Source organism: Aurantimicrobium sp. INA4, assembly GCF_027924525.1.
Classification (GTDB): Bacteria; Actinomycetota; Actinomycetes; order Actinomycetales; family Microbacteriaceae; genus Aurantimicrobium.
In genome coordinates, this window is sequence record NZ_AP027040.1 from 1,149,072 (window position 1) to 1,206,742 (window position 57,671).

General features: G+C 53.3%; 55 protein-coding genes and 1 tRNA gene (2 of these 56 cut by a window edge). 7 read left to right on the top strand and 49 right to left on the bottom strand.

Annotated elements, in window-relative coordinates:
• From AINA4_RS05665 to AINA4_RS05745, 17 genes are all read right to left on the bottom strand, one after another.
• Positions 1–1,979: the 5' portion of a transglutaminase-like domain-containing protein gene (locus AINA4_RS05665; RefSeq protein WP_281786509.1), read on the bottom strand. The gene continues 220 nt to the left of window position 1, outside the view; the window shows 1,979 of its 2,199 coding nt (coding positions 1–1,979); the start codon lies at positions 1,977–1,979; the stop codon falls past the left edge of the window.
• Entirely contained in the window at positions 1,976–3,235 is a 1,260-nt protein-coding gene (locus AINA4_RS05670; protein ID WP_281786510.1) for a DUF58 domain-containing protein, read from the bottom strand. The genes AINA4_RS05665 and AINA4_RS05670 overlap by 4 nt, the downstream gene beginning before the upstream one ends.
• On the bottom strand, positions 3,235–4,197 hold the full coding sequence (locus AINA4_RS05675) for a MoxR family ATPase (protein ID WP_281786511.1): 963 nt from the start codon (positions 4,195–4,197) through the stop codon (positions 3,235–3,237). The genes AINA4_RS05670 and AINA4_RS05675 overlap by 1 nt, the downstream gene beginning before the upstream one ends.
• Before the next feature lie 28 nt (positions 4,198–4,225).
• Positions 4,226–9,853, bottom strand: coding sequence for an Ig-like domain-containing protein (locus AINA4_RS05680; RefSeq protein WP_281786512.1), 5,628 nt, complete (start codon positions 9,851–9,853; stop codon positions 4,226–4,228).
• 56 nt (positions 9,854–9,909) lie between these two features.
• On the bottom strand, positions 9,910–11,016 hold the full coding sequence (locus AINA4_RS05685) for a serine/threonine-protein kinase (RefSeq protein WP_281786513.1): 1,107 nt from the start codon (positions 11,014–11,016) through the stop codon (positions 9,910–9,912).
• A 78-nt stretch (positions 11,017–11,094) separates the two neighbouring features.
• The gene (locus AINA4_RS05690; protein WP_096380419.1) at positions 11,095–11,910 is read right to left on the bottom strand and encodes a protein phosphatase 2C domain-containing protein; all 816 of its coding nucleotides are present in this window, start codon (positions 11,908–11,910) and stop codon (positions 11,095–11,097) included.
• 43 nt (positions 11,911–11,953) lie between these two features.
• Complete coding sequence (locus tag AINA4_RS05695; RefSeq protein ID WP_281786514.1) at positions 11,954–12,661, bottom strand: FHA domain-containing protein; 708 nt, start codon at positions 12,659–12,661, stop codon at positions 11,954–11,956.
• Between the two features lie 24 nt (positions 12,662–12,685).
• Positions 12,686–16,231 carry a chromosome segregation protein SMC gene (smc, locus tag AINA4_RS05700; protein ID WP_281786515.1) on the bottom strand — a complete coding sequence of 1,182 codons (3,546 nt, stop codon included), beginning with the start codon at positions 16,229–16,231 and terminating at the stop codon, positions 12,686–12,688.
• 82 nt (positions 16,232–16,313) lie between these two features.
• Positions 16,314–17,078, bottom strand: a complete 765-nt coding sequence (locus AINA4_RS05705) for an IclR family transcriptional regulator (RefSeq protein WP_096380411.1) — start codon at positions 17,076–17,078, stop codon at positions 16,314–16,316.
• Positions 17,079–17,171: 93 nt separating this feature from the next.
• On the bottom strand, positions 17,172–18,248 hold the full coding sequence (locus tag AINA4_RS05710; RefSeq protein ID WP_281786516.1) for an alanine racemase: 1,077 nt from the start codon (positions 18,246–18,248) through the stop codon (positions 17,172–17,174).
• A gap of 50 nt (positions 18,249–18,298) precedes the next feature.
• A complete protein-coding gene (locus tag AINA4_RS05715) occupies positions 18,299–18,556 on the bottom strand; it encodes a type II toxin-antitoxin system RelE/ParE family toxin (protein WP_281786517.1) in 258 nt (85 codons plus the stop codon).
• Entirely contained in the window at positions 18,553–18,801 is a 249-nt protein-coding gene (locus tag AINA4_RS05720; protein WP_281786518.1) for a type II toxin-antitoxin system Phd/YefM family antitoxin, read from the bottom strand. The genes AINA4_RS05715 and AINA4_RS05720 overlap by 4 nt, the downstream gene beginning before the upstream one ends.
• Before the next feature lie 83 nt (positions 18,802–18,884).
• Positions 18,885–19,745 carry a bifunctional DNA-formamidopyrimidine glycosylase/DNA-(apurinic or apyrimidinic site) lyase gene (mutM, locus tag AINA4_RS05725; RefSeq protein ID WP_281786519.1) on the bottom strand — a complete coding sequence of 287 codons (861 nt, stop codon included), beginning with the start codon at positions 19,743–19,745 and terminating at the stop codon, positions 18,885–18,887.
• A 4-nt stretch (positions 19,746–19,749) separates the two neighbouring features.
• Entirely contained in the window at positions 19,750–20,460 is a 711-nt protein-coding gene (gene rnc / locus AINA4_RS05730; RefSeq protein ID WP_281786520.1) for a ribonuclease III, read from the bottom strand.
• Positions 20,461–20,483: 23 nt separating this feature from the next.
• Positions 20,484–20,690, bottom strand: a complete 207-nt coding sequence (gene rpmF / locus AINA4_RS05735; RefSeq protein WP_096380403.1) for a 50S ribosomal protein L32 — start codon at positions 20,688–20,690, stop codon at positions 20,484–20,486.
• 21 nt (positions 20,691–20,711) lie between these two features.
• On the bottom strand, positions 20,712–21,254 hold the full coding sequence (locus tag AINA4_RS05740) for a DUF177 domain-containing protein (RefSeq protein WP_281787647.1): 543 nt from the start codon (positions 21,252–21,254) through the stop codon (positions 20,712–20,714).
• A 21-nt stretch (positions 21,255–21,275) separates the two neighbouring features.
• Complete coding sequence (locus AINA4_RS05745) at positions 21,276–22,415, bottom strand: acyltransferase (protein WP_281786521.1); 1,140 nt, start codon at positions 22,413–22,415, stop codon at positions 21,276–21,278.
• Between the two features lie 71 nt (positions 22,416–22,486).
• Between AINA4_RS05745 and AINA4_RS05750 the strand changes: the two genes are divergently transcribed.
• The 4 genes from AINA4_RS05750 to AINA4_RS05765 all read left to right on the top strand — a co-directional run bounded on the left by AINA4_RS05750 (position 22,487) and on the right by AINA4_RS05765 (position 24,938).
• Positions 22,487–22,568 (top strand) — tRNA-Leu (locus tag AINA4_RS05750).
• Between the two features lie 40 nt (positions 22,569–22,608).
• Positions 22,609–23,256, top strand: a complete 648-nt coding sequence (locus AINA4_RS05755) for a DedA family protein (protein WP_281786522.1) — start codon at positions 22,609–22,611, stop codon at positions 23,254–23,256.
• Positions 23,257–23,298: 42 nt separating this feature from the next.
• Positions 23,299–24,081 (top strand): DedA family protein, encoded by a 783-nt coding sequence (locus tag AINA4_RS05760; RefSeq protein WP_281786523.1) that lies wholly within the window; start codon positions 23,299–23,301, stop codon positions 24,079–24,081.
• A 2-nt stretch (positions 24,082–24,083) separates the two neighbouring features.
• Positions 24,084–24,938 carry a PhzF family phenazine biosynthesis protein gene (locus tag AINA4_RS05765; RefSeq protein ID WP_281786524.1) on the top strand — a complete coding sequence of 285 codons (855 nt, stop codon included), beginning with the start codon at positions 24,084–24,086 and terminating at the stop codon, positions 24,936–24,938.
• On the opposite strand, the gene AINA4_RS05770 is transcribed toward AINA4_RS05765, so the two are convergent.
• The 21 genes from AINA4_RS05770 to prmC form a co-directional block, all read right to left on the bottom strand.
• On the bottom strand, positions 24,939–25,391 hold the full coding sequence (locus tag AINA4_RS05770) for a pilus assembly protein TadG-related protein (protein WP_281786525.1): 453 nt from the start codon (positions 25,389–25,391) through the stop codon (positions 24,939–24,941).
• Positions 25,388–25,849 carry a hypothetical protein gene (locus AINA4_RS05775; RefSeq protein ID WP_281786526.1) on the bottom strand — a complete coding sequence of 154 codons (462 nt, stop codon included), beginning with the start codon at positions 25,847–25,849 and terminating at the stop codon, positions 25,388–25,390. The genes AINA4_RS05770 and AINA4_RS05775 overlap by 4 nt, the downstream gene beginning before the upstream one ends.
• Positions 25,824–26,225, bottom strand: coding sequence for a TadE/TadG family type IV pilus assembly protein (locus AINA4_RS05780; protein ID WP_281786527.1), 402 nt, complete (start codon positions 26,223–26,225; stop codon positions 25,824–25,826). Before AINA4_RS05780 ends, AINA4_RS05775 begins: the two co-directional genes overlap by 26 nt.
• 7 nt (positions 26,226–26,232) lie before the next feature.
• Entirely contained in the window at positions 26,233–26,421 is a 189-nt protein-coding gene (locus AINA4_RS05785; protein WP_280798616.1) for a hypothetical protein, read from the bottom strand.
• A 27-nt stretch (positions 26,422–26,448) separates the two neighbouring features.
• Positions 26,449–27,387, bottom strand: a complete 939-nt coding sequence (locus tag AINA4_RS05790) for a type II secretion system F family protein (protein WP_280798615.1) — start codon at positions 27,385–27,387, stop codon at positions 26,449–26,451.
• Positions 27,384–28,268, bottom strand: coding sequence for a type II secretion protein F (locus AINA4_RS05795; RefSeq protein WP_281786528.1), 885 nt, complete (start codon positions 28,266–28,268; stop codon positions 27,384–27,386). The genes AINA4_RS05790 and AINA4_RS05795 overlap by 4 nt, the downstream gene beginning before the upstream one ends.
• Positions 28,265–29,479: an ATPase, T2SS/T4P/T4SS family gene (locus tag AINA4_RS05800; protein ID WP_281786529.1), complete on the bottom strand. Its 1,215-nt coding sequence runs from the start codon at positions 29,477–29,479 to the stop codon at positions 28,265–28,267. Before AINA4_RS05800 ends, AINA4_RS05795 begins: the two co-directional genes overlap by 4 nt.
• 163 nt (positions 29,480–29,642) lie before the next feature.
• Positions 29,643–30,470, bottom strand: a complete 828-nt coding sequence (locus tag AINA4_RS05805; protein ID WP_281786530.1) for a peroxide stress protein YaaA — start codon at positions 30,468–30,470, stop codon at positions 29,643–29,645.
• Positions 30,471–30,547: 77 nt separating this feature from the next.
• Positions 30,548–30,820, bottom strand: coding sequence for a F0F1 ATP synthase subunit epsilon (locus tag AINA4_RS05810; RefSeq protein ID WP_280798609.1), 273 nt, complete (start codon positions 30,818–30,820; stop codon positions 30,548–30,550).
• A 2-nt stretch (positions 30,821–30,822) separates the two neighbouring features.
• On the bottom strand, positions 30,823–32,331 hold the full coding sequence (gene atpD / locus AINA4_RS05815; protein WP_172418224.1) for a F0F1 ATP synthase subunit beta: 1,509 nt from the start codon (positions 32,329–32,331) through the stop codon (positions 30,823–30,825).
• 38 nt (positions 32,332–32,369) lie between these two features.
• Positions 32,370–33,269: a F0F1 ATP synthase subunit gamma gene (locus AINA4_RS05820; protein ID WP_096380372.1), complete on the bottom strand. Its 900-nt coding sequence runs from the start codon at positions 33,267–33,269 to the stop codon at positions 32,370–32,372.
• Positions 33,270–33,317: 48 nt separating this feature from the next.
• On the bottom strand, positions 33,318–34,958 hold the full coding sequence (gene atpA / locus AINA4_RS05825; RefSeq protein WP_096380369.1) for a F0F1 ATP synthase subunit alpha: 1,641 nt from the start codon (positions 34,956–34,958) through the stop codon (positions 33,318–33,320).
• Positions 34,959–35,019: 61 nt separating this feature from the next.
• The gene (locus tag AINA4_RS05830; RefSeq protein ID WP_281786531.1) at positions 35,020–35,817 is read right to left on the bottom strand and encodes a F0F1 ATP synthase subunit delta; all 798 of its coding nucleotides are present in this window, start codon (positions 35,815–35,817) and stop codon (positions 35,020–35,022) included.
• Positions 35,817–36,362: a F0F1 ATP synthase subunit B gene (locus AINA4_RS05835; protein ID WP_096380365.1), complete on the bottom strand. Its 546-nt coding sequence runs from the start codon at positions 36,360–36,362 to the stop codon at positions 35,817–35,819. Before AINA4_RS05835 ends, AINA4_RS05830 begins: the two co-directional genes overlap by 1 nt.
• Before the next feature lie 31 nt (positions 36,363–36,393).
• On the bottom strand, positions 36,394–36,630 hold the full coding sequence (gene atpE / locus AINA4_RS05840; RefSeq protein WP_096380363.1) for an ATP synthase F0 subunit C: 237 nt from the start codon (positions 36,628–36,630) through the stop codon (positions 36,394–36,396).
• Positions 36,631–36,675: 45 nt separating this feature from the next.
• Positions 36,676–37,494 (bottom strand): F0F1 ATP synthase subunit A, encoded by an 819-nt coding sequence (gene atpB, locus AINA4_RS05845; RefSeq protein WP_281787648.1) that lies wholly within the window; start codon positions 37,492–37,494, stop codon positions 36,676–36,678.
• A gap of 293 nt (positions 37,495–37,787) precedes the next feature.
• Positions 37,788–38,243 carry a hypothetical protein gene (locus tag AINA4_RS05850; RefSeq protein WP_281786532.1) on the bottom strand — a complete coding sequence of 152 codons (456 nt, stop codon included), beginning with the start codon at positions 38,241–38,243 and terminating at the stop codon, positions 37,788–37,790.
• A gap of 5 nt (positions 38,244–38,248) precedes the next feature.
• Positions 38,249–39,571, bottom strand: coding sequence for an MraY family glycosyltransferase (locus AINA4_RS05855; protein WP_281786533.1), 1,323 nt, complete (start codon positions 39,569–39,571; stop codon positions 38,249–38,251).
• Between the two features lie 5 nt (positions 39,572–39,576).
• A complete protein-coding gene (locus AINA4_RS05860) occupies positions 39,577–40,254 on the bottom strand; it encodes an L-threonylcarbamoyladenylate synthase (protein ID WP_281786534.1) in 678 nt (225 codons plus the stop codon).
• A 38-nt stretch (positions 40,255–40,292) separates the two neighbouring features.
• The gene (locus tag AINA4_RS05865; RefSeq protein ID WP_281786535.1) at positions 40,293–41,279 is read right to left on the bottom strand and encodes a glycosyltransferase family 2 protein; all 987 of its coding nucleotides are present in this window, start codon (positions 41,277–41,279) and stop codon (positions 40,293–40,295) included.
• Positions 41,280–41,319: 40 nt separating this feature from the next.
• The gene (gene prmC, locus AINA4_RS05870; protein ID WP_281787649.1) at positions 41,320–42,219 is read right to left on the bottom strand and encodes a peptide chain release factor N(5)-glutamine methyltransferase; all 900 of its coding nucleotides are present in this window, start codon (positions 42,217–42,219) and stop codon (positions 41,320–41,322) included.
• Positions 42,220–42,317: 98 nt separating this feature from the next.
• Here prmC and cysK point away from each other — a divergent pair, with 98 nt between their 5' ends.
• Together cysK and epsC are read left to right on the top strand one after the other, a co-directional pair.
• Positions 42,318–43,253, top strand: a complete 936-nt coding sequence (gene cysK / locus AINA4_RS05875; protein WP_281786536.1) for a cysteine synthase A — start codon at positions 42,318–42,320, stop codon at positions 43,251–43,253.
• Positions 43,254–43,345: 92 nt separating this feature from the next.
• On the top strand, positions 43,346–43,930 hold the full coding sequence (gene epsC, locus AINA4_RS05880) for a serine O-acetyltransferase EpsC (RefSeq protein WP_281786537.1): 585 nt from the start codon (positions 43,346–43,348) through the stop codon (positions 43,928–43,930).
• Positions 43,931–43,941: 11 nt separating this feature from the next.
• Here the strand turns inward: epsC and AINA4_RS05885 are convergent, their stop codons facing one another.
• The 5 genes from AINA4_RS05885 to rho are packed head-to-tail and all read right to left on the bottom strand — an operon-like array spanning position 43,942 to position 50,214.
• Positions 43,942–44,934 (bottom strand): glycosyltransferase family 2 protein, encoded by a 993-nt coding sequence (locus AINA4_RS05885; RefSeq protein WP_281786538.1) that lies wholly within the window; start codon positions 44,932–44,934, stop codon positions 43,942–43,944.
• Positions 44,934–46,181, bottom strand: coding sequence for a glycosyltransferase family 4 protein (locus AINA4_RS05890; RefSeq protein WP_281786539.1), 1,248 nt, complete (start codon positions 46,179–46,181; stop codon positions 44,934–44,936). The genes AINA4_RS05885 and AINA4_RS05890 overlap by 1 nt, the downstream gene beginning before the upstream one ends.
• A 5-nt stretch (positions 46,182–46,186) precedes the next feature.
• Positions 46,187–47,332, bottom strand: coding sequence for a dTDP-4-amino-4,6-dideoxygalactose transaminase (rffA, locus tag AINA4_RS05895; RefSeq protein ID WP_281786540.1), 1,146 nt, complete (start codon positions 47,330–47,332; stop codon positions 46,187–46,189).
• Between the two features lie 20 nt (positions 47,333–47,352).
• Entirely contained in the window at positions 47,353–48,432 is a 1,080-nt protein-coding gene (gene prfA, locus AINA4_RS05900) for a peptide chain release factor 1 (protein ID WP_281786541.1), read from the bottom strand.
• A gap of 3 nt (positions 48,433–48,435) precedes the next feature.
• Positions 48,436–50,214, bottom strand: coding sequence for a transcription termination factor Rho (gene rho, locus AINA4_RS05905; protein WP_281786542.1), 1,779 nt, complete (start codon positions 50,212–50,214; stop codon positions 48,436–48,438).
• 247 nt (positions 50,215–50,461) lie between these two features.
• Here rho and AINA4_RS05910 point away from each other — a divergent pair, with 247 nt between their 5' ends.
• Positions 50,462–51,334, top strand: coding sequence for a glycosyltransferase family 2 protein (locus tag AINA4_RS05910; protein ID WP_281786543.1), 873 nt, complete (start codon positions 50,462–50,464; stop codon positions 51,332–51,334).
• 3 nt (positions 51,335–51,337) lie between these two features.
• Here AINA4_RS05910 and thrB read toward each other — a convergent pair whose 3' ends face one another.
• The 6 genes from thrB to AINA4_RS05940 all read right to left on the bottom strand — a co-directional run.
• On the bottom strand, positions 51,338–52,288 hold the full coding sequence (gene thrB / locus AINA4_RS05915; protein WP_281786544.1) for a homoserine kinase: 951 nt from the start codon (positions 52,286–52,288) through the stop codon (positions 51,338–51,340).
• Positions 52,288–53,373 (bottom strand): threonine synthase, encoded by a 1,086-nt coding sequence (thrC, locus tag AINA4_RS05920; RefSeq protein WP_096380329.1) that lies wholly within the window; start codon positions 53,371–53,373, stop codon positions 52,288–52,290. The genes thrB and thrC overlap by 1 nt, the downstream gene beginning before the upstream one ends.
• 1 nt (position 53,374) lies before the next feature.
• Complete coding sequence (locus AINA4_RS05925) at positions 53,375–54,703, bottom strand: homoserine dehydrogenase (protein WP_281786545.1); 1,329 nt, start codon at positions 54,701–54,703, stop codon at positions 53,375–53,377.
• Positions 54,700–56,130: a diaminopimelate decarboxylase gene (gene lysA / locus AINA4_RS05930; RefSeq protein ID WP_281786546.1), complete on the bottom strand. Its 1,431-nt coding sequence runs from the start codon at positions 56,128–56,130 to the stop codon at positions 54,700–54,702. Before lysA ends, AINA4_RS05925 begins: the two co-directional genes overlap by 4 nt.
• A gap of 118 nt (positions 56,131–56,248) precedes the next feature.
• The gene (locus AINA4_RS05935) at positions 56,249–57,190 is read right to left on the bottom strand and encodes an NAD-dependent epimerase/dehydratase family protein (protein ID WP_281786547.1); all 942 of its coding nucleotides are present in this window, start codon (positions 57,188–57,190) and stop codon (positions 56,249–56,251) included.
• Positions 57,183–57,671: the 3' portion of a nucleotide sugar dehydrogenase gene (locus AINA4_RS05940; protein ID WP_281786548.1), read on the bottom strand. The gene runs 843 nt beyond the window's last position; only the last 489 of its 1,332 coding nucleotides appear in the window; its start codon lies beyond the right edge, outside the window; the stop codon is at positions 57,183–57,185. The genes AINA4_RS05935 and AINA4_RS05940 overlap by 8 nt, the downstream gene beginning before the upstream one ends.

Genomic DNA, 57,671 nt, shown 5'->3' on the forward strand with positions numbered 1-57,671 from the left:
TGTATTCCTGTTTCTTGAGCAATCTCTCGGCGAGTATGTGATTCTGGCGCTGTCGTGCCGTTATCAACAAGCACATCTCGAAGTTCGTCCCAGGCACCCAAGACTTGCTCCTGGCTTGTTGCTGCCTTGAATCTCCTGTTACGTCGTCTGCGCTTGAAGAACACGATGGAAAGCAGCGGCAAGGCAAGAATGACCAGCCACAGCAGCGTCCAGGCAACGCCAGAGACGATCGCCAAAACTGTCTGCAACACAGGGTCTACTGTGTTGGGCTGTTCTTCTTGTGTTGCCTCGGCAGAGGCGCTGTCGTTGAGTTGAGGTTCTTCCTGGGCAGGAGGGTCAGCAGCAGTTTGTGGGAATGCCACCTCAGTTGGGTCTTGTGGCTGCTCGTCCGGAATGGGACGTTCAGCCGGATTGGTGTTGATGGCAACCCATCCCTGACTTGTAGAAACTTCAATCCACGCAGTCATATCTGCACCGGTGAAAGTCAGTGCTGACTGTGCACTAGATCCTTCTGGAGCAATGAAACCCATCACTACCCGTGCCGGGAAACCAAGTTGGGTCGCAATCAACGCTGCGGCAGTGGAATATTGCTCAGCATCACCAACCATGGGGGTTGCCGCAAACAAGGCTGCGATGCGGTTGGCGCCATGACCTGACGCACTTGGGACTTCACCTGGACCACCGTGGCTGATATATCCCTCAGTCATCAGTGCTGTCAGGGAGGCTTGTAATCGCTCTCCTGCTGAGGTTTTCCCTTTGGCAGTGGTGGCAACGAAAGCATCGAGTCCATCTGGAATCACCGCTGGGGCAGGAACGATGGCATCTCCAGGTGTCAGCGAAGCCAACGCATCAACATTGAGCATCTCACCCTCGTGAGCAACAGTGGTGTAACTGTCACCAGCGACCAAACCTGTTATGAGAGCTCCTGTTTGAGATGGGCGACTGTAGTAAAAACTATCTGTCAAACTTCGAGCATTCGATCCCGTAAAGGACAGCGAACCCAGAGCACCGGGAAGTGGAACCCAGGGTCCCGTGAGTTGATCAATCGTGATCTCTGCAGAAACCTTTTGCCCCGAGGAAGAATCAACTGGTAGCGAACCAGGGATTTTAGTGAAGTCCGCGGCCACACCACCGACCGAATAGAGCACTCCAGTGTAGTTATCAAGCGTGGCCAGAGAAAGACGTTGACCAGCTTCCAAACCTGTCACAGTCAACAGTTCTGCAGATTGCTGATCTCCGGTGACGTAGTTTCGATACTCCGAGAGTGGGCTGGTGTCATCTTGGAGAACAAAAGGCTGTTCAATTTCGGTGCGCCACACACTGCGGTTCGTAATGGGAACCACAACAACAATGGCTGATGCCACAACCGCCGCCAGAACCACTACCCCTAAAGATCTGAATCCTGCCCGGGTGTTTGTGCTCCGCCCTGCGGCAAACCACAGTGCAATGAGGACAAACACCCCAACCGTCACCACAATGCTGGCAAAGCTTCTGCTCGGACCTAACCAAATAGAGATTCCCAGTGTGAGCAACGGGACCACAGCTGCCCAGTTCGAACGTGCCCGGTTACGTGGGAGACGAAGCGACAACACCGTGGCGAGCACAACACCACAGAGCGACAAAATAAATACTGGAACCAGAAGTGCTTCATAGGACCCGACGGGAGGCATGACCGTGACGAGCTGCTTCCAGGAAAGTACAACCGCGGTAATGAGAGAAAGCTCGCCCTGGAGCGTGGGAAGAATGCCCAAAAGTGCCTGGCTGGGAATGGCAATAGGAACTCCAACGAGTAAATATGCCCCCACAGTTGCCAAGACGGTTGCGAGAACCGACCATGATCTGCGCGCAGAAACGACCGCGATGAGGGCACCGAGTACCCCACCGACAACCACAGCGACAATAAACGCAGGAGTTTGGTAAACCGGCCATAACGGAACCAGTGAGATCACTACTGCGAGAGCGAGAAAGAGTGCTCTCATGCCAGTGTCATCCTTTTACCCAACAACTGCTGAACGTCATCAAGACGTCCGATAGTGGCCACAGTAAGGCGTCCCATGCGACGAGTTTGCGGGGAAGCTTCCGGTGCACAGCTCACAATCACAACCTCAACACCCGCAGGGAAAGCAATCGAGGCAGAGTGAAGCGTCTTGGACTCAACAGTTGGGCCAGTCACCACGAATGCAATCGAGACATCCGCGGCTTGAACAGAAGCCAGACGTGAAAGCTCAACAATGTTGGGACTTTCCTCCTGGAGATGAACCCCTGAGAGTTCATCAAGTAGACGATCCTTTGAGACAGTTGAGAGTCCTCGGACACGATTGACTGCCGGCCTTTCAGCGCGGCGGCGGGAAGCTAACTCGCGTGCGGCTTCACGTAGTGCGCTGAGGCGCCCCGTTGGTTGCGGCCGGGCATCAGCGCTCACCAACACGGAAAGATCCCGGGTGTCACGAATCGCCCGAACGCCCAAGGACGCTGCCGTGCTGACAGCGAGTTCAAAATCTTCATCCCCTGCATAGGCTGCTGGGTCAGTATCCAAAGCAATCATCAGGTGGGAGCGACGAGTTTGCTCAAACTGTCGAACCATGAACTGCCCGGTTTTCGCGGTGGATTTCCAGTGAATATTGCGGCGATCATCCCCTGGAACATATTCACGCAAGGCGTGAAAGGACAGGTCACTATCGGTGAGGTCTTTTGTGGGATTTCCTTCAAGATCACGAACAAAGCCTGTGCTCATACTCATTAAGCCGATAGTGCGTGGGTGAATGAATAGCGTGCGCGATTCGCCATGCACGACCTCGCGAGATACCAACCCCAGTGGGTCTTGACGCACAACACGGGCAGGACCCACCTGCACCATGCCACGGTGTTCAGTCGGAATAGGTAACGAGATGTCTTCATGAGCACTCTTACGAAGACGCCCCACTTGCGTTTCAACCTGAGAGTCCCCCACTGGAACAAAAACATCTAAGCCCATGAAGGAGTGTGAAGTGGGGTTGCGAACACTGACGATGAGTTGCGCTTCATCGCCGACGACGACGCGTTCATGCGCAAGATGGAAAGAAACCTCGTGGGCATGACGAAAAAGTGCATAGAGGGATGCGAACCCGAAAGTAACGACCCCTGCAACACCTAAGCCAATGAGTTCAATCCAGCCCTGCGAAGCACCAACAATAAGGCAGAGTATGGCTGCTACAGCCCAACCCCACCCTCTGAAGGTGACTACGCGAAGAAACATTAGGCGGCAGGTGCTCCCACGGGAAGATCAATCAAAATCTTGCCCACAACATTGTTCGCTGTAACACCATCAAACTCTGCTTCAGGATCGAGCACGAGGCGGTGTGAGAGAACAGAGTCGGCGAGCGCTTTGACATCATCAGGAATGACAAAGTGTCGTCCTTGTGATGCTGCGTGGACGCGCGAAGCAGCAATGAGCGCCAATGCGCCACGAACTGAAGCTCCCAGACGCACTTCGGGGGCAAAGCGGGTTGCTTCGACGATGCGTGAAACGTAGTCGTTGATTTCTGCATCCACGTGAACGGTTTTGGCTAACTCGATGAGTTTGACTACCATCTCTGCAGGAACGACACCGTCGAGTTCGCCGGTTTTCTTCTTGGCAGAGCCTTCCAGAATTTGCATGGTCGAGGCGTGGTCTGGGTATCCCAGTGAGGCTTTCATCATGAAACGGTCGAGCTGTGCCTCAGGTAGTCGGTAGGTTCCTGCTTGTTCAATCGGGTTCTGGGTGGCAATAACCATGAAAGGTTCGCCGGTGGGGTGTGTCACGCCATCCACGGTGACGTGGTGTTCTTCCATGACCTCAAGCAATGCTGACTGAGTTTTGGGGCTGGCGCGGTTGATTTCGTCAGCGAGAACGATGTTGGAAAAGATCGGGCCCTTGTGGAATTCAAAGGCACCCTTTTTCTGGTCAAAGATGCTCACACCGGTGATGTCACCGGGGAGAAGGTCCGGGGTGAATTGAATACGCGAGTGGGATCCTTGGACACTTTGAGCCATGGCCCGAGCTAGGGAGGTCTTTCCTGTGCCGGGGTAGTCCTCCAGGAGGAGGTGTCCCCCACTGAGCATGGCAGTGAAGGCGAGGCGAACTGTCCGGTTCTTGCCCAGAAGTACCTGTTCCACGTTTTCGACCAGTTTGTCGAAGACTTTCTGGAACCCGGCAGCTTGTTCGGGTTTCATGCTCATGGTGTGCCTTTCAGTGGGACGGGTGACTTTAGGGTGTGGGAGTTGGAATATCTACGGTCATTGCTGAACTGGGGGCGCTGCAGTTTGAAGCCGACAAACACGCCCTTACAACAACATTCTGACCTGCTCCAGGTGTGATGCTATTGGAGGCATAGCGACTTGAATCAAAATCAGCAGTAACAAACTCAGCATTCAAAGCATTCAGTTCTAGCCAGTTCGAATTACCAACCTTCAGCTGATAACTCACAGTGCCAACAGGAGCAGGTGTGAGCGATAGACCGGTAATTTTCAGCGCAAAAGCAGTGTTTGGGTTGAGGTTTGCGCCACAGTTTGCTGATGTCCCTGTTACAGGTGCAATAACGCAATCAACAGCAGTAAACGTTGGTGAGGCAATAACTTCAACCTGGGTCACTGTTGCAGAACATCCAAAGTCATTTACCGCTATGACGGCAATGAAGTAGGTTCCAGGTGTCTTGTCGCCATCAGATCCCTGCAGCGAACCTGAAGCGGGGTGGGTTGCGTAGTCGCTCGGGCAACCTGCTGAAATATTTCCCACTCGGGTTACGTAATAGCGCAGCGCACCAGCAGAACCAGCAGCCGTTGCGGCATTCCAGGTGAGGGTTGTTGCACCTGAGGAACTGTTGCTGACTGACGTGATGGTGACTTGGGAGGGTGAGCCCGGAGCTATGAAGTTTCCTGAGTCGGTTGAGTTCCAGTCTGTAGTTTGCGCACTGTTCTTAGCTGTCACCCTGGCGAAATAGCTGAATCCAGGCGTCACCGGAATATTGGCCAGAGAAGTTTGATTAGCATCTAAGTTGAAAGTGGACCGTGGGCTTCCGTTTTCAAACAAAACCACCTCGTATCCTGTGACAGGACTGCCACCGGCGGGTGTCGTGACCGCCGTCCAGGAAATCGTTGCAACCCCTTGTTGGCCTGTTACGGCTGAAATGCTCACAGAGGATGGTCCCGAAGGAATAACATCGGCACTCAGTGGCTCACTCCAACTGCTGACCAGTGAGGTGCCAATGGCGTTCGTTGCACTCACCGTAAAGCGGAAGCGCTGTCCGGTGGGCAATCCGTCCAATGAGCAAACAGTCGAGGTGCATTCTTTGCGATATCCCGCATCGCTTTCGACCGTGTATTTCGTAATTGGAGAATTATTGGCTGCCGGTGCTTGCCAGGACAGGGTGAGATTTCCTGAAACGAATCCAGCTGCGCGCGTTGGTGCTTGAGGCGCAGAGGGCACGTCTTGAACTGAAATGTTGATGACACCCCAGACATAGCGGTCTGGATCGTTGGTGGCATCAGCAACCTCATATTCCAGCGTGGTGTCGCTGGGGTCAGCGTTGGCAGAGACGGTGACCGTCAGCGTCGATTTATCCGCTGAGGGTGTCACCGTTACACCCGGAGGAATGTTGCCGTTGTTGAGGCCTCGCACGGCAAGGACCTTCAATGGCTGGCCAGGGAAGGGGTTGGTTGCTTGATCGTTGGCCAAGACATCAACAGTTTGGGTTTCTCCACGTTTGGCAACAATGCTGTCCGTGACAGGAATGGCAAGGGGTCTGGTTGAGGGCACAATTCTGACGATAATTTGTCCAGGTGAACCCTCAGCAACCTTGTCTTTGACGGTGACAGTGAGGGGAACAGTCTTTCCCTTGACGGCATCATCGCTTGCTTTGAGAGTGAGGGTTTGACCACTGAGCGTGGCAGTGACGCCGGAGCCATCTCCGCTGACGGTGTATTCGAGTTCATCCTGGTCATCGACGTAGGGGTATCTCGTAACACGGACGAGATCAAGGGTTTTCTCTTGACCAGGTTCTAAATCAATGTTGGCACCGAGCATAACCGGTGGCATATTTTCACGCGGTGTCACCGTGATCGGCAAAACGATGGTGGCGGTGTGTGCTCCAGGGGAGGTTGCCGAGTCGCCGTCGGTGACTTCGAAGGAAATTGATGCCGGACCAAAATAGCGGTCTTCACTGGTGTACGTCAGGGTGGTGTCGTTGACGACCAAGCGTGAACCGTCAGCATGCGTAGCACGCACGGTGTTGCTATCGGTCAGCTTGACGGTCTTTCCTAAGGCTGCGATGACGTAGTCATTGATGTCGATGCGTAGTGTTTGTTCACTGACCACTGTCAGTGGTTTGACGCCTTTCTTGCGCTGTGGCAGAGCATCATCGGTTCCTGGAACCCAAATGAAGGCGGTGGAGCTCACGGTGGGGTCTTCAGGATGTGCAACCGTGAAGGGAATGATTTGAGAGGTTTCTTGAACCTGAACACGAACCGTGTTACTGGAGATAACTCGAGCAGTGGATCCGTAACCGCTCACGATTGTGGGCCGCAGGGAAGAAACGGGACCATCGGCGAAGAATGCTCCCTTGAGCACGTTCACATCTACTGAAGTTTGATCCAAAATATCGGACAGACTCACCACAGCATCCGAGATAACAGGGCGTGAGAGCGGAGCCTGCGTTTGAACTTCAACGGTGATGAAGTTGGAGGCAGAACCAGCAAGATCGTTTTCAATCTCATAGACCAGGCCATAGCGTCCCGGTGTCATCGGTGCAGTGATCTTGACGAGATCTCCCACGATCTCTGCTGAAACAGAGTCATCCTGTGGGGTCACAGAAACAAGAGTGAGCGGACGTCCGTCAGGATCACTGTCATTTTGTAGTGCACGAACATAGACGGTGTATCCAGGCCGTGCCGTGACCGTATCGGCTATCGCGACAGGATTGCGCCCACCAGCCAAAGGTTCTGCAATACCTACACGGATTGATGCACTGGCTTGAGCACCCAATGCATCGACAACGGAGTAACTGAACGTGTCGGTTCCGGTGGCATAGGCGGATGCATCGTACTCAATCCAATCACTGCCCACAGCAGCAATTGAGCCCTTTTCGGGGTTGGTATCTAAGCCGACAAATTGAACAGAGTCACCATCGGGGTCAATGCCCACCAGCGGTATAGGAATTCTCACTGTTTGCCCCGACATGGCACGGGCTGTCACGGTGCGTGGGGTGGGCGCCTGGTTAGTGTCTTGGTCAATCGCGCGCACAGAGATCGTTACCGTACCGCTGGCCCATTGACCATTATCTGCATTGACTCGATACACCGCCGAGTACGTTCCAGGGTTGCTGCCTGCTAAAAATCTCAACTGGTTGCCCGAGGTAAAGAGCAGACCTGCACCAGAAGGAACATCCTGGTCTAGCTTGGCCGCCAGGGTGAGCTGGCCGCCGTCAGGATGAATATCGTTAGCGAGAACCGGGATACTGATGACATCTCCAACGCGCACGGCCACAACATCAGGGACAGCAACAGGTGCTTGCGCGATGGTGGGTGCTGGTGTTTGCACCACCGTGACGGTGCCCTCACTTTGTGAAACACCGTTGCTGATGCGGTATCCGAATGCCACAGCCGCATCGAGGGGTTTGGTCAAGGTAACCCGAAGAATGCGATGATCCACAACTTCAACCTGAATGCCTGAATCAAAAGGAAAATTGGTCACACCCGTGACAACAAGAACACCGCCTGATGGATCACGGTCGGTTGCAGTGACATCAACTGTGCGGGTCTGTTGCAACGGAACATACACAGCATGCGCAGCAGTTATCGGTTGAGCAGAAACTTCCGGCGGGTCAATCACGTCAATACGCACTAATCCAGAACCGGTGACGTCTCCATCGGTGACGGCATAGGTGACATAGGTTGAACCGGTCCGTGACGCTGTGACCGAGAAGGAGAAGTCAGCAAAGTCGGGAACGATATCTAATCCTGGAACTGCAGGAACACCGGTCAGACTCAACACTCCAGAACCACCGCGCACATGAGGTGACGGGTTGATGGTGATGGGTTGTCCAGCGATGGCAATAACAGCGAAGGCATCAGCAACGATGGGGACTTGTCCTGGTGCTCGAACATTGATTTGCACAGCACCAAAGCCAGTGGCTCGGCCATCAGAGACCTCGAGGGCTACCTGCTTGAGTCCACCGCCACCGCGGCCAGAGTCGGTGAAGGCTACGCGGCCTGCTGGGGTGTAAGAGAGGGAATCGGGGGCGTCCACGGTTGCCGAGGCCACAAAGATGGCATCCCCGTCGGGATCAATCCAGTCCTCCAACACGTTGACGATAACCTGGCCACCTGTTGCCACGTTGGTTCGGGTTGGACGTGCTTGAACAGGCGGTGAGTTCTCGCTCTCTGGACGGATGTTGAGTGTGACGGTGGCAGAGGCCTGTCCACCGCGACCATCAGAGATGCTGTAGTCAAACTGTGTGGTTCCAGAAGCATCTGGCGCCAGGCGCACCATGACTTGGCTGCGGTCCGCATTGATAAAGATCTCCCCCAGCGCTGCTGGAATGGAGGTAACAGTATCAATAACCAGAGCATCCCCGTTGGGGTCATAGTCATTGAGCAAAACCGGAAGCGAGGTCACTCGTCCTGGGCGCGCACCTAAATCATCATCCACGGCTACAGGTGGTTGCGGATCCTTAGCGAACTCTGGGGCATCAGCATTATTTGTTTGAACAACCTGTTGCTCTAGTGCTTGCTGTTCGAGCAAAGTATCCCAGTTGTCGATCAGTCTGACCCCACCCTGGACTGCCCAGACCAGTCCGTTAAGGGCATCATTGAGGGCAATGACCTGGTCGCTGACACGAAATACCAACTCTGCACTGCCGGCCATAGATTCCGCATTCTCAGTGGATTCTTCTGCAGCACCGCATTTGGACCACACCGTTCCACCTGACCAGGCAGCATAGGCACACTCACCGTGGATGACCGCCGATGCGGGACGGCCCTGAGCTGTAGCAACAGAGCTGAAGATTTCTGCGCTATCTAAATTGATCACGGCGAGGCCTGCTGTGTGAGAAACCAGTATCGAGGAGGAACCAGAAACTGAGGTGATGCTGTTTCCTGATGCTTCTACACCGCGTGTGCTGGGCTGTTGCAAAACTGCCTGCCCCACATCAAAGGAGGCAGAGCTGAGGTCAATGATGCGGCCTTGGGTGTAGAGGGTTGCGGTTTGTTGATCCAACACCGCCCAGCGTTCCCCAATAAGGGTGATCTGGAGTTTCCCCGCAGTGAGCTCAGCATCGAGTTGCTGGATTTCTGGGGTAACTGAGCTGGTGGTGTTAATTTTTGACAAGGTCCCTTGCGAGGCACTGACCCCAACAAGGTAGCCGGTGCTGGACACTGCCACAACAGAATCCGCTCCAACGGTGAAGTTTGCCGGCTGAGTTTTCGCATCGAAATTCGACAGGGTTGCCGCAGGCAACACCCACACATCTCCGGTTGCTGGTGCGTGCAGGATGACGTTGTCTCCGGCGAGCGCGGCATAGGTGACATCTTGCGGAAGTGGAATGCTTTCAGCGACGTCACCAGTGGCCTGATTGACGATGTCCAGTGACCTGGTTGCATCGTTGATGAGGAACACGTGTGAACTGTTTTGAACCAGATCCATTTGTGCGGAGTCGGTCGTGAGCACGGTGTTGAGTTCGAACACTTTTGTGTTGGCTCTACCGATTGCTTGTTTATCCCCGTTGGTCACCCACACAGCACCGTCATCGAGATTGACACGCTGTGCTTGGTACCCAGTTGCCAGGATTGAACCAACAACCAACATGGCTAGCGCCGCAAGAGATGCGGTCCATTTGAGCACGTTTCGCCTGCGGGGACTTAATCCCCGAAGTGTGGAGAACCAGCGACGAAGCATGGTTATTGCGCCACCACGATCACGATAGTGGTGATGACAGCAATCAGCGCAGCTGCCGAACCGAGCACGCTCCACAGCAGTCGGCGTCGACGCTTACTGGCAACGAGGGCTAATTCATCGCGTTGCGCGGGTGTTCCGCTGTATCCGGCGCGACGCCAGCTTGGGTTGGCGTGGGCATCAAGTGGTGCAAGCATGGTGCGGTCATTCTCGTTGATGACTATGGCATTGGATCCCCATTCGTCCCCGACGACATCCAGGGGTGTTTGGGCCAATCCCATACTGGTTTCAATTTGTTGGAGTTCGCGCGCAAATTCCACCGCAGAGTGTTGTCTGTCGATGGGGTTTTTACTCAATGCTTTGAGCAGGAGAGCCTCGAGTTGGGGTGGAACATCGTCGCGTCCGATGGGTTGTGGTTTGGATTTGAGAATGCGGCCGGCTAAGTGTCCTGGTGAATTGTCTTTCCCGGGCACTTCGAAGGGGCTGCGTCCGGCCAACAACGAGTAGACAGTTGCACCCAGAGCCCAGATTTCTGAAGCTGTGGTGCCGGTGGTGGTTTCTCTGATGACCTCGGGTGCTGACCAGGGAACAGAAAGACCAACTGCCGTTGTGTTGTCTCCTTGGTAGACCGAGGAAGCAATACCAAAGTCGCTCAAGACAGGGTGACCATATGCGGTGATGAGTATGTTTCCTGGTTTGATATCTCGATGCAGGACGTTTGCTCGGTGTGCGGTTTCCAGCGCTGCGGCGATTTTGATTCCGGTTCGTAGTGCTTCTGCTACCGGGAGAGTTTCGGCACGAAAGCGTTCACCATATCCTGAATTACATACCTCGGTGACCAGATAAGGCCTGCCATCTGAACTCACGCCTGCTTCAAAGACGCTCAAAATGGCTGGGTGAGTACTCAGTTGTGACATGAGTTGAGCCTCCGATTGGAACATGTCACGAACGCGAGGGTTGACTACTTCAGGGAGCAAAACCTTGATGGCCACATTGCGCCTTGGCAATTGCTGTTCATACAAAAAGACGTCAGCGAATCCACCTGAGCCCAATACTCGAACAAATGTGAAGCCAGAAAGCACTGGTGGGGTTGACGGTAGACGTCTTGCCATCTGGTCCACCTTCCCCCAACACGGTCAGTGTTGGTGTGCTCAACGCAAATAACGCCGAAAATTCAGCGCACTTAAAGTTTAAGCAGGTGAAACTGTGGATTCGGTGTGCCCCACCGTGACAGCCATAACGTCAATAACGATGAGGGTGACGTTATCGCGGCCGCTATTAGTCAGTGCGGCGTTCATGAGCTCTGTTACCGCGTCTTCAACAGTCGGTGCAGCTGAGAGAAAATGCTCGATACCCACATCGGTCAGTTCCTTGGTCAGCCCATCAGAACACAGCAATAAACGCATTCCTGGAACAACGGGCAGTGCGACGTAATCGGGAATTGGTTCGTCAATAATGCCCACAGCACGTGTGATCACATTGGCATGAGGGTGGTAGTCGGCTTCTTCTTTGGTGATGGTGCCAGCATCAACCAGCTGCTGCACCACCGAGTGATCGACGGTGACCTGTTCGAAAGTCTCGCCCATCTTCACATACACACGAGAGTCACCAATGTTGAAGATTGCCCACTGCAGTTGATCGGCTTCCTGCACCAAAGCAGCACCTGTGACAGTTGTTCCAGCGCCCTGCTGTTCTTCTGTCAATCGTGAGCGAAGATCTGACACGGAGAGCGCTAAAGCCATTTCGAGAGCGTCCAGATCGGCAAAGCCGGGCTTTTCTAGCCCGGCAATACGCTGCACAACAGCATCACTGGCCACATCGCCTGCGCTGTGGCCGCCCATGCCGTCAGCAACAGCAAAAACGGGGCAGGCAATCGCGTAGGAGTCTTCATTATTGGCGCGGTGGTTTCCCACATCTGTTCCTGCAGCCCATGCAAGCGTGACGGATGCCCCGGTACTCAGGTCGACAACAGTCGTCCCAGTTGAGTTCTGGCCAAGGGCAGTCACAGGAAATTCTCCAAGATTGGGGCGTTACCGGTTCACTAAACGGTTAGCCAAGAACTTCAATTCTATTACCGTCTCCGAGGTCCACGATTGCGCCAACACTCAAGGCCATGGAATCACCTGGTGCAAGCAAGATGGTTGGTTTGGATGGAATGATGATGCGGGTTCCATTTGTGGAACGCAGATCCGTCACGACCACAACTTCACCTTGCATTTCCAGGCGGGCGTGGGTGGAGGAAACAATTCCGTTCGGTGAGGAAAGAACGGCCAGTGTCACGCTCTGCTCTGATCGCACAGGCACCACAGGAAGCCTCCCAAAGATAACAGGCTTCGTCAGTGACCACTTTGTTCCGTTGATATGGCGCAAGGTGAACTGTGAAACAACTTCTTCTTGTTGCTCAGGCTGGGCTTCAGGTTCTTCTTCGATGTTCTCTAGATCTCCCAGTAATTGCTTCACACCCAGGGATGTATCCAGCATGGAACCAATGAGGGTGTTGTATTGCCCAGTGGTGGTCTCGGGAACCACGGTCTCATCTGAGGTGATGACGGTGTCATCTTCAACCGGAATCACCGCGCCGACAATGGTGGCATCATCCACGGTTGCCGCGTCGATGACCGTGCTCTCGTTAATCTCAACCGAGCCCACAATTGTTTCGTCAATAGGAACCCGAATAATGGTGTCATCATCGGGATTGACGGGGATGACAGTGTCATCATCAGGGGTGATGTGGGTGTTCTCGTTAGGGTTATTCATCTTCTGTAATATCCCTCACTCGCGTTAGGACGCTTGTGCGTTCTCCGGAGCTGACACACGCTGACCCACCACAGCAGAGACCCCATCTTGGCGCATGGACACACCATAGAGCGCATCCGCAATTTCCATGGTGCGCTTTTGGTGTGTAATCACGATGAGCTGGCTGGAGTTACGCAAATCTTCAAAGATGGCCAGTAGGCGACCTAAGTTTGCATCGTCCAACGCTGCCTCGACCTCGTCCATGATGTAGAACGGCGAAGGGCGAGCCTTGAAAATTGCAACCAGCAAAGCCACAGCTGCCAGAGATCGTTCACCACCGGAGAGCAGGCTCAGCCGGTCAATCTTCTTACCCGCGGGTTTGACCATGACCTCGATACCGGTGGTCAACAGGTCATCTGGGTTGGTGAGGTTGATGCTTCCAGAACCTCCGGGAAAGAGGATGGGGAATACTTCAGCAAAGGCAGCCTGAGTATCTTCAAACGCTGTTTGGAAAACCGTCTGCATCGTGTTGTCGACTTCTTCGATGATGGTCATCAAGTCTTTACGCGTATTGGTCAGGTCTGTGAGCTGCTCTGTGAGGAAGGTGTGGCGCTGTTCGAGGGCAGCAAACTCTTCCAATGCAAGTGGGTTCACACGGCCAAGCTGGCCAAGCTTACGCTCTGCCTTCTCCAAGCGAGTTTGTTGCTCAGCTCGGTTATAGAGCTTAGTTTTTGGTTCAGCATCAGCAGGGGCATCAGCATCAAGAGCAACCACAATGGGAACGTCGGGGCCGTATTCAGCGATGAGAACATCTTCGACAAGACCAAGTTCGTTCCCTGCGCGCTCGAGGAGAGCGGAAAGCTGCATTTTCTTTTCATAGATCTGAAGTTCCAGACCGTGCACGTTTTCGGTAATCGAGTGCAGGCGCTCACGCAACTGAGATTCTTCTTGACGCAAGGAAATGAGTTCCTGGTTTTGGGCCGCACGGTCAGCTTCACGCTGAGCGAGAACAACACGGGCTTCAGAAACGGAGCGGTCCACAGAATCCAATACAGCGGGAAGAGACTCGGCAACCCCTGCTGCAGCATCAATTTGGCGCTTACGAATGACAGCACGGCGTGCTGCTTCCTCAGCTGCGGCACGGTCTGCTTCGAGCTGCTGACGCAACCCTTCCACACGCAGTTCTTCTGCACGAACGCGCTCACGAGCAGTTTCGAGTTCCAAACGAGCTTGCACTTCTTGTTCGCGAACCTGTTCAAGTTCTGCGAAGAGTTCATCACGCGCAGAAACATCCAAGATGGGTCTGGGTCTGGACTCCACAGCATCCAGCTCTGTACTGGCTCGGTGTGCATTGTGTTCTGCTTCCTCAACGGAGGCGGCAGCTAGCGCAAGTGAAGCGCTTAGACGTTCGGATTCGGCTGTTGCCGCTTCCACCTGCACGCGAGCACGGTTGAGTGCTTCGGAACGGGCGGCAAGTTGTGAATCGTATTCGCGCAGAGCAGCCAGTGCAGCCGTGGAGCGTTCTTTGGCCACCTGGGCAACTCCACGCTGATCAGCGAGCTCAAGGCGAGCCTGATCAATCAAGCCAATGACCTCGTCGAGGCGCTTTTGCGCTGAATCACGCTCAGAAACAAGTTCGATACGGCTTTGCTTCGAGCCTGATCCACCGCGCAAGACAAAGCGAGTGAGAACTTCACCGGCTTTTGTAATCACGGTGATGTTGGAATCGGCTGCGTCCAAACCCTGCTTCCAGGCTTGTCGTGCTGTTTCAAGATCATCGGTGATGACAGTGGATGCCAGAAGTGCGAGCACACCAGCAGGACCAGAAACAACCTCGCTGGCTGTAACAACACCAGAAATCTCTGGAAGTGCGACGGGGGTTGTGCCTGGCTTTGCGGCAACGACAATTTCAACGCGGCCGAGATCATCCCGATCAACACTGGCCAGTGCTGAAATTGCAGCATCCATGTCATCTGCAAGAACGGCATCCGAAAGAGAACCCAGACCGGCAGCAATAGCCGCTTCGAAACCTGATTTCACCTGGATGTGTTCAGCAACTAATCCTTGAATACCTGACAGCTTGGCTTTCACCAGAGCAGAAGAACCATCTTTTTGATCCAGGGCCATGGAGAGGGCACCAGTGCGAGCTTGTAACGCATCGCGTTCACGCTCCAGGGTGTGGAGTTCATCACGCAAACGGTCAATGGTGCTCTCTGCATCTACAACTGCAGCTTGGGCTGCTTCATAGGCTTCATTGAGCCCGGTTTCTCCAGCAGTGGTGTCCGCAGAATCCGCTTCAACTTGTGCGAGGTTTTGCTCGGCAGTTGCGCGACGTTCCGTGGCAGCATCGAGAGCATTTTGCTGACGCAACACTTCACCACGAACGGCAGCTAGTGCAGAATCTGCAGCCTCTTTCTTTCCCCGCAGGCTGGTTATTTCCAGATCGTGCTGAGAGACCAAAGCCGACTGTGCCGAAATTTGCTCATCAATGGAGTCGAGCTTTTCGCGCGCGACCACAGTCGCCTGCTGGGATGCTTGCCAAGCTGCTTCGGCAGCAGTGACGATGCCTCGCATGACGTCTACTTCAGACTCAGCGCCCTCAATCATGGCCTGGTTGACGCCAGAACCCAATGGTTGCTGGTCGGTGTCCGCACCTAGCAAAGCTAAGCGCTGGTTAGCCAGGTTATAGAGACCACGCAGACGTTCTTGAATGGATTCCAAAGCAAAGACTGTTTTGCGGGCGGACTCAACATCATCTGCACTCTGGTCTGCTTCGAGACGTCGCACGCGCAACATGGTGCGCTCAAGCTGTTCTTGCAGCACGATGCGTTCGCTGTGACGCTCGGACTCAGTTTTGTTGTGTGCATCGAGTGTGGTGCGCAACTGAACAACATCGTCGGCAAGAATACGTGCTCGTGCATCACGAACCTCTGCCTGAATACTTTGTGCTTCGCGGGCAATCTCTGCCTGGTGTCCTAATGGCTTGAGCTGGCGACGGACCTCGGTAGCCAGGTCGGTCAAACGTGTGAGGTTGGCCTGCATCGCTTCAAGCTTGCGCACCGTCTTTTCTTTGCGGCGACGGTGCTTGAGAATTCCGGCAGCTTCCTCAATAAAGCCACGTCGATCTTCAGGGCTAGCCTGGAGCACGTTATCGAGGCGCCCCTGGCCGACGATGACGTGCATCTCGCGGCCCAGACCAGAGTCAGAAAGCAGTTCTTGAACATCGAGAAGTCGGCAGTTTTCGCCATTGATCGCATATTCACTTGAACCGTTACGGAACAGAGTTCGGCTAATTGTGACTTCGGTGTATTCGATGGGCAGAGCACCATCAGAGTTGTCGATGGTGAGCAAAACCTCTGCGCGGCCGAGGGGGCCGCGTGTGGAGGTTCCCGCGAAAATGACGTCTTCCATCTTGCCGCCACGCAGGGTCTTTGCGCCCTGCTCACCCATCACCCAGGCCAGTGCGTCTACGACGTTGGACTTACCTGAACCGTTGGGACCGACGACACAGGTGACACCGGGTTCAAAGGCAAAAGTGGTGGGTTGGGCAAACGACTTAAAGCCTTTGAGTGTCAGGCTTTTTAGATACACGTCGTTTGGCTCCCAATATCAGCAGTGCACACGCACTAGCTAACAAATTTACTGGAAATAAAAGCCAGAAAAAACCACAGGTTTAGTGGTCGTCTTCGAGTTCTTTACGAATCGAATCAGAAGCCTGTTGCAGCACCTCAACTAAGCGTGGAATATCCATGTGGGTCAAGTGCGCAACGATGCCCAAAGCTGCGACGCAACGCCCTCCGCGCAGGATCGGCACAGCGACCGAGCCATTGCCTGCAGTGCTTTCTTGACGCGCAATGGCATAGCCACGGGTTTTGGTTTCAACCAGTTCAGCTTTGAGTTTGACCGGATCCACAATCGAATACGGAGTGGTGCGCGTGAGTGGCCTGCTGAGATATTTCTCAATAGCTTCATTGCTTTGCCACGCCAGCAGAACTTTGCCCACGCCTGTGGTGTGGAGTGGAAGGTGACCACCAGCTCGTGAGGCGGTGTGAACTGAGCGCTCTCCACCGATGCGGTCAACATACAGTGCTTGACCACGGTCAAGCACAGCCAATGTAATGTTTTCTCCCGTTTCCTCGTAGAGACGAGCCAGGGTGGGAAGTGCGCGATGACGCAGCTGATCACTCACAGGTGCAAGCTGCCCAATTGACCATACGCGAGTGCCAATGCGGTAGCGGCGGTCTGAACCTCGAACGAGGAAGCCACCCGCGACGAGTTCAGCCACAACACGGTGGGTGGAGGACATAGGAAGGAGAGATTTTTCGGACAGTTCTGACAGTGTCAGCGCGCGACGACGCTCGTTGAAACACCCCAGAACAGCGATACCGCGACCAATAGAAGAGATTGGTGCACCGGCAGTAGTACGTGCTGGACTCATGAAATATCTGCCCTTTCAGGCTATGAAAAAGAAGGTTCCAATGACCGGAACTCTACTCCTCATTTATCTCGATATCAAGATATTGGAGATTAATTATGAATTTCTTCCCCGCGCAGCGACCATCCAGGTGTCCACCAGTTCCTCGCGATCGAAAACGTAGACCTGATCTGCGAGGTTCACGGTATTACAGACGTGGTTAGGGATCACCGACAGAACATCTCCTCGGATGGGGAGCTCACCGTCCGGGAATTCAATCGTTGCGTGATGTTCAGAAAGAGCAACAATGCGCGCATCGTGAAACTCCAGAACACGTCCATAGCCAGATGCGTACCCGGCACGATCCGCGCCCAATGCTTTACTACCCGCATCCACGATGACTCTATTTCCTCGAATACTCACCACGGTTGCCTTCACGGTCAGGGCAACATCAGCCCAGTCGCAACTGCCCAGCTCAAGCTGTTGAGCATCGTTGAAAACATAAACTCCTGGCCGCTGCTCTGTGATGACCTGAGCATTGGCCGACGCAAGAGACGGGGTCGATCCCCCGCTGCAGATAATTGCATCCGTTTGGCCAAGAGCAACGAGTTGGTCACGGGCGGCGGCCAGCGCCTTGGCTTCATCCTCTGCTGCGGTGCTCAGTGCTCCGGGAGCGTAGCTGTGCCCGGGGAAAGTAAAGACACCAGAAACATCAAGGCCGAGGCTTGCTAAGTGCACGCCCAGCTCACCCACCTTCTCTGGCTCAATCCCACTTCGGTGGTGACCGCTGTCTACTTCAATAAGTAGTTCGAGCAACGGTGCGCGCCCACCGAGTATCTTGACTAATTGTGTGCCAGCCTCTGCTGAGTCAACGCCGAGTCGAATTGTGGCCTGATCTAACATTGCATCTAGTCGCTGAGCTTTAGCTTCCGTCAGCCACAGGGGATAGGCGATAAAGACATCGGTAAATCCTGCCGCGACAAACACCTCAGCTTCACCCAATGTGGCAACAGTAATACCCAGAACACCCGCGGCTTCCTGCATTCGGGCAATCTCAATAATTTTGTGTGTTTTCACATGGGGGCGCAGGGCAAAACCTGATACTCGCGCAGATTCCGCCGCCCGTGAGATGTTTGCCTGCAGTGTGCCCAACTCGATAGCAATAAAGGGTGTCTCAGGCATTATGGGGCTCATAGGAATGAGCTTACTTTCCCGATAAGTCGCCTAGTAGACAGAATTTTTTCTCATCTTTGATAGACGTTTCTACGATGCCCCAGAGTAACGACTACTACCAGGAGGACGTCGTCATCGATTATGTAGAGGATGCGGTAATCGCCAACGCGAACACGAAAACCTGGTCGCCCTTGTAAAGCACGAGCACCGGGTGGACGAGGATTTTCGGCCAATAATGCTATGGCGCCTCTAATTCGATTTCTATCTTGATGATCAATTTTCTCTAAAGCTCGTACAGCAGCTGGTCGTAGCTCAATACGGTATGTCACACCCAGCCCAAGTCTGACTTAACTTGGGCCCACGGAATGTTCTCGCCCTCTTCAGACATTGCTGAATCAAAGGCCTCAATATCCTCAGCTTCTTCGAGAGCTTCCATCATGCGCTCATATTGCTCAGGGCTAATCAAGACTGCGGCTTTCTGACCTCGGCGCTCAATAAAGACAGCTTCGGTCCGAGACTGCGTAATCATCTCGGAGAAGTTATTCCGGGCGTCGGCCACACTCACTGTTGACATATCTGAATTGTACATCTCAGTACTTATTTTGTACATATACTGCTTGCTTCTCTCCTTGTTTCAGGGAAATATCAAGAACAGTCTTACTTCACCCTCTGACATTTAGGGCAGAAGTGTGACCCCCGGTTCATGAAGGAAACTTTTCTAATTGAAGTACCGCATCGAGGACACGGTTTCCCTTGCTGTCCATAGGCGTTCAAGCTGTGAGCAAAGTAGCCAGATTGGCCGTTGACATTGACATACTGGGCGTCAAAACTGGTGCCACCCTCAGCCAAGGCTTTGTTCAGGATCTTTCGAACTTCCCACAAAAGTTCTTGTGCTTTGGCCTTACTCAATGAGTCAGCGCTTCGTTCACCATGAATCTTCGCAGCCCACAACGACTCATCAGCATAGATATTCCCGACTCCGCTGATCAGTGTTTGATCTAGAAGAGCACGCTTGACACCCGTGCTCTTTTTTCGCAGCCGAGTGATGAACATCTCGTCATCAAAGAAAGAATCGAGAGGGTCCAAGGCAATGTGTGCTGCCTGAGCCGGGACAAGCCCGGAAGGTTGTTCCACGAGTTCATCCACGGCCATTGACCCAAAGATGCGCTGGTCAACAAAGTTGACCAGCAGTTTTCCGTGCTCAGGATGTGTGATTCCGTATTGAATGCGCAAATGCCGATCAGGTTCCGCACCTGAATCCCTGAGTAAAACTTGTCCGCTCATTCCCAGGTGTGTAACGAGGGCATCCCCAGAATCTAAGGGGAACCACATGAACTTTCCCCGACGCTCGGCAGAGAGAACAGTTGAGCCCTGCAGCATGCCAACAAAATCTCCACGCCGGGCATCATGACGCTTCAAAGACCGTGGGTCGAAAACGTGAACGGAATCAATGCGTGCGCCCACAAGAGCCGGTTCTAAACCAGCACGCACAACCTCAACTTCGGGAAGTTCAGGCATGAATTCAGGAAACGTTCTCGCTCAGAGTGGACCATGCACTCAACGCTGCGGCCATCTCTGCGTGCTTCTTGCTCGTCCCCGTCCCGGTTGCCTCAACAAGTGTTCCGACCACAACGGTTGCGGTAAAGATACGTGCATGATCAGGTCCGTCCGCCTGCACGGAATAGACGGGAGCATCGGAACTAAGCTTGGCAGCAATTTCTTGCAAACTGGTTTTGGGATCCATTGCCGCACCAAAACGTTCAGGATTCTTCAGCAAAGGTTCGATCAATCTCAGCACAAGATCGTTGGCAACTTCGGGGCCTTCGGTCAGATAGGCGGCACCAAATAGTGCTTCAACGGTGTCTGCAAGGATGGAATCCTTGTTGCGACCGCCAGTGAGTTCTTCACCATTACCGAGTCGAATGTAGCTGCCGAGATTGATACCACGAGCAACTTCTGCCAACGCGATCGTTGAGACCAGTGATGCTCGTCGCTTTGCCAACTCCCCCTCAACTAAATCAGGGTGGTTGCGATACAGCATCACGGTTACGGCTTGGCCCAATACGGCATCGCCAAGGAACTCTAATCGTTCGTTGTGGGCGATGCCCCCGTGCTCATATGCATAAGAACGGTGCGTCAAGGCAAGCTCATAGAGCTCCCCATCCAGAGGTATACCAAGAGAACTCGAGAGACCCGAGATATCGGTCAGATGACCAGAAGCAGGAGAGCTCATGCTCACTCGCCTAAAAAGTGTGACTAAACGTCAGCTACCTTGCGGCCCTTGTACTCCATGAAGAGTGGGGTGCCAGCAGAGTCTTCAACTACCTTTGCGCGGTGAGGCAGGCTGTAGGTTACCTTGCCCGAAGCGTCAACACTCTTGACGAGAGTGGCGGCTTCAGCCTTCCACTGTGAACGGCGCATGCGAGTGCTTGCTCGCGACATTTTCCGCTTGGGAACAGCCATGGCTATCTCTTCTCTTCTTGCTTAATACTGTGAACCGGTGCTTGTGTCACCGTTGTCTTCGGAAGCAGTCAACTGGCTAAGCGCTGCCCATCTCGGGTCAATCGTCTTGGTCAGCGTGGTATCCAACGGCTCAGCCAGACGTTCACCAGTCTCAGGATCGAGACCAGCACAGTCTGGGCGACATACCGGCTGGAACGGAAGTGCGAGCACGACCGCTTCCCTGACTAGAGGTTCAAGATCCACGTGGTCGTCGTGAACCTCATAATCAAATGCTTCGTCTACAGAATACGCGAAAAGTTCCTGAAATTCGAGTTCGAGGTCTTCCTCGATGGGCTCGAGGCATCTTCCGCACTCCCCAAAAGCTGTTGTTTCAATCTCTGCAGTGACCAAAATGCCGTCCCCGAGGGATTCCAAACGGAGGTCAAGGTGGATATTTTCACCGGCGGGAACGCAAATGATTCCTTCGCCCATTTTCTCGGGAGCGACAACATCGAGTTGTCGCTCACGGTGCTCACCGGGGCGGTGCATAAGGTCATGAACCTCGATGGTGAAAGGAGTTTTGATGAATTTAGCCACGAGTACAGTCTAAGACGTCAGTCTGCTGGCCATTTTGTTGGTAACTCTTCTACCCCATTTCTGGATTGGCCTTTCAATGAGCACACGAGCACAAAGAGTGATCAATATCGAGACGATGGTGATACTGACGGACTGTACGAGGAAAAATTCAATCCATTTTCCTGGCGGGTAAACACCGTGTGGTGTCCCCAATACAACATTCGACCATTGGATGAGTGGCTGGTGAAAGACATACACACCAAAGGAATAGGCGCCCATAAAAGTAAGAACTTTTGCTTTGCGGGTTCCTGGTGTGACCTCAAATTTACTCAGTTGCAGAATCAAGAGAGCAAAAATGGGAGCAGCGAAATATGTAATGGCGTAGCGGTAGGAATTCCAATGCCAGGCATCTTCGATAAAGAACAACGAAACAACTAAAGCAATGGAAACTGTCAACAGCCACCAATTACGTAGGCGTGAAAGTTGAGTCAAGTACTTTCGCAACAAGAGGCCGAGGCCAAACCCTAAAAAGGCTCTGCCCAGTGCTTCAAAGCCCCTAATCGGTCCGCTGTTTTCAATAAATTGAGCGTCGAATGTCAATCCAATCCACAACATCACGTATCCGGCCACAATTGCCACGATGATCCCGAGTCCCCATTTGACTGCAGTCAGCGGGGCATAAATCACATTTGCGATCCACTCTGCCGAAAGTGACCATAACGGAACGTTGATGGCTATTGCTGCGGCGAGGAAAACCTGAAGTAGGAGGAATGCAAAGACCAAAATATGAACTCGTTCATCCTGAGGCAAACCAGCAAGGCTTCCGTAGGGCGGGTTGAAATTATCTTGCGCAACCAGAACGTTTCGCTCCCAATCCAGCAAGAACAGAGCCAGTAGCAACGAGGTAACCGCAAGCGGCCAAAATCGAAAGATTCTTTTCGTGATGAAAACTGCAGAGGCTCTCCCCAATTGCTTTCCCGAGTGGGGCATGCTTGGCCACAGCACAAAGCCACTGAGCACAAAGAAAAAATCGACAAACAGATAGAAGGATGCCAACTGTTGGAAATCTTGTGATGCGCTTACCGTTACGTGAAAGGCAAGCACACCTAATGCGGCAACACCTCGCATGCCGTCTAGTAACAAGAAACGGTGTTGGGAAGTTTGAGTCACAGGAGGGAACCTCTCTTTGAGAGTGTGAACAGTTCATCCAGAATCGCACATAAACTAGATGGGTAACACTCGCGGGAGTGGTGAAATTGGTATACACGCCAGATTTAGGTTCTGGTGCCGAGAGGCGTGAGGGTTCAAGTCCCTTCTCCCGTACAAATGCAACACCCTTGACGCTGTGCCAGAAAGAGTATCTATGCTCCACGCTGCTGCTTTAGATAGCCAAATGAGTGACCTGCTCAGTCACGTCGGAGTGGTTATCTTCTACCTGGTTGTGTGGGGTCTTGTTTTTGCAGGAACTGGTCTGTTCGTGGGGGCATTTATCCCCTTCATTACTGGTGACTCTCTCCTTTTCGCCGCAGGGCTGATCACAGCAGCCAATGAGAATCTCAACATTTGGATTCTTGCTCTGGGTGTCGGTATCGCTGCATTTATCGGCGATCAGGTGGGCTTCATTTTGGGCCGACACTTGGGTCGTCCCTACCTGGATAAAAAGAGCGGGCCGCGCATGAAACGCATCATCGCCCGGGTTGAGAAGTTTTACTATGCCTACGGCTGGTGGGCAGTCGTCATTGCACGCTTTATCCCCTGGGCTCGCGTCTTTGTTCCCTGGGTTGCCGGTATCGGCAACATGAATTACTTCAAATTCTTAACGAGCAACTTTGTTGGCGCTGTTGCATGGGGTGTTGGACTTACACTCGTCGGCTACTACGCGGCAAGTATCCCTGGCGTCAAGGCTGCAGCGTACGTTATTGCTGGATTCTTTATTCTTGCCTCCATCATTTTCAGCATTCGTACTTGGATAGTTGAACGTCGTGATCGCCTCCAGGAATCTGCGAATTAGCTGAGAGTCGGCCTTAAGCACTACCTATAGGCTTAAGGCATTATGCATACCGCGCTGATTCCCTTCCTGGATCCTGAAAATCTCATTGCCGGCTTCGGCGCCTATGCACTGTTGGGCGTTGCCTTTATCGTCTTTGCCGAGACGGGTTTACTTGTTGGCTTCTTACTTCCTGGTGACACACTGCTTTTCATGACCGGCGTGCTCGCCGTCAATGAATCCTTCTTTGGTGTGAACATCTTCTGGGTGTGTGCCGCGATTTCTCTAGCCGCGTTCGTCGGTGGTGAAGTGGGCTACTTTATTGGCCATAAGTTTGGGCCGAGTATTTTTGAAAAGAAAGAAAGTGGCTTCTTCAGCACGAAAAACGTCGAGCGAACTAACGCATTCTTTACTCGCTACGGCGGACTAGCCGTCATCATGGCTCGCTTTGTACCTGTGGTTCGAACCTTTGCCCCTGTTGCCGCCGGTGTGGGCAAAATGAACTACAAGAAGTACACCCTCTATAACTTCATTGGCGCCATCATCTGGGGAACCGGTCTGACCTTTGCGGGTTGGCTTGTTGCTACCCTCATTCCACCAGTTGCTGTATTCGTCACCAACTACATCGACGTAGTACTTATCGGTGTTGTCGTCATCGTTCTGATTCCTAGCATCTATCACTACGTGCAAGCTGTCGTGAAAGCTCGTCGCGCGAAGGCTGAGGCAGCTCACAAGCACAACCCAGAGACACACACCGCTTCTCACGACGAGGCTGAGAAGCTAGCCCTCAAGCCTGAGGTTTTCAACCAAAAGCACGACGGTCAGCATGAAGCTGATCCCACTAAGTAGTCATGGCTGATACTGCAGTACTTCGGCTTACTGCTTTCTCAGACGACCCCGAGGGTGGAAACCCAGCAGGAGTTGTTCTCGATGCGACAGAGCTCTCTGCAGAGCAGATGCAGAGTATTGCTGCAGATGTGGGATATTCCGAAACTGCGTTTCTTATCCCCCACACTGATGTGGAGAACAGCTACCAAATTCGTTACTTCACCCCCGCAGCTGAGGTAGCCTTTTGCGGTCATGCCACTATTGCCTCAGGTGTAGTTCTGGGGCGTGAATACGGTGATGGCGTCTATGAACTGAGCACACAAGCTGGACCGGTTGAGGTTGATGTAACCGTTGCCGGAGAGAACGTGGTGGCAACACTAACCTCTCCCCCCACCACGCTGGCACCTCTAGACCCAGACCTTGTTTATGAATTACTCGATGCACTCGATTGGGATGAGACGGCCCTCGATTCTCGATTCATACCTGCTGTGGGATTTAGCGGAAACCACCACCCCATCTTGGTGCTCGATAGCCGTGAAACCCTCGCATCGATGGATTATGACTTCGATGTACTAGCCGAGCTCATGAAAGAGCATGACTGGACAACAATCCAATTGGTATACCCAGAGGAAGGCGATCCCCACGGCCGGCGTTGGCATTCACGCAACCCAGCACCCTCAGTGGGAATCTACGAGGATCCTGCAACAGGATCGGCAGCAGCGGCCCTCGGCGCCTATTTTCGGGAAACCGGTGTTTATGGTGTTGGTGACCACGTCACGATTTTTCAAGGGGACGATATGGGGCGCCCCAGTTCCATCATGCTCACCATCGGTGGTTCACGCATGAAAATTTCTGGCACCGCCACCGATATTCTCTAGCTAGCCCAACACCGTTCGTGCTGTTGCGGTGACAGAAATGTCGATACCGTCAGGCATAAACATGGACACCACGGGCGGATGCCAGGTTTTACGCAGCGTCACCTCTGAGCTGACCCCATCGGGAGTTCGCGCTGAAACCAGCTGTACGCCAGCACTATCAGCCGCGGGAATAATGGTGAGATAGTTCTTCGCCTGAGCCTTCACTGCAGTATCCGTCAGCGAAATCCGAGCGACACCATCAACCATTTGCACATCATCGAGGTTGAAAGCTTCAGCAGAGATGAGTGCAGCACCGTCCGCAACGGTGAAAAGTCTCTTGCGCTCGATATACAAGCTCGTTGCTGCCATCGTTGCCACAATCACAGCTAAACCAATCAATCCGGCGAAGATAATCAAGATGAGGCTTGAGCCTTCGTCTGAGGACAGCTTTCTGTTTTCAATCTGTCGCATCATCGCACTCCATGGAAACGCGAGACAACCTGGCTGGCTTGTGAACTAATCGGCACGACGGCTGCCTGATCTAAATTCAACACGGCAGGAACCATCGGCAGTGGAACATTCACATTCACGCCGATGCTGACCAGTGTGCCCGGAGTGAGACAACCTCCGTTTGTTTGCGTGCACGTAATTGAGACATTGGCATGTGAGGAATCTAGACCGTAATCCGCAAGGGCAAAATCTATAGCTTGTTGTGCCCGAGCCACAGCCACATCTTGGTTGGGGGATTCCACATAGACCCGAGCTGCCTGTCTGGCAGCACCCTCAGTGGCAAGAGTTGCCCCCTGGACAGCTGAGACAGCAAGCACGAGATAGACCAAGGGGATCAGCAACAACATTCCCGCGGTGATGAACTCGAGTGAAGCTGAGCCATCCTCGCGGCGCAAACTAGTTAAGAACTTCTTTTGCAGCATGTCCCGTCACCTCCAGCGTTGTTGCCGGGCCCCAGAGCCCAATCATGGGCAAAGGGGCTTCTACAGTGATGACTGTTGCCGGAGCCCCCAGCCAGTTTTCTTCACGAGCGCTGACGTTGGTGGCATATTGTTTTCCGACAGCTGTAGTGATGAGTTCTTTGGTGCGCTGCACACCCTCTGCGGGAGTCGAATCAATGAGTGCACCCCATCTAGCGCCTTCAGAGGCAGCGTCTTGCAACGTGTTTTTCACATGCAAAGCAAGACCGAGTTGAAGCACGCCCAGCGTCACAAATGTCAGCAAAATACCGACAAAGACAAACTCGACAACTGTCGAACCACTGTCATCACTGACAAGCTGACGAAGACGTGCACTCATGATGAACTTAGAAACTCACCACGCGAGAAATAGCTTGATCAAAAACTGTTCCTAATGCAGGGGCAGCAATAGCCCAGATAGCAACAACCAGACCAGCAGTCATCAGGGTGATGAGAACCCAACCGGGAACATCGCCTTGTTCGTCATGCAGACGCGCATTCACGTTGTGCGCGATTTTTTTCAGTATTTTTTTCATTTTTTTCTTCTTTCTCTATGTGCCGGATTAGAAACCGGATTGGATGACGAGCAAACCAGGGAACACCGCAAAGATGATGGTCACCGGCAAGATCAAAAACACGAGCGGAACGAGCATGGCAACCTCTTTTTGCCCAGCACTTTCGAGCAAACGTCGCTTTGCATCTTCACGCGCATCTACAGCATGGGCTTGCAGGACTGCCGACACCGGTGTTCCCCGGTTGAGCGCTCCCAAAATCTGTTCAATTCCCCGAGATAACGCGGGGATGCGCAGTTTACGGCTCAGATTCTGAAGTGCTGTTGCCAAGGGAATGCCCAATTGAACATCCAAGACAACTACACGGAATTCATCCGTGACATCACCATGGCCAATGGTGGCCATGCGTGAAAGAGCATCAGGTAAACCTTCACCGGCAGACAAACTCAAAGATAAAAATTCCCAGACTGCAGGAAGCTGAGCTTCGATTCGCTTCACACGAGATTTTGCTGCATAGCCAAGCAGATAGCGTACGCCTAAGAACCCCACCATCGCGCCCAGGATGGGAACGAGCACATAGGCAATAGCGACCGGTTGAACCCAGAGTGCAACTCCTGCATCGAGCAGGAGACCAGCAGCTGCACCCCACAGTCCCCACGTGATTTGACGGGTACGAAATTCGGAGACGCTCAGGAGTGAACCCGCCCGGGCAAGATCACATTCGAGCCCATCAACCGGGCCGGCAAAGCGCTCGGTGAACTTTTCCAGTGTTCGACGTACTTCACGTAAACCAAAATCAAAGCGTGGAAGCGGTGCAGCACTGTGCGCAGTGACGTCTGCGTATGCCTGGGGAGAAATGTCTGCCACCAGGTGAGCTACTCGACGTTGTAGTGAGGGACTGCGAAAGCTGGGCAGAGTAGTGAGAATAATCCACACTCCCAATCCGGCAATAGCACCGAGGGCAATCCCCCACGCACCTAATGAACTCATGCCAACCACCGCTTTTCGTCCGGAAAATACCCCACAGCAGTCATGATTTTGTATGCCAACAAACTGACGGCTAAGCCGACAAGAATTACAACCACCCCGGAAGCAGAGTTATATGCTTGGGCTGCCTCGGGCCTGGTGGACAAGAGCAACAACACAATCCACGGCGCCATCACGCCAATTCGTGCAGCCAACCTAATCCATCCTTGTCGTGCCTCTACTTCCTGGCGCAGAGCAGATTCTGCTCGCAGGTGCGATCCAAGTGAGCCGAAGACAATCGTTATTTCGGTGCCACCGAGTTCACGACCTAACCTCAACGTTTCAATAATGCGATCACCGTTGGGATTGGCCCACCGTGCCTTCAGATCAAGGGCTGCGAGCTCGAAGTTGCCAGAAACCTTATAGTCCTGGGCAAATAATGCTGCTGGAACGCTCACTGCCTTTGAAGAAAACCCTGCCAACGAGATAACAGCATCCGGAATGTTTGATCCGGATCGAATGGCAGAAATCAGTGCATCCACAACGTCAGACCACTGATTACGCAACGTCCTTTTTGCACGTGCTCTCCTGCTGGCGGCAAACATCCACGGAAGTGAAGCTGCAGTGAACGCAATCACCACACTGAGGGCAGAAACACCGGTTACTGCCCAGGAGATTGCTCCTCCAATGACGGCTAAAACGCCAGCTAGCGCAACGATGACGGAGGGTTTCATCCCCAACTGCAGAGCAGTTTCGTTTACAGAAATACTCAACCGCGATGTGTGCGAGCCCGATGTGGGGCGTTCTTTTCTGGGCCATAACAGGCCTGAGATCATGAGAAAGATTCCGATGCCTGCTGTGGCACCTAAGAATATTCCCAGAATTTCTAGCGAAGAGAGTCTCATGCGGCATCCAACACAATTCGAGGGTTGAGATTCGTCAATTCGAACTTGTCGAGACGAGCGGGAGCTTCTCCGGTTGCAACTAGGACATCTTCACGGATTTCAAAGATTGTTGTCGTTTCAATCTCCCCGCCAATAATGCGCCCCGTTGGAGAGATGATTTCGCTCACGCGGCGACGGCCGAATCTGTCGAGCTCACAGTGCACAACAACATCAATGCAGCTGGCAACAGTGGGAACGACGAAACTGGCATCAATATTGCGACCAGCAAGCAACGGAAGCGTGCAGAGCTTTGTCAGTGCATCGTGTGCACTGTTGGCGTGAAGAGAACATGCACCAGGTAATCCACTATTCAGAGCAATGAGCAGATCTAAACTTTCTGCTTCGCGCACCTCACCCACCACAAGACGATCAGGACGCATACGCAGTGCTTCTTTGATTAACCGGCGCAGAGTAATCTCCCCGGTTCCCTCCAAGCTGGCCTGACGACACTGCATGGCAACACAGTCACGAGCGCCGAAGTTGAGTTCAAAGGTTTCTTCGACCGTAATGATGCGTTCGTTTTCGCGCGAGCTGCGCAGAAGAGCATTGAGCATTGTCGTCTTGCCTGCTTGGGTGGCTCCGCACACAAGAATGTTTTGCCGCGCAAGAACACTCATTCGCAAGAATTCCCCAGCTTGACGGGTGAGTGAACCACCCTCAACAAGATCACTCAGATCCCGGACACTATGCGAGAACTTTCGAATGTTCACAGCCCAATGCTGGGAAGTGATGTCTGGGATGGTCACGTGCAAACGGGAACCATCAGGAAGTGATGCGTCCACGAATGGAGACGACATATCCACGCGGCGTCCTGACGTTTGCAGCATTCGCTCAACGAGATCGCGAACCTGGACATTGGTCATGCTCAAATCTGTGAGTTCAGCAACTCCATAACGAGCGACGAACACCTGTGTAGGCGAGTTGATCCAAATCTCTTCGATGGAGGGATCATCAAGGAAGGCTTGCAAGGGGCCAAATCCCGCCAGTTCTGCCATGGCCAAGCTGTGGAGCTCAGTATCAGTGAGCGGCTCTCCTGAATTGTGAACTCCGTTGCGAACAATCTCGTTACGTAACAGCTTTTCAAGATCCTCCGTAGAGGTCGCCCCGGCGGCAACTGAGTCATGTGCTTTGGCACGAACTGCACCAACGATGCGGGAAATGGAATCTGACATTCAGATAGCATGCCCGTTCCAGTTTTACTCCCGCAGGAGTTATCCACATCTCTGCCCTAAACCAGAACACGCTCTGTTTCTTGGGGCGACTGAGCAGCCTTACACAAACAACGGTTGTATATTCCAAAACTGTGCAAAGAGCGGGCAAATACCAAAAGTTGAATCAACAGAGCTTCTTAACAACCCCAGAAACCACCAGGTTGAGCTCTGCAGGCCAATCTTGAGTGGCAGGTTCTCCCGGTTCCAGAATGAAATTCTTTGTGGCTGCCCAAGAAATGAGTTGCTCAACGTTCTCGAGTGAAGAGGTGACCGCGGCATCCTTCGCAAGGGCGCGAAGGAACTCGCCCTTGCCTTTCTTGTTGAAGTGGTTCAGCGCACGCAACTGACCGTTTTCCCCCTTTGTCACCACGCGCAGATAAACCGTGTTCTCAGCAGGAGCAAGTGGTGTGAGAGCTGAATAGCCTTCAGAGCGCAAATCAAGCACTAGTTGATGCTTTTCCTTCAGCCTCTTTGCTAGCGCTTTGCTACTTGCCTCTGCCCAAGCTTTTTTAAGAGTTCCAGCGGCCAATGAAGGCAGTTTGGAGTCGAAAGAGAGCCGATATGCAGGAATGAGATCAACTGCTCTCACGGGCCCCAGGAGAGCAGACTGGATAAGAACATGTTCCCCGAGGAAAGTACGAGCCTCGGCAGGAAGATTGATTGCTCCCAGGCCGTCATAAAGCACGCCGGTATAACGATCAATGGCGGGCATGGTTGGTGAGGTCTTGACCGCCTTATTGCGGTCAACCTCGCCCATTTGCTTGGGGCTGAGCTTGAGAACCTCGGCACACACCTTAGGTTTACGAGCCAGAGACACTGTAGCCGCTACCACACGCTTACGAATGGCATTGAGTTCGGGGAAAGCCAGGGCAGATTCGACAAGCAGCTGCTCCAAGGGAGCGCCTTCTCCCCCATCACGCTTCGTTTCCGAAGGTGGCAACAGAATCAACATAACAATCCCTTAAGTGCAAACGCCCACAGGAAGAGCGAATCTTCAACCGCGGGCATCAGCGTGTGTGAGGTTGAGCGTTAGCCAACCAATTCTGCGGCAGAGGCAACAACAGAAACGTTGTTGTTTTCAACCGAAAGGAAACCACCCTCAGCGTTAGCGGTGATCTTCGAGCCATCTTCCGTGGTGACACGAACTTCACCGCCGGCAAGGATTGCCAACATGGGTTCGTGACCGGGGAGAATACCGATCTCGCCTTCGCTGGTCTTGGCAACAACCATAGAGGCTGCGCCAGACCAGACTTCCTGGTCGGCAGCTACAACGCTGACCTGGAGGAGAGAAGTAGTAGCCATGATTAGCTGTTTTCCTTCTGGATCTTGGCCCACTGCTCTTCAACATCGGAGATTGCACCCACGTTGAAGAAGGCCTGCTCTGCAACGTGGTCAAAGTCACCACGAGCAATAGCGTCGAAGGACTCAATGGTGTCCTTGAGTGGAACGGTCGAACCTTCAACACCGGTGAACTTCTTCGCCATGTAGGTGTTCTGAGACAGGAACTGCTGGATGCGACGTGCGCGGGCAACAGTAATCTTGTCTTCTTCAGAGAGCTCGTCAACACCCAAAATCGCGATGATTTCCTGGAGTTCCTTGTTCTTCTGCAGAATCGCCTTGACGGTGGTCGCAACGCGGTAGTGGTCTTCACCTAAGTAGCGAGGGTCCATGATGCGACTGGTCGAGGTTAGTGGGTCCACAGCAGGGTAAAGACCCTTCGATGCGATTTCACGAGAAAGCTCGGTGGTTGCATCGAGGTGAGCGAACGTGGTCGCTGGAGCGGGGTCGGTGTAGTCATCCGCAGGAACGTAGATAGCCTGCAGCGAGGTAATCGAGTGACCACGGGTTGAGGTAATGCGCTCCTGGAGGATACCCATTTCGTCAGCCAGGTTGGGCTGGTAACCCACAGCAGAAGGCATACGACCGAGAAGGGTCGACACCTCAGAACCTGCCTGTGTGAAACGGAAGATGTTGTCAATGAAGAGCAGAACGTCCTGCTTCTGAACGTCACGGAAGTATTCCGCCATGGTCAGCGCAGACAGTGCTACACGAAGACGAGTTCCTGGGGGCTCATCCATCTGGCCGAAGACGAGGGCGGTCTTGTCGAAGACGCCTGCTTCTTCCATTTCGTGGATAAGGTCGTTACCTTCACGGGTACGCTCACCAACACCGGCGAAAACCGATACACCACCGTGGTCTTGAGCTACACGCTGAATCATTTCCTGAATCAGAACGGTCTTACCCACACCGGCACCACCGAACAGACCGATCTTTCCACCCTGAACGTAGGGGGTCAGGAGGTCGATAACCTTGATACCGGTTTCAAACAGCTGAGTCTTGGACTCGAGCTGGTCGAATGCAGGTGGGGTGCGGTGGATGGGCCAGCGCTCCTTGATTTCAATCTTTTCGCCAGGTGCAGCGTTGAGGATGTCACCGGTGACGTTGAAAACCTTACCCTTGGTGACGTCACCAACAGGCACGGAGATAGGAGCACCGGTGTCGGTGACTTCCTGACCGCGCACGAGGCCGTCAGTTGGCTTGAGCGCAATAGCGCGAACCAGGTCGTCACCGAGGTGCTGAGCAACCTCAAGCACAAGCTTGGTCGACTCGGAGCCGATGGTGACGGTGGTCTCAAGGGCGTTGTAGATGCCGGGGATCGAGTCGTGTGGGAACTCGATGTCGACAACGGGACCGGTAACGCGGGCGATGCGACCGACTGCGGTCTTCGCCTTGGTTGCCTTAGGAGCTGCTGCCTTTTTAGCAGGTGCTGCCTTTGCGGTGGTCTTAGCCTTAGTAGCTGGTGCTGCTGCCATTGCTCTTCTTCTCTCTTACCTGGTTTGGGAAGTCTGTGTTACTTGGCGGACGACAAGGCGTCGGCGCCACCAACGATTTCGGAAATTTGCTGCGTGATCTCGGACTGACGAGCGTTGTTCGCCAGACGGGTGTAGTCGCGGATGAGTTTGTCAGCGTTGTCGCTGGCAGACTTCATCGCGCGCTGACGGCTCGCGTGCTCAGACGCAGCCGACTGAAGCATGGCGTTGAAGATGCGGCTCTCGATGTAAACCGGGAGGAGTGCATCCAACACCTTGTCTGCTTCAGGCTCGAATTCGTAGAGAGGCAATACCTCATTTTCTCCGGGCTCATCCACGCCTTCAACAACTTCCAAAGGAAGCATGCGAACAACGTGGGGAACCTGAGAAACCATGGATACGAAACGGTTGTAGACAACGTGAATCTCGTCCACACCACCATCGGTGTAGTCGCGCAAGAAGCTTTCGAGAACAGTGTTCGCGATTTCCTGAGCGGTTTCGAATACAGGCTGGTCAGTGCCGCCGGTCCAAACGCGCTCAGCAGGACGCTGGCGGAAGGAGAAGTAGGCGTTTGCTTTACGACCAACAAGGAAGTAGACAACCTCTTTGCCCTGTTCACGCAGCAGTTCTGCCAACTGCTCAGATTCACGCAGAACCTGAGAGCTGAAAGCGCCAGCAAGACCACGGTCAGAGGTGAGGATCACAATCGCGGCGCGACGAATCTGCTCAGGCTCAGTGGTGAGCACGTGTGACACGTTGGAGTACGTGGCCACAGCAGATACCGCACGAGTAATCGCACGTGAGTATGGCGTGGATTGCATTACTCGCGCCTGCGCTTTTTGAATACGCGAGGCAGAGATCAGCTCCATTGCACGCGTGATCTTCTTGGTCGTCTGGGCAGAACGAATTTTCTGCCTATAGACCCGAAGTTGCGCTCCCATGTCTCTCCTGAGGTTTCTCTAAAGGTGGTTGATGTCTATGAAGGGCGCTTAGCGCTTCTTCTTGACAATCTTTTCCTGGTTGACGTCGTCTTCATCGATAGCGGTGAACTCTTCGTTGCCCACGGAGGACAAAGAAGAACCGTCACCGACCTGGAACTCCTTCTTGAAGGCAACAACTGCCTTCTCGAGGTCTTCCACAGTCTTGTCATCGAGCACGTTGGTCTCGCGCAGAGTGGTCAGAACCTTGGTCTTGCGACCGAGGTAGTCGAGGAATTCACGCTCAAATCGCAGGATGTCCTCAACAGGAACCTCATCGAGCTTGCCAGTGGTACCAGCCCAGATGGAGACAACCTGGTCTTCAACGGGGTATGGGGTGTACTGAGGCTGCTTGAGAAGCTCGGTTAGACGTGCACCACGAGCCAGCTGACGACGGCTAGCGGCGTCAAGGTCGGATGCGAACATCGCGAATGCTTCGAGGGAGCGGTACTGAGCCAGTTCGAGCTTCAAGGTACCGGAGACCTTCTTGATCGACTTGACCTGAGCGTCACCACCCACACGAGAGACGGAGATACCTACGTCAACAGCTGGACGCTGGTTCGCGTTGAACAGGTCGGACTGCAGGAAGATCTGGCCGTCGGTGATCGAGATCACGTTGGTGGGGATGTATGCCGAGACGTCGTTTGCCTTGGTCTCGATGATGGGAAGACCGGTCATCGAACCTGCACCGAGCTCGTCAGAGAGCTTTGCACAACGCTCTAGCAAACGGGAGTGTAAGTAGAACACGTCACCGGGGTATGCTTCACGTCCTGGTGGGCGGCGAAGAAGCAGTGATACAGCACGGTAAGCCTCAGCCTGCTTGGAGAGGTCATCGAAAATGATGAGTACGTGCTTGCCGCCGTACATCCAGTGCTGACCGATAGCAGAACCGGTGTACGGAGCGAGGTACTTGAAACCTGCGGGGTCAGATGCAGGAGCAGCCACGATGGTGGTGTACTCCATTGCGCCAGCGTCTTCCAAAGCGCCCTTTACAGCAGCAATGGTGGAACCCTTCTGACCGATAGCAACGTAGATGCAGCGAACCTGCTTGTTGACGTCGCCGGACTCCCAGTTAGCCTTCTGGTTGATGATGGTGTCGATCGCAATAGCGGTCTTACCCGTCTGACGGTCACCAATGATGAGCTGACGCTGTCCGCGACCCACAGGGATCATAGCGTCAATAGCCTTGATACCGGTCTGCATGGGCTCGTGTACCGACTTACGCTGCATAACACCAGGAGCCTGAAGTTCAAGAGCACGACGTCCCTCAATCTTCTTGATGTCACCGAGACCATCGATGGGGTTACCCAGTGGGTCAACCACGCGACCGAGGTAGCCTTCACCAACAGGAACGGAGAGAACCTCGCCAGTGCGGGTTACTTCCATACCTTCAACGATGCCGGTGAACTCACCGAGGACAACAACACCGATCTCGTTCTCGTCGAGGTTCAGTGCCAGGCCGAGGGTGCCATCTTCGAAGCGGATGAGCTCGTTCGCCATCACACCGGGCAGACCCTCAACGTGGGCAATACCGTCGGCTGCGTCAATAACGTGGCCAACCTCGGTCTTCGAAGCCTTGGTGGGCTTGTAGGAAGAAACGAAGTCCTTGAGAGCGTCGCGGATCTCGTTGGGGCTGATCGTGAGTTCTGCCATTGTGTTTTCCTTGTCTGACTCAGTCGGGTGACTGAAGGGGTTTGTGAAGTCTTTCCTTGAGCTATCCAGCGAGCTGGAGTCGCAGTTCTTGAATACGGGACGAAACGGAGCCATCGATCACGTCATCGCCAACCTGCACGCGCAGGCCACCAATGATTGCGGGGTCAATGACGAGGTTGATGTTGAGCTCGCGTCCGTAAACCTTGGCCAGAGTCTTGCTCAGGCTGGTCAACTGCGCTGGCGCAATCGGTTGTGCACTGGTCACGGTTGCAATGGTGGCACCTGCCTGGTCTGCAACAACATCTGCTGCGTAGGAAAGCAGGGCACCAATTCGGCGGCCACGAGGCTGCTGAACAAGTGAGGAAACGATAGCAATGGTTGCTGCCGAGGCCTTGCCCTTGAGCAGTTTCACAACAAGCGCTGCCTTCGCCTTGGTGTCGCCCAGTTTGGATCCGAGGCCAAGCTCGAGTTCTGCGTCGCTCGACACGGCACGAGAGAACGCGAACAGCTCAGCGTCAACGGATTCATTCTTCTTAGCGCCCGACACAGCAGCGCGGATAGCGATTTCTTCGACACCGGCCAACAGGTCATCCTGGTTGGACCAGCGGTAGGAGACAATCTGTCCGAGCAGTTTGGAGGATGTTGCATCCAGTCCCTTGCCGAAGACCTTGCCCAGCAGGGCGGTCTTGTCAGCGGTGGGAACGGCAGGGTCAGCAAGAACGGCGCGCAATTGGGCAGACTCAGCGAGGGCACGACCTGCAGCAAAGAGCTGTTCGCCCAATGCCAGGTTTGCCTTTGCTCCCAAGCCAGCAAGTGCTGTCTTGGAGCTTTCGATTGCGTGTCTGCTTGCGCTACCCATTACTTAGCTGCCTTCTCCGACTTTTCCAGATCTGCCAGGAAACGGTCCACGAGAGCCTTGGACTTCTTGTCGTCAGTGAGTGCTTCACCGATGACCCCAGAAGCCAAGTCAATTGCGAGGGTGCCCACTTCACTCTTGAGTGAGACCAGAGCGGTTTGACGCTCTGCCTCAATCTGAGCCTTAGCAGTCGCGGTGACGCGAGCTGCCTCTACAGTGGCGTTTTCCTTAGCTTCTGCAACGATCTTGACGCCATCTGCGCGAGCAGCGTCACGGATCTTGCCAGCCTCTACACGTGCATCAGCGAGCTGAGCAGTGTACTTTGCCAGTGCCTCTTCAGCTTCCTTCTGTGCAGCATCTGCCTTTTCAATGTTGCCTTCAATAGCAGCACTGCGTGCTTCCAGGATGGCTGAAACGTTGGGCAGAATCTTCTTCCAGAAGAAGATAAGGATGACGGCAAAGATAATCGACGACCAAACGAGGTCGTAGGTTGCAGGTAGAAGAGGGTTTGGTGCCTCTTCTGCTGCAACGATGAGTGCCTGAAGCATGTTGTCTCCGTGTCGAAAGAGCGGAATGTGACTAGTTGGTGAAGATGAAGTAGGTAGCAATACCGATGAAGGCAAGTGCCTCGGTAAATGCGATACCCAGGTACATCAGAACCTGAAGACGACCTGCGAGCTCAGGCTGGCGAGCAACCGACTCGATGGTCTTTCCTACGACGATACCTACGCCGATAGCGGGGCCAATGGCTGCGAGACCGTAGCCGACGGTGGCAATGTTGCCGTTGATTTCGGCGAGAACCGATGTTGCGTCCACGAGTGTTTCCTTCCGTGTTGTCGTCTGAAGCGGATGCTTCAGCCGTTAGTGTTCCTCAGCCAGCGCGAGCTGGATGTAGACCGTTGTAAGCAGGGTGAATACGTATGCCTGAAGCACAGCCACCAACATCTCAAAGAGAGTGAAGATGAAGCCGAAAGCAAACGTTCCGATTCCGAACAGCTTCCAGAAGCCGTCCATTTCGAAGAAGAAGAACCAGGTTGCGGAGAAGGCCAGCACCAGCAGGAGGTGGCCGGCAACCATGTTCATCAGAAGACGAAGAGCGAGGGTGATCGGACGCAGGATGAAGATTGAGAAGAACTCAATCGGAGTCACGATCACGTAGATAGGCCAAGGAACCCCTGGTGGGAACAAGGAGGCTTTGAGGAATGTCAGGGGGTGCTTCTTGAGACCTGCGTATACGAAGGCAACATAGGCAACCAGTGCCAACACCAGTGGCAAACCAATGGTTGAGGTTCCCGCGATGTTGAATCCGGGGATGATGCCCGGAATGTTCATGGCTAGAACGGTGAAGAAAATACCGGTGAGCAGAGGTAGGAAGCGCTTCGCGTCTTTCTTACCCAGCAGGTCTTCAGCGATGTTGACGCGAACAACATCCAGCGCCATTTCCGCAAGTGACTGGCCCTTGGAGGGAACAATCTTGAGGTTACGAGTTGCTAAAGCGAAGAAGGTGATGAGAATCGCCGCCATGAAGAACTTGACGAGAATGATGCGGTTGATCTCGAAGGGGGTGCCGTCGAAGAGAATGACGGGCGGGAAGAATTCGTAGATCGATGGCCCGTGAAAGCTCGGAGCGTCCTCAGTGGAGGCGATGAGCTTGGTTACAGCGTTTACTAGCAGCGCTATCTCCTGTTTCGGGGCGTGGAGCTTCTGCTCTCGCGTCGACGAACATGCGGTATCCCCCAGCAGTGCAATCTCGTTTGGCTTCGTTGTCGAAACGTGACTGATTGTTCCGCAGTTGGTGCGAGGGATTACTCAAGACTTTACAGGCAAAATCGGCTGCTGAGCCAATCCCCATGACACTTACCGGTCAGCGGAAAGACTTTCTTTGTGACCTTCCCAACTCCCCCGAAAAGACGGGCAAGAACAAACCCCAGACAATGTCTGGGGTTTGGCGAAAAAAGCTGTGAAAAAGCGTGTTATTTCAAATCTGAAACATAGGGCATGCGGGTCTTCATCACCACGACCACATCCACCACGAGCGAGGAGATCACTCCAGCAATCAACGACAAGAACAATGCCGTGGGATTAATCCACGGCTGATCGCGCAGCGCAATGGCCGCAACGATAAATGCCACAAACTTCAGAAGCCATGCGCCGAGCACAATCGCAAAGAACGCCACGATGTCATAACGCACGGCGATGAGGATACTCAGCGCCGTAATTCCGAGGAACACTCCAGCCATGGCCGCACCAATAACGGCACTCCACGCAGCTGTTGGTCCTGCCACGAGGAGGCCAATGACTCCTCCCACCACAGCAATCGCTGCGGCGAAAGCAAAGCCATAGGCCAGGGTCCGCTTGAGAACGGGAACAGAGCTGGGTACAGCCCGACCACCATTGGGAAAGGAAGCCGCTACATCAGGATTAGTCATGGTTTTTAGCCTTTGTTCTCGTTCTCATCAGCAAATTTCGGCGAAGCACTCTTCCCGCGCTTGACGATTCCCTCGCCTAAGTTGATCTGGCCTGTTGCGCCGGCAATAACGTCTTCAGCGGGGACAGGAATATCATCACCAAACTTGTTACTGGCGGCATCCAGTGGGTCATACTCAGCCAAGACGGCATCGTCCTTGAGGGATTGGATTGCCACTTCAGCTTTCTGGCGCCTGGTCAATGGAAACACCGTCAATACGGTGCTGATGATTGTTCCCACAATCAAGAACACAATCGCTATGGCATAGGGCTTGACGATGAAGAACAACAGGAAGCCAATGGACACCACCGCAGTCCAGGTGTACAGAATGAGCACTGCTTGGAGGTGGGAGTGCCCCATGTCGAGAAGGCGATGGTGAAGGTGCTTACGGTCTGCCGTAAAGGGAGACTTTCCAGCACTTACGCGCCGCAACACAGCCAAAGAGAAATCAACCAGTGGCAGGAGCAAGATGGCAAAGGGAAGCATGATGGGCAAGAACGCTGGCAGCAGTTGAGACTTACCCAAACCAGTTTCGGTAAATGCACTGGGGTCAATTTGCCCAGTCACCGCAATAGCTGCAACAGCCATGAGGAGCCCTACGAGCATGGAGCCAGCATCCCCCATAAACAAGCGGGCTTTGTGCCAGTTAAAGGGTAAGAACCCTGCACACGCTCCGACAAGAACTGCTGCGATGAGAGAAGCAAGGTTGAAGTAGTTGGAGGGGCTGGTCTCGCGAGCTAACAAGTAGCTATAGATCAAGAACACCCCGTTGGAAATCAACGAGACACCGGCCACCAAACCGTCAAGACCGTCAATGAAGTTGACGGCGTTCATGACAAGCACGATCACGAAGATGGTGAGCAGGAAAGACATCGTGGGAGAACCCACCGTGATGCCGCCAATAGGCAAAGAAAGAATTTGCACACCCTGCCAGGCAACCAGTGCAGCGATACCTAACTGGGCCGCAAGCTTGATGGTCCAGTCCAAATCCCACAGATCATCGAGCACACCCACCAAAACGATGAGGAATGCTGCACCCATGATGGCCAGAACGGGTCCTGGCTGGGCAAAGATGACGTGGAAGAAGTCAATCTGGCTTGCCACGATGAAGGCAACCAAAATTCCTAGGAACATGGCCACGCCACCCAAACGAGGAGTGGGAGTGGTGTGAACATCGCGCTCACGAATCTTGGGATAAAGCTTGTATTTCAGACTGAGGCGCCTAATGGCGAACGAAAACCCGAAAGTCACGAGGGCGGTGGCCAAAGCCATCAGTGCAAGCATCACCATGAGAGTTAGCCCACCACGTCTGTCGACGGTTCGAGAACATCACCGATGACCTCTCGTAATTGTGCAGCAGAAATCACACCGTCGCGAAGAATGCGGATTCCACCTTCGCCTCGGGAAAGCGCCGTTGCATCCACAATGGTGGAGGCTAAACCGGCGTTGGCTTCTCCCCCATCTAGATACACCTCTACGCGTGCACCCAGCTGGTCATGAGCATCCTGTGCGGTTACCGCAGCAGGCTGACCAGTCAAGTTAGCTGAGGAAACAGCCAGCGGGCCTGTCTCGGCAAGGAGCTCTAAGGCAACCGGGTGGGAAGGAACACGAACAGCAACAGTGCCGTTGGTGTCTCCTAAGTCCCACGCCAATGAAGGCTGCGCCTCCAAGATGATCGTCAACCCGCCTGGCCAGAACGCATCTGCCAGAGCACGCACTTCATCGGGAATGTTTTGCGCCAAACCATCCATCGTCGCCACGGAAGGCATCAACACTGGTGGCGGAGATTGACGGCCACGACCTTTTGCCTCAAGAAGTAATTGCACCGCCTCGGCACTAAACGCATTTGCCCCGACACCGTAAACGGTGTCCGTGGGCAAGACGACAAGTTGACCTTTGGCAACAGCTTGCCTGGCAAGCCGCGTTCCGGTCAAAAGCTCAGCATTATCTGAGCAGTCGTAGATGCGTGACATAACTCACCCAGTTTACGGGTGAAGAGCTCCGCACTTCCTTAGAGTGGCTGTACGAGATCTCGCAACACGTCTCGTGGACCATTACTGACTCGGAAGTAACGACCGGTAAACACCTGTCCCAGCACGGGGACCCAGCGAATCACACGATTATTGGGGTATGCAGAACGGGCTTCTTGTAACTTCTGTGCTGAGCTGATGAGCTTCAACTCGTCAGCGTCTGCACCCAGCTCTGGTGCGCGCTGAGCCAAGCTCGTAATGCGGCTGAGAAGACGAGCATTGCGCTGGGTGCCTTCGGCCCGCAGTTTGGCCATGCGCGTTCCCATGGTGTTCTTTTTCACACCTATTTGATTCGACGAATGTTGCCGATAGGAAATCAGAGGGCCTGTCACGGCAAACTTCTCTCCGCCCAGAGCTGCCACCATGGCTAACCATTCGTCATGCACCCAGCCCTCGGGGAAGGGGGCAGCCTTCTCGAACACCGTTCGTGGGAAGGCTGCGGTGGCACCGGTGACAATATTGCGCTTGATCAACACGTTCACAGGGTCAGTAGTGATGCCTTCTCGTTCTGAAGTCTTCAGCGCTAAAGCCTCGAACAGGGTGTGACCGAGAGGTGCACCTTCACCATCGATGAGGTCCGCATCCCCAAAAACAAAACCTGCACCTGCATCCAGCAGCGCTGCGCCGGTTTCTAGCCGCTGCGGGAACCACAGATCATCTTGATCCGCCAGGAAAATGTATTGCTTACTCGTTGCCGCTATGGCTTGCTCAAAGTTCTTTGTCACGCCCAGCGAGGTTTTGTTCTGCAGGACGGTGAGTTTGATTCTGCCCAGAATGGTTTTGTGCTCAACGAGCTTTTCCCACGTTTGCTTCAGAAGTGCGACCGTGCCATCTGTTGACCCATCATCAGAGACGACGATTTCTGCAGGGAGCAAGGTTTGGGCAGCCATGGTTTCTAACTGGGCTGCGATGTAGTGGGCACCGTTGTAGGTGCACATCGCCACCGAGATATTCGGTGATATTGCCACAGTGAACTCCCCTTGCTTGAGCTAGCCCAGAAAGGCCAGTTTACGGGCGGGTTGCTGTTGTATAGCGGTCACGGCCAACCAAATCTCGATGTGTCGCAGTAGCACGCCAGCCATCAGCGCTGAGAATGCCGCGAATATCTACCCCCTGGAGCTCACCATGCTCGAGCATGAGCTGCGCACCAGGACGGCCAAGAATGAGGCCTACTCGAGAGACTTCTCGCACCACATCAAGCCCGTCTTCCCCGCCATAAAGCGCTAGTGAAGGGTCAAAGAGGCGAACTTCAGGATCTCTAGGGATTGCGTCCACAGGAATATAGGGAGGGTTCGAGACAACGACAGCAACAGTTCCCTCTAGCTCGGGGTAGGTAGCCAAGAGTTCATCCCCGGCTAGGTCGCCAGGAACTAAGTGTGCGTTAGCTCCCCCGAGTGCTGAGAAGTTCTTACTTGTCCAGGGCAGTGCTTCAGGGCTTTTCTCCACGGCATAAATATGGGCATGTGGAACTTCAGTTGCCATAGCTAATGCGATAGCACCAGAACCTGTTCCTAAGTCCACTGCTGAAGGAGAAGGTTCCGCTAAGGAACGCAAAGCATCGATGGCCATCCCGGCCAGTTGTTCTGTTTCAGGCCTGGGCACAAATACTCCAGGGCCCACGGAGAGTGTGAGGGATCTAAACCAGGCCACACCCAAAATGTGTTGCAACGGTTCGCGGCCGGCGCGACGTTCAACGAGCTGTCTTATCAGGAGCGTTGATTCTCCCGGAATGGTGAACCCTGTCACCACTTTGGAGGCAAGTTCCCCACGGCTAAATCCCAGAACATGGGCGATAAGCAGTTCTGCATCAACCTCTGCATCGGGCACTCCTTCAGCGCTTAGGGTCGATATTGCCCACTGACGAAGGTCAGTGACAGCAATATCGTCAGCGTGAGCAGAAGAATTCATAATGTCTTCGAACGTAACAGAACTAGGAAGATTGCGTGGACGTGCCACATAATCAGAGAACGCTTTAGTACTACCCCAACAAGAGAAACAGGTTCATCGTGGCTCGTCTATATGACAACATCACTGACGTTACCGGTAACACCCCACTGGTACGTATCAACCGTTTGACCGAAGGCGCTGGTGCCACGGTTTACGCCAAGCTCGAGTTCTACAACCCCGGTAACTCCGTCAAGGACCGCCTGGGTAAGGCAATCATTGACGCAGCTGAAAAGTCTGGTGCGCTCAAGCCCGGTGGAACCATCGTGGAGGGAACCTCCGGTAACACCGGCATTGCTCTTGCCCTCGTCGGTGCCGCTCGCGGCTACAAGGTCATCTTGACCATGCCTGAGACCATGAGCATCGAGCGCCGCGTGCTCGTTCGCGCATACGGTGCTGAAGTAGTGCTCACCCCTGGCTCTGAGGGTATGCGCGGTGCTGTATCTCGCGCTGAAGAAATCGTTGCCAACACTCCTGGTGCCATTCTTGCTCGCCAGTTCGAGAACGAGGCAAACCCTGCCATTCACCGTGCAACCACAGCTGAAGAAGTGTGGGCAGACACCGACGGCAAGGTAGATATCTTCATGGCAGGTGTCGGTACCGGTGGAACCATCACCGGAACCGGTCAGCGCTTGAAGGAACTCAACCCTGACATTCAGATCATCGCTGTTGAGCCTGAAGAGTCCCCCATCCTCAACGGTGGCGCACCAGGACCACACAAGATTCAGGGAATTGGTGCAAACTTCGTGCCCCCTATCCTGGACACCACGGTTTATGACGAGGTCTTTGATGTGAACTTCGAACAGTCCATCGAGACTGCACGTCGTCTCGCAGCAGAAGAGGGAATCCTCGCCGGTATCTCCACCGGTGCCATCTTCTACGCAGCTAACGAGGTTGCACGCCGACCAGAAAACGTTGGCAAGACCATCGTGGCCATCGTGTGCGACTACGGCGAGCGCTATGTTTCCACTGCACTGTGGGAGCCTTTCAAGGACTAATACCCAGAACGCATCAACAATGCCCACCTTTTTAGGTGGGCATTGTTCGTGGTCGAGGGAATACAGAGAACTTCGGTAGCCTTGTAAGTCTTATGCTCAACATCCGTGAAGACATCGCTAATGCGCGATCCCATGACCCCGCTGCACGTTCAGCGTTTGAAACATGGGTGGTCGCCTCTGGTCTTCACGCCGTCTGGGCACACCGCTGGAACCATTGGTTGTGGAATCACGGTTTCAAATTCATTGCCCGCGTGGGATCGCAATGGATGAGGTTCTGGACAGGTATTGAGATTCATCCTGGTGCCAGAATTGGTCGTCGTTTCTTTATCGATCATGGTATGGGTGTTGTCATTGGTGAGACGGCTGAAATCGGTGACGACGTCATGATGTATCACGGCGTGACTCTTGGTGGGCGATCACTTGAGCACGGTAAGCGCCACCCCACCATTGAAAACAACGTCACCATTGGCGCTGGTGCAAAGATTCTGGGCCCCATTACTGTTGGCCACAACAGCGCGATTGGCGCTAATGCCGTGGTTGTCAAAGATGTTCCTGCGGATTCGCAGGTCGTAGGTATTCCTGGAGTTGCTCGTCCCCGTAACGGCATGGTTGCTGTTCCCGGAGAAGCTGTCGACGACAGTGGACGAGCCTGGGTTGACCCAGCAATGTTTATCTAGGCTCGGCTGATCTAGGCCCTGGAAGCTTCCAGAGAATACTTCGCGATCTTTTTCTCATCTTCGAGTGAGATGTTCAGTGCTCGGTGAATATTGACCCACTTAGTCCAGGCATAAGCAGGGTTCACAAGCAACCACTTCAGCTTCTGCCCAAAGTTGTAATCGCGATCTCGCACGATACGTGAAGTCGAAACAAGTATGTCTCTCACCGCACGAAGTTTGGCTTGCACCCACGAGAGTGATTGGCGTCCTTGACCCACTTTGCGCATGCCGAGATTTTCGTCAAAAATACGCTTGCCGTATTCGGAAAAGGTCACGTCGTTCGAGTGCTCAACAATGGCTTGTGCTGCATACGCTTTTCGATAGCCGGCCTCTAGGAGATCTTGTGCGAAGGCCATATCTTCGGAGTAGTTCACATCACGGTAAGCAATAACGTTGAGGAGGAAGTCTCTACGTGTTGCGGAATTCACATCTGAATAGAACAGTTCACCAGGTGTGAGTTCATGAGTCTTTTTGAGAGAACCATCAATAATGGTGGTTTCACCATCAGAGCCGCAGGCCCTGAAAACTCCCTCAATTTCATACTTGAGCAAGGGTGAACAATTAGAGCGAGCAATGTGCTTTCCCACAACACCAACACAGTTCAAGCCGGCAGGATCCAAGGGAGCTGTGATGTTAGTGAGCCAATCTGAATCTGTGGGAATGGCGTCATGGCTGAGATAAGCAATGTTGGTTCCGCGAGCCAGTTTGGCGGCTAAGTTCCGGGTTTTGCCGTGGCCAAACTCTGAGCCTGGAATCTCAACTAATCTCACCGCGGGGTGTGCCGCAATGATGTCCAACGTGGCGTCACTTGAGCCCGAGTCAATAATGAGAATCTCGAATGTGCCCGCAAAGTTTTGCTTTTCAACAGAGTTGAGAAGCTGGTCAAGGTACTTCTCCCCATTGAAGGTGGGAATGAACACGGTTGTGTCGACCGCTTGTGTGCTTTCAGGACCGACGAGGGGCATTACTTCTTCTTGCGCTTGATGATCTTGTCAAACATCGCCACAACTTCCGCGCCTGCATCTGCCCATGAACCACCCTCAGCAGATTTGGATAGTTCACGCGAATATTCAACTTGGTCGGGACGATCAATGGCGGCAATAATTCGGTCAGCCATCAGCGCGGGAGACATAGGGACAAACTCGATGCGAGGATCATCCCGAAGTGTCATGCGGGTGTTTTCACCATCGTTCACGATGGGAACAACACCACACGCCATCACTTCGAGCGGAAGCAAAGACATACAGGTCAGCGAAAGTACAAATGCGGCAGCGCATCTGTTGTACAGCTCTGGAAGCTGGGAAACCTGGAGAGTTCCATGGTTTACGAAGGGGAATTCAATTCCTGCCTTAGACATGTCCCAGCCGGCGATGTTGATGGTGATGTCAGGACGGCGACGGTGAACTTCCTCGAGCACCAACAAACCAAACTCCGTGCCACGGCGAGGTGTTGTGGGGCGGGCATAGAACAGAATTTCATTGCGCTTGGCATCGTTGGTCCTGGTGTAGCGAGAAGCATCAACAGAGTATTCATAGAAATCTGTTGGCATTCCGTAATCACGCTTGAGCTTCGCGGCTAACCACGAACCTATCGTGATTCCGTGGTACCCCAAGCGATATGAGTTCTCTGCCACAACATAGTCAGGACCAGCGGGGAAAAAGTAGGGTTCAAAGTCGAGCACCCAATAGATACGGGGGATATTGCGTTCATACCGCCAAGCCGCATATGCCGTGGCCCAGTCCGTTGCCACGATGACGTCGAAGTCTCCGGTAATTCCCACTTCTGGGTCATACATTCGATATTCAGCATTGAGCTGGGGGTAGCCCGAGTTGGTGGACAGCATGTGCTTGACGCCCTCAACACTCACCTTGGGGTAGGTCCCAGCCGAATAGAGGAAAATGGTGATTTCATAGCCAGCTTGCTCGAGAAACTGCATGAACATGTAGGCGTTCTGGTGGCCGCCACTCGAGCGTCCGGGAGGGGAAATAACCCACGCAATTTGTGGTTTACCATTTGGCTTGACTGGCTTCTCAGCTTTGAACTGGCGGTTTTGTGTCCAATCCACAGCTAGCACGTCTTGCTTGAACACAGTAGCCAAAGGAACTTCTTCGAAAGGGTTTAAGCGGGAAGTCAGCCACTTAGCCCCCCGCCATGCAGTGGACTTAATGCCCTCATATTTGAGCATTTCGGAAGCACGTGAAAAGACTGACATGAGCTTTACTTGTAGGCCTTCACAGTCTCGATAACGTAGGCAACCTGTTCATCACTCATTCCTGGCCACAATGGCAGGCGAGCCAAACGCGAAGCAAAAGAATCTGTTTTTTCCAACGAGCCAATGCTTCGACCATACTTCTGCCCAGCTGGGCTGGAGTGCAATGGAACGTAGTGGAATGTTCCAATCACTCCATGTGATCGTAGGTGCTCGAGCAGACCATCTCGCTTTTCTTGGTCTGACATCAGCACATAAAACACGTGAGCTGCATGCTCGCCGTGAGCTGGAGTCATCACCGAGCCGCCTAGAGAAGAAGCCCAGTCGGAAAGTTCGATTGAATAGCGGTTCCAAATCTCGAACCGACGCTCCTGGATGCCGTCAAAGGCATCCAGCTGGGCGTCGAGCACGGCAGCGTTTAATTCGGAGGGAAGATAGCTTGAACCCCACTCAACCCAGGTGTACTTATCTACTTGTCCGCGTAAGAACTTGGAACGGTTAGTTCCTTTTTCACGCATGATTTCAGCAGCTTCAACGAGAGTAGGGTCATTGATCAGAACTGCACCGCCTTCACCGCAGTGCACGTTCTTTGTGTCGTGAAAGCTCTGGATTGCTACAGAACCAATTGTTCCTAGAGCACCGAATCGAGACTGAACAGCTAAACCATGTGCGTTGTCTTCGATTACAGGAATATTGTGCTTGCGAGAAATTGCCATGATGGAATCCATGTCCACGGGAGCACCGCCGTAGTGCATGACAGAAATCGCCTTGGTTTTGTCTGTGATAGCTTTCTCAACTTCGAGAGGATCAATATTGCCACTGTCACCCTCGATATCGACAAATACTGGGACTCCCCCGGCAGCCACAATAGATGAGGCCCCCGAGGAGAAAGTAAAACTAGGAACAATTACTTCGTCCCCTGCACCAATACCAAGCAAGCGCACGGCCATCTCTAAAGCCGCCGTTCCCGAGGTGGTCAGCAGAATGTTCTGCGCCCCAGTGAGTTCAACCAACTTTGTTGTAGCTGACTTGGTAAACGGGCCATCTCCATGAACATGGTCAGAAGCAATAACGGCAGCTAAATTCTCTGGTGCTGTAGGCGCGCGAAAGGGCACCGAAAAGAGAATCGGTGTTAATTCCTCACGTGCCGACATGTTTTGAGTCTAGTTCGCAACTAGTTTTGGTCGCCCAAAGCTGCCAGGCGCGATTCTTCATCCGCCGTAATGCAGGACTGAATCACAGGTTCGAGAGCCCCATCCATCACCCGGTCCAGGTCGTAGGACTTGTACCCGGTGCGGTGGTCCGCAATACGGTTTTCAGGGAAGTTGTAGGTGCGAATACGTTCTGAGCGGTCCACGGTACGAATCTGCTCTTTACGAGCCGCACTAGCTTCTGCAGCTGCTTCTTCCTGCTGGCGAGCAAGAATACGAGCACGCAACACACGCATACCCGCTTCACGGTTCTGCAGTTGGCTCTTCTCGTTTTGCATCGAGACCACGATTCCGGTGGGAAGGTGGGTAATGCGCACAGCAGAGTCAGTGGTGTTCACAGACTGTCCGCCAGGACCTGAAGAGCGATAAACATCAATCTTCAGATCGTTCTGGTTGATCTGTACCTCTTCTGGCTCATCTACTTCGGGAAAGACGAGAACACCGGCGGCAGAGGTGTGAATACGGCCTTGAGACTCAGTTGCAGGTACGCGCTGTACGCGGTGAACGCCACCTTCAAACTTGAGGTGAGCCCAGACTCCCTGTGCAGGGTCGTTCGAGTTGCCCTTAATGGCAACTTGAACGTCCTTGTAACCACCGAGGTCAGACTCGGTCTTATCAAGGACTTCGGTCTTCCATCCTTTGGACTCGGCATAGTGGAGGTACATGCGCAAAAGGTCAGCGACGAATAGCTGGCTTTCTGCGCCACCTTCACCGCCCTTGATTTCCATGATGACGTCACGGCCATCATCTGGGTCACGAGGAATGAGCAAGCGACGCAGCTTTTCCTGAGCTGCAGGAATAGCTTCCTCGAGGGCAGGAATTTCGGTGGCGAACGCTTCGTCTTCCTTGGCTAATTCCTTAGCGGCAGCAAGGTCGTCTTCTAACGCGGTGAGCTGTTCATAGGCAGCCTTGATTTGGCTCAGTTCTGCATAACGGCGGTTGAGCTTCTTCGAGCGTGCAGCGTCAGCGTGCACGGCCGGGTCGGAGAGCTGAACCTGCAGCTCTTCGTACTCGGCGAGAAGGCCTTGTACTGAAGACAGCATGGATTAGTCCTCCTTGGAAGCAGAACCTGCGTTGGACTTCTGCATCAGCATCAAGAACTCAACGTTGGTTGCTGTTTCCTTGAGCTTGCCCACGACGCTTTCGAGCGCCTGCTGCTGGTCCAGACCAGCAAGGGCGCGGCGAAGCTTCCAGGTGACTTTGACTTCGTCAGCACCCATGAGCATTTCTTCGCGTCGTGTACCAGATGCGTTGACATCAACTGCAGGGAAGATGCGCTTGTCTGCTAGTGCACGTGAGAGGCGCAGCTCCATGTTGCCGGTGCCCTTGAACTCTTCGAAGATGACTTCGTCCATCTTCGACCCGGTCTCAACGAGCGCAGAGGCAATGATGGTCAAGGAGCCACCGTTTTCAATGTTGCGTGCAGCACCAAAGAACTTCTTGGGTGGGTATAACGCAGCTGCATCAACACCACCGGAGAGAATACGACCTGAGGCAGGAGCTGCCAGGTTGTATGCGCGTCCCAGGCGAGTAATCGAGTCAAGCAGAACAACAACATCCTGGCCGAGCTCGACGAGGCGCTTTGCGCGCTCGATAGCGAGCTCTGCCACCATGGTGTGGTCTTCAGCCGGACGGTCAAAGGTTGAGGCAATAACTTCACCCTTGACACTGCGTTCCATGTCCGTTACTTCTTCTGGACGCTCGTCGACCAGAACAACCATGAGGTGAACCTCAGGGTTGTTCTGAGCAATTGCGTTAGCAATCTGCTGCATCACGATGGTCTTGCCAGCCTTGGGTGGGGCAACAATCAGACCACGCTGTCCCTTACCAATGGGAGAAACCAAGTCGATTATGCGGCCAGTGATCTTGGCAGATTCGGTCTCTAAGCGCAGGCGCTCCTGTGGGTAGAGAGGCGTCAAGGACTGGAAGTCAACACGCGTTGCTGCTTCCTCAATGGTCTGGCCATTGATGGAATCAATCTTGACAAGTGCGTTGTACTTCTGGCGGCCAAATCCTTCGCCTTCACGAGGCTGCTTGATTGCACCAATAATGGCGTCACCCTTGCGCAGGTTGTACTTCTTGACCTGGCCAAGAGAAACGTAGACGTCGTTGTTGCCGGGGAGGTATCCGGACGTGCGCACGAATGCGTAGTTGTCCAGTACGTCCAAGATGCCTGCAATAGGAATCAAGACATCGTCTTCGAGGATTTCTGGTTCTACCTCGTCGCCCATGCGGCCACCGCGGCGGCGGTCACGCTGACGGTTGTTACGGCCGTTGCGGTCGTAACGATCGTTGCGTTCTTCACCCTCAGACTCGGGCCCGTTGTTGCGGGGGTTCTCTCCCTCTACACGGTCGTTACGGTCACGACGATTTCGGTTGCGGTTACGGTTACGGTTTGGGCGCTCGCCATCAGTGTTGTCGTTGTCGCCAGCTCCCTCAGTGGAACCAGAGTTCTGCTCGGCATCACCGGAGTTCTCTGCTACTTCTGCGTTGCGTCCACGGCCACGTCCACGACGTGGGCCAGCCTCGCCTGCTTCTGCAGGTGCCTCTGATTCAGGTGCTGAAGATTCAACTGCCTCGGCAGCCTTCTTGGAGGGTCGTCCACGACCACGACGTGGTGCTTCCTCAGCGCTTGCCTGCAACGCTGGGGCAAGCGCAGGAACACCAGCGTCGCCCGAGTTGACGTGCTGTGAGGCACTGACAGACACTGCGCCAGAAACTGCGTCAGCAGATGAAACAGGGGCAGTTACAGTTGCGCGGCGTGAGGTGCGCTTGCGGGGTGCAGCTTCTGCTGCGGGGGTTTCTTCGAATGAGTTCTCAGACATGAGCTCTCCTTTGTATTTATGTATCTAGCACCCTGTTCTTATTGGCCCCACAACTCTGAATAGATATGGAGGTAAGAAATGGTGCTGAATGTGTGAAGTTCGAAACCGAACTGGGGAATGCTCCGGGAAGTGTGTTACGTGATGACGTAGCTTCAACCGGTGCATCAGAAGTCTAGCAGGGCTTACTGAGCCAGTTCTCACGAAAAGACTCTGCGTGCCCTTGTAGTCTGGACAGCGGATAAATCTTATGAGCCCGAAACCTTCTGCCCCCGCTGATGTAGCCATCATTACTGTGAGCTACAACTCAAGTGCGCAGTTGGCGGATTTCTTAGCAAGTGCCATCAAATCGGTTGACGCCCCCAGCCAAATCACTGTCGTAGATAACAACTCTGCAGACATTGACATTACGCAGAAGCTGACAACCAGATTGGGTGTTAACCTTCTCAAACTAGAGAAGAATGTGGGCTACGGCGCAGCAGTCAACAAGGCAGTTCCCGGGCTTGAACCACATCTCAGAACACTGCTGGTATGTAACCCCGACAGCGAGCTCAACGTAGCTGCAGTCCACAGACTCTCAGAAGCTGTCATGGATCAGAAAGTGGGCGTGGCTGGGCCACGCATTTTCAATGAAGATGGCGGTGTTTACCCCTCTGCCAGAAATATTCCTTCCATCCGCAATGGTGTGGGCCATGCTTTGTTTGCCAATATCTGGCTGGGTAACCCCTGGACAAAGAACTACCTCTCTGAAACTCACCTTCAAGATTCAACCGTTCCGGCTGGATGGGTTTCTGGAGCATGTTTAGCTATTCGCCGTGAGCTCTTTGAACGCATTGGTGGTTTTGATAGCCACTACTTCATGTATTTCGAGGATGTAGATCTGGGCTATCGCCTCGGAAAGCTAGGGTTTACCAACCTGTATGTCCCTGAAGTCTCCATCAAGCACATTGGTGGAGAAAGCACTAAAGCCACCAAGAAGACCATGCTGCGCATTCACCACGAAAGCGCCATGCGATTTATTCAGGTGAAATACAAAGGAATCTTGTGGGCACCTGTGCGTGGAATAATCCGGATTGGCTTGGAGCTGCGTTTCTGGTTCCAAGCACGTAAGGCAACGACCTAAAAATTACTTCGCAGTAACGACTGTTGCTCCGGCAAAATCAACTGCCAGCATGAGTGCTTTCCAGGGTGTTTCCTCGTGCTGTGAAACGAGTTGTGCTGCTTCAACACGTTGAGCTGGATCTGAACTCAGAACCAAAATGGATGGGCCTGCCCCGGAAACAACAGCAGCGAACCCGTTATCGCGTAACACTTTAACCAGTGCACTTGTTTGGGGCATTGCTTCTGCGCGGTAGTCCTGGTGGAGTTTGTCTTCCGTCGCCTCGAAGAGAAGCTCAGGACTCTGTGTGAGTGCTGCAACTAAAAGTGATGAACGGGACACATTGAAAATTGCGTCTTCGTGAGGAACACTCTCTGGCTGTAGTGAGCGTGCGTGCTTTGTCGACATGGTGAACGAAGGCACCAAGACCAGCGGAGAAACACCACGGTGAACAAGCAAGCGCTTACAACGTGGCCCCTCTTCTGTGGTCCAGGCGATAGTTAGGCCACCAAAAAGTGCAGGGGCTACGTTGTCGGGGTGGCCCTCAAGCTCTGTGGCAAGACGCAACAGTGTGTCTTCATCGAATTCAACAATGCCATCAAGCAAACCTTTTGCTGCGAGAAGACCAGAGACAATTGCTGCGCTCGAGGACCCCATGCCTCGTGAGTGGGCAATCTTGTTGTGGGCAACGAGGTTCAGACCCGGCATTGCCACGCCCGCATGCGCGAAAGCGTGGGCAATGGACTGCACAACAAGATTAGAAGCATCGGTAGCTACTGGAGCTGCCGAGTCAGCAGAACCTTCGCCAATAACTTCAACCGTTGCCCCAGCCTCTGGACGAACAGTGACGTCAAGCTGATCGTAGTAGCCAAGGGCAAGTCCAAGCGTGTCAAAACCAGGGCCTAAGTTTGCAGATGTAGCCGGTACGCGGACAGTTACTGCCCTGCCTACCGGCACCTGCATAGACCCAGAAGACATTAGTGTGCGGCGCCCTTGACCAGTCCGAGGACACCAGCGACCTCTTCGGTGCTCACAGGAACAACGGTAGGAGTGACCTCAGTACCATCCGCCTTCTTCAGTGCCCATAGTGGGTCCTTCAGACCGTGACCAGTCACGGTCAGGACCACGGTGGAACCAGCTGGAATATGGCCATTCTCAGCACGCTCAAGCAAACCTGCTACAGAGATTGCAGATGCTGGCTCAACGAAGATTCCTACTTCTGCAGAAAGAATGCGCTGCGCAGCAAGAATTCCGGCGTCATCGATGGCGCCGAAATAGCCCTTGCTGGTGTCACGAGCGCCAAGCGCAAACTCCCACGATGCAGGGTTACCAATACGAATAGCGCTGGCAATAGTTTCTGGGTTCTTTACGGGGTGGCCAAGAACAATAGGAGCAGAACCTGCTGCTTGGAAACCAAACATGCGAGGAAGCTTGGTCGAAGCACCGCGTTCAAGTTCTTCGCTGTAACCACGGAAGTATGCGGTGTAGTTACCGGCATTACCGACAGGAACAAAGTGGAAGTCTGGGGCATCTCCGAGAACTTCAACAACCTCAAATGCTGCTGTTTTCTGGCCTTCGATGCGGTCAGGGTTCACCGAGTTCACCAGGTGAACAGGGTAGTTCTCAGCGAGGTCACGAGCTATATCGAGGCAGTCATCGAAGTTACCCTCGATCTGAATGATTTCAGCATTATGGGCAACAGCCTGGCTGAGCTTGCCCATCGAAATCTTGCCTTCAGGAATGAGCACAGCTGCTGAGATTCCAGCGTGGGTTGCGTAGGCCGCAGCAGAAGCACTGGTGTTACCAGTAGAAGCACAAATAACTGCCTTGGCACCGTGTTCAACAGCCTTAGAGATGGCCATGGTCATACCGCGGTCCTTGAATGAACCCGTAGGGTTCATTCCTTCATACTTCACGAAGACACGTGCACCTGTGCGAGCAGAGAGAGCCTTAGCTTCAATCAGTGGAGTGCCGCCCTCCCCCAGGGTAATGATGGGGGTTGCGTCAGAAATGTTGAGGCGGTCTGCATACTCTGGCAGAACTCCGCGCCACTGATGTGCCAACTTAGGCTCCTTCAACTCGTAGAACCGAAACCACTGAGCTCACGGCATCCAACTGCGCAAGAGCGGAAACGGTGGCCGCTAAATCAGACTCAAGAGCTGCATGCGTGCCAATAACTAGCGTAGCCGTCGGAGCAGCCTCTCCAGACACCGCCTCGCTGCCAAAGGTTCCCTGCTCAACCAATTCAACAGAAACACCGTGCTGACCAAAGACGTCAGCAACAGAGGCAAGAACACCAGGGCGGTCAAAGACAGAAAGAGTCACGTGATAACGAGTGGTAATGGCGCTGATAGGCAACACCGGCAAATTAGCGTTCGTAGAGGCTCCCAAGCCAGGGCCACCGATGATGTGGCGACGCGCAGCAGAAACCAGGTCTCCTAAAACAGCAGAAGCAGTCTCTGGCCCTCCAGCACCAGCGCCATAGAACATCAACGAGCCGGCAGCTTCTGCTTCAACAAAGACAGCATTGTTTGCTTTATGGACCGAAGCGAGGGGGTGCTCACGAGAGATCAGAGCAGGATAAACACGTGCTGAAACTGCTTCTTCACCCGTTTCGGGATTGGTCAAACGTTCACAAATAGCAAGCAGTTTGACTACATAACCAGCCTTCTTGGCTAGTTCTACCGTCTTACCGGTAACCTCACGAATACCTTCGCGGTGAACCTTCTCCAAAGGAATTGTGGTGTGGAATGCCAGGCTGGCAAGAATTGAAGCTTTTTGCGCAGCATCAAATGCGTCAATATCTGCAGTGGGGTCTGCCTCGGCATAACCCAGTTCAGTTGCAATAGCGAGTGCGTCTTCGAAAGAAGAACCCTCAGTGTCCATCTTGTCCAAGATGTAGTTTGTAGTACCGTTAACAATTCCCATAATGCGCTTGACGCGATCTCCGGCAAGGCTTTCGCGAAGCGGACGGATAATGGGGATTGCTCCAGCAACAGCTGCTTCGAAGTAGAGCTGAGCGCCTACACGCTCTGCTGCTTCGAATAATTCAGTCCCGTGAGTTGCTAGCAATGCTTTGTTGGCAGTGACAACGTCCGCTCCGGAGTTGATAGCTTGCAGAATGTAGCTGCGAGCTGGCTCAAGGCCGCCCATAACTTCAATCACAATGTCAGCCCCCAGGATTAGGGATTCTGCATCAGTAGTGAAGAGTTCTTTGGGTAGATCTGCTGAACGAGGGGCATCGAGGTTACGTACAGCGATACCGGTTAACTCGAGACTTGCACCAACTCGAGAAGCAAACTCTTCTTTGTGCTCAAGCAGTAGCCGGGCTACCTGAGCACCAACAGTTCCACCGCCCAACAATGCCACACGTACGTTGCGGTATTCGATCATGTGTTTACCTTTCGGATAACGCCCATATCGCGCGCTAACAAATCTTCTTCAGTTTCGCCGCGCACTATAACGCGGGCAACACCATCTTTGACAGCAACAACAGGTGGCCTAGTCAAATAGTTGTAGTTACTAGAAAGTGACCAGCAATACGCACCTGTTGCAGGAATTGCTAGCAAATCACCGGGCTTAACATCCCCGGGAAGATAGTCCGCATAAACCAGAATGTCTCCAGATTCACAGTGCTTACCAGCAACGCGCACCAATGCTGGCTGTGCATCAGATAATCGGTTCGCGATGCGAACCGAATAATCAGCTCCATACAGAGCTGGGCGTGCGTTATCGCTCATACCGCCGTCAACGCTGACATATTTGCGTATTGCAGTTTCACCAGTAAGGACGCCGTTGTCGTCAACGACGTCAACTGAAACGTCTTTGACAGTGCCCACTTCATAAAGGGTGAAGGTGGACGTTCCGATTACTGCACGTCCTGGTTCAACACATACAACTGGAATATCAATACCCAGAAGAGAACACTCAGCAGAGACCACAGAAGCAATTTCGTGGGCAATGTCTTCGATGGGTGTGGGCTTATCTGCCGGCTTATAGGCAATACCAAAACCACCACCGAGGTTGAGCTCTGGAACAGGGCCTCCTTTGAGCAGTTCTGCGTGCAAAGAAAGCAAACGTGCTGCTGACTCAGCGAAACCGTCTGTCCCAAAGATTTGGGAACCTATGTGGCAGTGAAGGCCGACAAATTCCAACGATTCATGTGAACGAATCTCTGCAACCAAATCTGGGGCATCAGCGATGGTGACACCAAACTTTTGATCTTCATGCGCGGTGGCAAGGAAACTGTGGGTGTGTGCGTGAACACCACTGTTGACCCGAAGGCGTACTCGTTGATTCTTGCCCGCGCGACGAGCAGCATCTGCAACGCGACCAATTTCAATGAAGGAATCAATAACGATGGTTCCAACACCAACGTCAACAGCTCGTTCAATTTCTGCTTGGGATTTATTATTACCGTGAAGACCAATGTGGGAAGGGTCAATTCCTGCAGCGAGCGCAACAGCAAGTTCTCCCCCACTGGCAACATCGACGTTGAGACCAGCCTCGGTAACCCAGCGAACTACTTCAGTGCACAGGAATGCTTTACCTGCGTAATAGACCTTGGCATGTGTGCCAACGGCAGAAAAAGCTGATTCAAAGGCGTTTCTTACTTCTACAGCTCTTTTTCGAGCATGTACTTCATCAACAACAAAAAGTGGTGTTCCAAATTCTTGAGCTAATGCAGAAACATGAGCTCCAGCAACAAGCACTTCGCCATTACTGTTCCGAGTAACTGAAGAGGCCCAAACACCACTTACTAACTCGTTGGCATCAACGTCAGCCGTGAGCCACGTTGGTGCAAGCGGGTGAGAAGCCACAGGTAAACCTCAGTTGAAGTGAAATAGAGAAATCGAACGAAAAGAACCGGCTTGGTTCCTCATGACTTTCTTTGATAGAGGCCCAAGTGACAACTAATTCTATCGCCAGTGTTGACCGCTATAGATATGACGGAAGTGTTCGTCTAATGCCTTCGTTAAGGTTCACGAACTTTTCCACATCAATAATTTCTGCAAGCCTGCTGATATCAGGTGCTCGGCGTAGAACACTTCCTACCGGAGCGTCAAAGTTTTTGACTTCTCCGCTCCATCCTGCTTCTTCCATGATGATGTGAGCTAAATCAATCATGTTGATCTCGTTGGGTGAACCGATATTGACGACTTCACCGACAGCATTGTTTGCGACAGCAATGACACTCTCTATTGCGTCATCGATGTAAATGAAGCTTCTAGTGTTGTTTGCGCCATAAAGTTCAAACACGCCATTTTTACCTCGCTCAATAAAGTCAGGGATGACGTGGTGAATACCCATGTTTGGTCCATATGCATTATGGAAACGACCAACAACTGCTGGTGTGCCCAGTTCAACTGCTGCAGCAAAAACTGCTATTTCGCCATGAAGTTTAGATCCGCCGTATGACCAGCGAACTTCTTTAGGATCTTGAATTCCCAGAGGAACATCCTCCTTGGTGGGCACTTCCCAACCAAACTTAGTTATGGAACTTGCATATGCTTCGGAAGATCCTGCATAGAAGAAGAACTCAAGTGGGTCACGACCGTAACGTTCTAACAGTGTGATTGTTGGAATGGTTGAATGACGTACTACTTTCCAGGGATCGCTGTAAAACTTTTGCGTACCGTTGAGTGCAGCCATGTGATAGACACCGTCAACACGTGGAAGCGAGGAAACAAATTCTTCGTTTGTCAGATCACCGCGTATGACTTCAATTCCGTCTATAGCTTCTAATTCCACCATCCGCGATTGTGATCCAACCTGCAGTTCAACATCCACCGCGACAACAGAATGTCCTTGTTTTGCAAGCTTTTTTGCAAGGTAAAACCCTAGAAAACCACCAGAACCTGATACTAAATACTTAGACAAGTGAGTCCTTAACGTCGATAATTTTTCGCCCCAGAGGAATGAGACGATTTCCTAATGATGTGATGCGTTCAGCATCGAGCTGATTCCACAAATCAACAAATACACGCCCTGAGTGTTCAGTGCGATCAATTACTGAATAGAAATCTTCACTTGAGAAAAAACGATGATTTGTCTGAATTAACACCACATCGGAATTCAAACATTCCTCGAGCTCGTCGAAAAGAATTCCCATTTTCTGAGCGTCTGTCACAGAAACCAATGGGTCCCAGCCAGACACATCAGTGACAGAGTATTTCGATTTCATTGCTTGAGCGAAGTCACCAGCTAATGACCCACGTGTGTCGGATGTTGCTGGTCTGCCCTTGAAAGCCAACCCAAGAATCGACACTTTGGGTGTGTGGGAGTTCATATCTGGGAGTAATGAATTTACAACATGAGAAACAATGAATTCATTAGTTTTACGCCCCTGCATTGCTAGCGG

Coding starts and splice junctions, on each gene's coding strand:
- AINA4_RS05670 (WP_281786510.1), bottom strand. CDS start 3,235: ATGTTTCTTCGCGTAGTCACCTTCAGAGGGTGGGGTTGGGCTGTAGCA.
- AINA4_RS05675 (WP_281786511.1), bottom strand. CDS start 4,197: ATGAGCATGAAACCCGAACAAGCTGCCGGGTTCCAGAAAGTCTTCGAC.
- AINA4_RS05685 (WP_281786513.1), bottom strand. CDS start 11,016: ATGGCAAGACGTCTACCGTCAACCCCACCAGTGCTTTCTGGCTTCACA.
- AINA4_RS05695 (WP_281786514.1), bottom strand. CDS start 12,661: ATGAATAACCCTAACGAGAACACCCACATCACCCCTGATGATGACACT.
- AINA4_RS05705 (WP_096380411.1), bottom strand. CDS start 17,078: ATGAGTCCAGCACGTACTACTGCCGGTGCACCAATCTCTTCTATTGGT.
- AINA4_RS05710 (WP_281786516.1), bottom strand. CDS start 18,248: ATGAGCCCCATAATGCCTGAGACACCCTTTATTGCTATCGAGTTGGGC.
- AINA4_RS05720 (WP_281786518.1), bottom strand. CDS start 18,801: ATGTCAACAGTGAGTGTGGCCGACGCCCGGAATAACTTCTCCGAGATG.
- mutM (WP_281786519.1), bottom strand. CDS start 19,745: ATGCCTGAACTTCCCGAAGTTGAGGTTGTGCGTGCTGGTTTAGAACCG.
- rnc (WP_281786520.1), bottom strand. CDS start 20,460: ATGAGCTCTCCTGCTTCTGGTCATCTGACCGATATCTCGGGTCTCTCG.
- rpmF (WP_096380403.1), bottom strand. CDS start 20,690: ATGGCTGTTCCCAAGCGGAAAATGTCGCGAGCAAGCACTCGCATGCGC.
- AINA4_RS05755 (WP_281786522.1), top strand. CDS start 22,609: ATGCTCCACGCTGCTGCTTTAGATAGCCAAATGAGTGACCTGCTCAGT.
- AINA4_RS05760 (WP_281786523.1), top strand. CDS start 23,299: ATGCATACCGCGCTGATTCCCTTCCTGGATCCTGAAAATCTCATTGCC.
- AINA4_RS05765 (WP_281786524.1), top strand. CDS start 24,084: ATGGCTGATACTGCAGTACTTCGGCTTACTGCTTTCTCAGACGACCCC.
- AINA4_RS05770 (WP_281786525.1), bottom strand. CDS start 25,391: ATGATGCGACAGATTGAAAACAGAAAGCTGTCCTCAGACGAAGGCTCA.
- AINA4_RS05775 (WP_281786526.1), bottom strand. CDS start 25,849: ATGCTGCAAAAGAAGTTCTTAACTAGTTTGCGCCGCGAGGATGGCTCA.
- AINA4_RS05780 (WP_281786527.1), bottom strand. CDS start 26,225: ATGAGTGCACGTCTTCGTCAGCTTGTCAGTGATGACAGTGGTTCGACA.
- AINA4_RS05785 (WP_280798616.1), bottom strand. CDS start 26,421: ATGAAAAAAATACTGAAAAAAATCGCGCACAACGTGAATGCGCGTCTG.
- AINA4_RS05790 (WP_280798615.1), bottom strand. CDS start 27,387: ATGAGTTCATTAGGTGCGTGGGGGATTGCCCTCGGTGCTATTGCCGGA.
- AINA4_RS05795 (WP_281786528.1), bottom strand. CDS start 28,268: ATGAGACTCTCTTCGCTAGAAATTCTGGGAATATTCTTAGGTGCCACA.
- AINA4_RS05800 (WP_281786529.1), bottom strand. CDS start 29,479: ATGTCAGATTCCATTTCCCGCATCGTTGGTGCAGTTCGTGCCAAAGCA.
- AINA4_RS05805 (WP_281786530.1), bottom strand. CDS start 30,470: ATGTTGATTCTGTTGCCACCTTCGGAAACGAAGCGTGATGGGGGAGAA.
- AINA4_RS05810 (WP_280798609.1), bottom strand. CDS start 30,820: ATGGCTACTACTTCTCTCCTCCAGGTCAGCGTTGTAGCTGCCGACCAG.
- atpD (WP_172418224.1), bottom strand. CDS start 32,331: ATGGCAGCAGCACCAGCTACTAAGGCTAAGACCACCGCAAAGGCAGCA.
- AINA4_RS05820 (WP_096380372.1), bottom strand. CDS start 33,269: ATGGGAGCGCAACTTCGGGTCTATAGGCAGAAAATTCGTTCTGCCCAG.
- atpA (WP_096380369.1), bottom strand. CDS start 34,958: ATGGCAGAACTCACGATCAGCCCCAACGAGATCCGCGACGCTCTCAAG.
- AINA4_RS05830 (WP_281786531.1), bottom strand. CDS start 35,817: ATGGGTAGCGCAAGCAGACACGCAATCGAAAGCTCCAAGACAGCACTT.
- AINA4_RS05835 (WP_096380365.1), bottom strand. CDS start 36,362: ATGCTTCAGGCACTCATCGTTGCAGCAGAAGAGGCACCAAACCCTCTT.
- AINA4_RS05850 (WP_281786532.1), bottom strand. CDS start 38,243: ATGACTAATCCTGATGTAGCGGCTTCCTTTCCCAATGGTGGTCGGGCT.
- AINA4_RS05855 (WP_281786533.1), bottom strand. CDS start 39,571: ATGGTGATGCTTGCACTGATGGCTTTGGCCACCGCCCTCGTGACTTTC.
- AINA4_RS05860 (WP_281786534.1), bottom strand. CDS start 40,254: ATGTCACGCATCTACGACTGCTCAGATAATGCTGAGCTTTTGACCGGA.
- prmC (WP_281787649.1), bottom strand. CDS start 42,219: ATGAATTCTTCTGCTCACGCTGACGATATTGCTGTCACTGACCTTCGT.
- epsC (WP_281786537.1), top strand. CDS start 43,346: ATGCTCAACATCCGTGAAGACATCGCTAATGCGCGATCCCATGACCCC.
- AINA4_RS05885 (WP_281786538.1), bottom strand. CDS start 44,934: ATGCCCCTCGTCGGTCCTGAAAGCACACAAGCGGTCGACACAACCGTG.
- AINA4_RS05890 (WP_281786539.1), bottom strand. CDS start 46,181: ATGTCAGTCTTTTCACGTGCTTCCGAAATGCTCAAATATGAGGGCATT.
- rffA (WP_281786540.1), bottom strand. CDS start 47,332: ATGTCGGCACGTGAGGAATTAACACCGATTCTCTTTTCGGTGCCCTTT.
- prfA (WP_281786541.1), bottom strand. CDS start 48,432: ATGCTGTCTTCAGTACAAGGCCTTCTCGCCGAGTACGAAGAGCTGCAG.
- rho (WP_281786542.1), bottom strand. CDS start 50,214: ATGTCTGAGAACTCATTCGAAGAAACCCCCGCAGCAGAAGCTGCACCC.
- AINA4_RS05910 (WP_281786543.1), top strand. CDS start 50,462: ATGAGCCCGAAACCTTCTGCCCCCGCTGATGTAGCCATCATTACTGTG.
- thrB (WP_281786544.1), bottom strand. CDS start 52,288: ATGTCTTCTGGGTCTATGCAGGTGCCGGTAGGCAGGGCAGTAACTGTC.
- AINA4_RS05925 (WP_281786545.1), bottom strand. CDS start 54,703: ATGATCGAATACCGCAACGTACGTGTGGCATTGTTGGGCGGTGGAACT.